This is a genomic window from Pseudomonas sp. FBCC-B545 (assembly GCF_059134095.1).
This window is the reverse complement of record NZ_CP101441.1, coordinates 1,770,887-1,826,732: the sequence shown is the minus strand read 5'-3', so window position 1 is coordinate 1,826,732 and position 55,846 is coordinate 1,770,887. Positions and strand designations below refer to the sequence as shown.

At 61.0% G+C, this 55,846-nt stretch carries 54 protein-coding genes and 1 riboswitch (1 of these 55 only partly in view); of the genes, 21 read left to right on the top strand and 33 right to left on the bottom strand.

Annotated elements, in window-relative coordinates:
* The first annotated feature begins 133 nt into the window (after positions 1 to 133).
* From phhA to NMB39_RS08510, 3 genes are all read left to right on the top strand, one after another.
* Positions 134 to 925 (top strand): phenylalanine 4-monooxygenase, encoded by a 792-nt coding sequence (gene phhA, locus NMB39_RS08520; RefSeq protein WP_043049667.1) that lies wholly within the window; start codon positions 134 to 136, stop codon positions 923 to 925.
* 98 nt (positions 926 to 1,023) lie between these two features.
* On the top strand, positions 1,024 to 1,380 hold the full coding sequence (locus tag NMB39_RS08515; protein WP_005790113.1) for a 4a-hydroxytetrahydrobiopterin dehydratase: 357 nt from the start codon (positions 1,024 to 1,026) through the stop codon (positions 1,378 to 1,380).
* Complete coding sequence (locus tag NMB39_RS08510) at positions 1,380 to 2,573, top strand: amino acid aminotransferase (protein ID WP_494339413.1); 1,194 nt, start codon at positions 1,380 to 1,382, stop codon at positions 2,571 to 2,573. The genes NMB39_RS08515 and NMB39_RS08510 overlap by 1 nt, the downstream gene beginning before the upstream one ends.
* A gap of 124 nt (positions 2,574 to 2,697) precedes the next feature.
* Here NMB39_RS08510 and NMB39_RS08505 read toward each other — a convergent pair whose 3' ends face one another.
* Positions 2,698 to 3,507, bottom strand: a complete 810-nt coding sequence (locus tag NMB39_RS08505) for a UDP-2,3-diacylglucosamine diphosphatase (protein WP_046071775.1) — start codon at positions 3,505 to 3,507, stop codon at positions 2,698 to 2,700.
* 135 nt (positions 3,508 to 3,642) lie between these two features.
* Between NMB39_RS08505 and NMB39_RS08500 the strand changes: the two genes are divergently transcribed.
* The 3 genes from NMB39_RS08500 (at position 3,643) to NMB39_RS08490 (ending at position 5,787) form a co-directional block, all read left to right on the top strand.
* Positions 3,643 to 4,392 carry an AraC family transcriptional regulator gene (locus NMB39_RS08500; protein WP_057023046.1) on the top strand — a complete coding sequence of 250 codons (750 nt, stop codon included), beginning with the start codon at positions 3,643 to 3,645 and terminating at the stop codon, positions 4,390 to 4,392.
* Between the two features lie 98 nt (positions 4,393 to 4,490).
* Positions 4,491 to 5,375, top strand: coding sequence for a DMT family transporter (locus NMB39_RS08495; protein WP_057023047.1), 885 nt, complete (start codon positions 4,491 to 4,493; stop codon positions 5,373 to 5,375).
* A 130-nt stretch (positions 5,376 to 5,505) separates the two neighbouring features.
* On the top strand, positions 5,506 to 5,787 hold the full coding sequence (locus NMB39_RS08490) for a hypothetical protein (RefSeq protein WP_056847910.1): 282 nt from the start codon (positions 5,506 to 5,508) through the stop codon (positions 5,785 to 5,787).
* A gap of 34 nt (positions 5,788 to 5,821) precedes the next feature.
* Here the strand turns inward: NMB39_RS08490 and NMB39_RS08485 are convergent, their stop codons facing one another.
* A complete protein-coding gene (locus NMB39_RS08485; protein ID WP_046071771.1) occupies positions 5,822 to 6,109 on the bottom strand; it encodes an Rdx family protein in 288 nt (95 codons plus the stop codon).
* 84 nt (positions 6,110 to 6,193) lie between these two features.
* Here NMB39_RS08485 and NMB39_RS08480 point away from each other — a divergent pair, with 84 nt between their 5' ends.
* On the top strand, positions 6,194 to 8,383 hold the full coding sequence (locus tag NMB39_RS08480; protein ID WP_494339414.1) for a patatin-like phospholipase family protein: 2,190 nt from the start codon (positions 6,194 to 6,196) through the stop codon (positions 8,381 to 8,383).
* A 129-nt stretch (positions 8,384 to 8,512) separates the two neighbouring features.
* Here NMB39_RS08480 and NMB39_RS08475 read toward each other — a convergent pair whose 3' ends face one another.
* The gene (locus NMB39_RS08475) at positions 8,513 to 8,947 is read right to left on the bottom strand and encodes a MarR family transcriptional regulator (protein WP_046071769.1); all 435 of its coding nucleotides are present in this window, start codon (positions 8,945 to 8,947) and stop codon (positions 8,513 to 8,515) included.
* Between the two features lie 121 nt (positions 8,948 to 9,068).
* Positions 9,069 to 11,198 (bottom strand): DNA helicase RecQ, encoded by a 2,130-nt coding sequence (recQ, locus tag NMB39_RS08470; protein ID WP_057023049.1) that lies wholly within the window; start codon positions 11,196 to 11,198, stop codon positions 9,069 to 9,071.
* Between the two features lie 275 nt (positions 11,199 to 11,473).
* On the opposite strand from recQ, the gene NMB39_RS08465 reads away from it, so the two are divergent.
* From NMB39_RS08465 to NMB39_RS08455, 3 genes are all read left to right on the top strand, one after another.
* Positions 11,474 to 12,061, top strand: coding sequence for a UPF0149 family protein (locus NMB39_RS08465; RefSeq protein ID WP_043049657.1), 588 nt, complete (start codon positions 11,474 to 11,476; stop codon positions 12,059 to 12,061).
* Positions 12,062 to 12,081: 20 nt separating this feature from the next.
* The gene (locus NMB39_RS08460; RefSeq protein ID WP_057023050.1) at positions 12,082 to 12,465 is read left to right on the top strand and encodes a YbaN family protein; all 384 of its coding nucleotides are present in this window, start codon (positions 12,082 to 12,084) and stop codon (positions 12,463 to 12,465) included.
* Positions 12,466 to 12,582: 117 nt separating this feature from the next.
* A complete protein-coding gene (locus tag NMB39_RS08455; RefSeq protein ID WP_198719593.1) occupies positions 12,583 to 16,053 on the top strand; it encodes a hybrid sensor histidine kinase/response regulator in 3,471 nt (1,156 codons plus the stop codon).
* Positions 16,054 to 16,695: 642 nt separating this feature from the next.
* Here NMB39_RS08455 and NMB39_RS08450 read toward each other — a convergent pair.
* A complete protein-coding gene (locus tag NMB39_RS08450; protein ID WP_172833439.1) occupies positions 16,696 to 18,060 on the bottom strand; it encodes a DNA recombination protein RmuC in 1,365 nt (454 codons plus the stop codon).
* A gap of 175 nt (positions 18,061 to 18,235) precedes the next feature.
* The gene (locus NMB39_RS08445) at positions 18,236 to 18,559 is read right to left on the bottom strand and encodes an SEL1-like repeat protein (protein WP_057023052.1); all 324 of its coding nucleotides are present in this window, start codon (positions 18,557 to 18,559) and stop codon (positions 18,236 to 18,238) included.
* 408 nt (positions 18,560 to 18,967) lie between these two features.
* Between NMB39_RS08445 and NMB39_RS08440 the strand changes: the two genes are divergently transcribed.
* The 4 genes from NMB39_RS08440 to NMB39_RS08425 all read left to right on the top strand — a co-directional run bounded on the left by NMB39_RS08440 (position 18,968) and on the right by NMB39_RS08425 (position 21,957).
* A complete protein-coding gene (locus NMB39_RS08440; protein ID WP_255320398.1) occupies positions 18,968 to 19,102 on the top strand; it encodes a hypothetical protein in 135 nt (44 codons plus the stop codon).
* 441 nt (positions 19,103 to 19,543) lie between these two features.
* Positions 19,544 to 19,768: a hypothetical protein gene (locus tag NMB39_RS08435; RefSeq protein ID WP_005790139.1), complete on the top strand. Its 225-nt coding sequence runs from the start codon at positions 19,544 to 19,546 to the stop codon at positions 19,766 to 19,768.
* A 279-nt stretch (positions 19,769 to 20,047) separates the two neighbouring features.
* Positions 20,048 to 20,530 (top strand): hypothetical protein, encoded by a 483-nt coding sequence (locus tag NMB39_RS08430; RefSeq protein ID WP_057023053.1) that lies wholly within the window; start codon positions 20,048 to 20,050, stop codon positions 20,528 to 20,530.
* Between the two features lie 146 nt (positions 20,531 to 20,676).
* Entirely contained in the window at positions 20,677 to 21,957 is a 1,281-nt protein-coding gene (locus NMB39_RS08425) for an OmpP1/FadL family transporter (RefSeq protein ID WP_057023054.1), read from the top strand.
* Positions 21,958 to 22,022: 65 nt separating this feature from the next.
* Here NMB39_RS08425 and NMB39_RS08420 read toward each other — a convergent pair whose 3' ends face one another.
* The 13 genes from NMB39_RS08420 to cobO all read right to left on the bottom strand — a co-directional run bounded on the left by NMB39_RS08420 (position 22,023) and on the right by cobO (position 34,283).
* Positions 22,023 to 22,571: a glutathione peroxidase gene (locus tag NMB39_RS08420; RefSeq protein ID WP_367236070.1), complete on the bottom strand. Its 549-nt coding sequence runs from the start codon at positions 22,569 to 22,571 to the stop codon at positions 22,023 to 22,025.
* 150 nt (positions 22,572 to 22,721) lie between these two features.
* Positions 22,722 to 23,921 carry an MFS transporter gene (locus tag NMB39_RS08415; RefSeq protein ID WP_306958651.1) on the bottom strand — a complete coding sequence of 400 codons (1,200 nt, stop codon included), beginning with the start codon at positions 23,919 to 23,921 and terminating at the stop codon, positions 22,722 to 22,724.
* A gap of 63 nt (positions 23,922 to 23,984) precedes the next feature.
* Positions 23,985 to 24,389 carry a MarR family winged helix-turn-helix transcriptional regulator gene (locus NMB39_RS08410; protein WP_046071758.1) on the bottom strand — a complete coding sequence of 135 codons (405 nt, stop codon included), beginning with the start codon at positions 24,387 to 24,389 and terminating at the stop codon, positions 23,985 to 23,987.
* A 42-nt stretch (positions 24,390 to 24,431) separates the two neighbouring features.
* A complete protein-coding gene (locus NMB39_RS08405; protein WP_057023162.1) occupies positions 24,432 to 25,160 on the bottom strand; it encodes an adenosylcobinamide-GDP ribazoletransferase in 729 nt (242 codons plus the stop codon).
* Positions 25,161 to 25,162: 2 nt separating this feature from the next.
* Complete coding sequence (cobC, locus tag NMB39_RS08400; RefSeq protein ID WP_494339415.1) at positions 25,163 to 25,738, bottom strand: alpha-ribazole phosphatase family protein; 576 nt, start codon at positions 25,736 to 25,738, stop codon at positions 25,163 to 25,165.
* Positions 25,735 to 26,790 (bottom strand): nicotinate-nucleotide--dimethylbenzimidazole phosphoribosyltransferase, encoded by a 1,056-nt coding sequence (gene cobT, locus NMB39_RS08395; protein ID WP_494339416.1) that lies wholly within the window; start codon positions 26,788 to 26,790, stop codon positions 25,735 to 25,737. The genes cobC and cobT overlap by 4 nt, the downstream gene beginning before the upstream one ends.
* Positions 26,787 to 27,308 (bottom strand): bifunctional adenosylcobinamide kinase/adenosylcobinamide-phosphate guanylyltransferase, encoded by a 522-nt coding sequence (gene cobU / locus NMB39_RS08390; protein ID WP_494339417.1) that lies wholly within the window; start codon positions 27,306 to 27,308, stop codon positions 26,787 to 26,789. Before cobU ends, cobT begins: the two co-directional genes overlap by 4 nt.
* 993 nt (positions 27,309 to 28,301) lie before the next feature.
* Positions 28,302 to 29,753, bottom strand: a complete 1,452-nt coding sequence (locus tag NMB39_RS08385) for a cobyric acid synthase (protein ID WP_057023060.1) — start codon at positions 29,751 to 29,753, stop codon at positions 28,302 to 28,304.
* The gene (cobD, locus tag NMB39_RS08380; RefSeq protein ID WP_057023061.1) at positions 29,750 to 30,739 is read right to left on the bottom strand and encodes a threonine-phosphate decarboxylase CobD; all 990 of its coding nucleotides are present in this window, start codon (positions 30,737 to 30,739) and stop codon (positions 29,750 to 29,752) included. Before cobD ends, NMB39_RS08385 begins: the two co-directional genes overlap by 4 nt.
* Positions 30,732 to 31,640: an adenosylcobinamide-phosphate synthase CbiB gene (gene cbiB / locus NMB39_RS08375; RefSeq protein ID WP_494339418.1), complete on the bottom strand. Its 909-nt coding sequence runs from the start codon at positions 31,638 to 31,640 to the stop codon at positions 30,732 to 30,734. The genes cobD and cbiB overlap by 8 nt, the downstream gene beginning before the upstream one ends.
* Positions 31,637 to 32,287, bottom strand: a complete 651-nt coding sequence (bluB, locus tag NMB39_RS08370; protein ID WP_198718895.1) for a 5,6-dimethylbenzimidazole synthase — start codon at positions 32,285 to 32,287, stop codon at positions 31,637 to 31,639. The genes cbiB and bluB overlap by 4 nt, the downstream gene beginning before the upstream one ends.
* Positions 32,284 to 33,675 (bottom strand): cobyrinic acid a,c-diamide synthase CobB, encoded by a 1,392-nt coding sequence (locus NMB39_RS08365; RefSeq protein ID WP_057023063.1) that lies wholly within the window; start codon positions 33,673 to 33,675, stop codon positions 32,284 to 32,286. The genes bluB and NMB39_RS08365 overlap by 4 nt, the downstream gene beginning before the upstream one ends.
* On the bottom strand, positions 33,672 to 34,283 hold the full coding sequence (gene cobO, locus NMB39_RS08360; RefSeq protein WP_057023064.1) for a cob(I)yrinic acid a,c-diamide adenosyltransferase: 612 nt from the start codon (positions 34,281 to 34,283) through the stop codon (positions 33,672 to 33,674). Before cobO ends, NMB39_RS08365 begins: the two co-directional genes overlap by 4 nt.
* 81 nt (positions 34,284 to 34,364) lie before the next feature.
* A riboswitch (cobalamin riboswitch) is annotated at positions 34,365 to 34,610 on the bottom strand.
* A gap of 99 nt (positions 34,611 to 34,709) precedes the next feature.
* Between cobO and NMB39_RS08355 the strand changes: the two genes are divergently transcribed.
* The gene (locus NMB39_RS08355) at positions 34,710 to 36,023 is read left to right on the top strand and encodes a PQQ-dependent sugar dehydrogenase (protein ID WP_367236062.1); all 1,314 of its coding nucleotides are present in this window, start codon (positions 34,710 to 34,712) and stop codon (positions 36,021 to 36,023) included.
* A 149-nt stretch (positions 36,024 to 36,172) separates the two neighbouring features.
* Here NMB39_RS08355 and NMB39_RS08350 read toward each other — a convergent pair whose 3' ends face one another.
* The 5 genes from NMB39_RS08350 to NMB39_RS08330 all read right to left on the bottom strand — a co-directional run bounded on the left by NMB39_RS08350 (position 36,173) and on the right by NMB39_RS08330 (position 40,778).
* Positions 36,173 to 36,712 (bottom strand): C40 family peptidase, encoded by a 540-nt coding sequence (locus tag NMB39_RS08350; RefSeq protein WP_494339419.1) that lies wholly within the window; start codon positions 36,710 to 36,712, stop codon positions 36,173 to 36,175.
* Positions 36,713 to 36,856: 144 nt separating this feature from the next.
* Positions 36,857 to 37,486, bottom strand: a complete 630-nt coding sequence (locus NMB39_RS08345) for a C40 family peptidase (protein WP_046071747.1) — start codon at positions 37,484 to 37,486, stop codon at positions 36,857 to 36,859.
* A 209-nt stretch (positions 37,487 to 37,695) separates the two neighbouring features.
* Positions 37,696 to 38,400 (bottom strand): DnaA regulatory inactivator Hda, encoded by a 705-nt coding sequence (hda, locus tag NMB39_RS08340; RefSeq protein WP_003193052.1) that lies wholly within the window; start codon positions 38,398 to 38,400, stop codon positions 37,696 to 37,698.
* A 204-nt stretch (positions 38,401 to 38,604) separates the two neighbouring features.
* On the bottom strand, positions 38,605 to 39,678 hold the full coding sequence (locus NMB39_RS08335; protein WP_043048930.1) for an AI-2E family transporter: 1,074 nt from the start codon (positions 39,676 to 39,678) through the stop codon (positions 38,605 to 38,607).
* A gap of 59 nt (positions 39,679 to 39,737) precedes the next feature.
* Positions 39,738 to 40,778, bottom strand: coding sequence for a DUF2066 domain-containing protein (locus tag NMB39_RS08330; protein WP_046071746.1), 1,041 nt, complete (start codon positions 40,776 to 40,778; stop codon positions 39,738 to 39,740).
* A gap of 353 nt (positions 40,779 to 41,131) precedes the next feature.
* On the opposite strand from NMB39_RS08330, the gene purM reads away from it, so the two are divergent.
* The 4 genes from purM (at position 41,132) to NMB39_RS08310 (ending at position 44,068) form a co-directional block, all read left to right on the top strand.
* Positions 41,132 to 42,190 (top strand): phosphoribosylformylglycinamidine cyclo-ligase, encoded by a 1,059-nt coding sequence (gene purM, locus NMB39_RS08325; RefSeq protein ID WP_005790182.1) that lies wholly within the window; start codon positions 41,132 to 41,134, stop codon positions 42,188 to 42,190.
* On the top strand, positions 42,190 to 42,840 hold the full coding sequence (gene purN / locus NMB39_RS08320; protein WP_059397784.1) for a phosphoribosylglycinamide formyltransferase: 651 nt from the start codon (positions 42,190 to 42,192) through the stop codon (positions 42,838 to 42,840). Before purM ends, purN begins: the two co-directional genes overlap by 1 nt.
* 8 nt (positions 42,841 to 42,848) lie before the next feature.
* Positions 42,849 to 43,562: a DUF3108 domain-containing protein gene (locus tag NMB39_RS08315; protein WP_046071744.1), complete on the top strand. Its 714-nt coding sequence runs from the start codon at positions 42,849 to 42,851 to the stop codon at positions 43,560 to 43,562.
* A gap of 317 nt (positions 43,563 to 43,879) precedes the next feature.
* The gene (locus NMB39_RS08310) at positions 43,880 to 44,068 is read left to right on the top strand and encodes a hypothetical protein (protein WP_043048934.1); all 189 of its coding nucleotides are present in this window, start codon (positions 43,880 to 43,882) and stop codon (positions 44,066 to 44,068) included.
* Positions 44,069 to 44,165: 97 nt separating this feature from the next.
* Here the strand turns inward: NMB39_RS08310 and NMB39_RS08305 are convergent, their stop codons facing one another.
* The 7 genes from NMB39_RS08305 to NMB39_RS08275 form a co-directional block, all read right to left on the bottom strand.
* A complete protein-coding gene (locus NMB39_RS08305) occupies positions 44,166 to 44,711 on the bottom strand; it encodes a DUF2058 domain-containing protein (RefSeq protein ID WP_014719402.1) in 546 nt (181 codons plus the stop codon).
* A gap of 25 nt (positions 44,712 to 44,736) precedes the next feature.
* Positions 44,737 to 45,570, bottom strand: a complete 834-nt coding sequence (gene mazG / locus NMB39_RS08300; RefSeq protein WP_046071742.1) for a nucleoside triphosphate pyrophosphohydrolase — start codon at positions 45,568 to 45,570, stop codon at positions 44,737 to 44,739.
* Between the two features lie 140 nt (positions 45,571 to 45,710).
* Entirely contained in the window at positions 45,711 to 47,954 is a 2,244-nt protein-coding gene (gene relA / locus NMB39_RS08295) for a GTP diphosphokinase (protein WP_046071741.1), read from the bottom strand.
* 123 nt (positions 47,955 to 48,077) lie between these two features.
* The gene (rlmD, locus tag NMB39_RS08290; protein ID WP_198718903.1) at positions 48,078 to 49,430 is read right to left on the bottom strand and encodes a 23S rRNA (uracil(1939)-C(5))-methyltransferase RlmD; all 1,353 of its coding nucleotides are present in this window, start codon (positions 49,428 to 49,430) and stop codon (positions 48,078 to 48,080) included.
* Complete coding sequence (gene cysM / locus NMB39_RS08285) at positions 49,430 to 50,332, bottom strand: cysteine synthase CysM (RefSeq protein ID WP_005790197.1); 903 nt, start codon at positions 50,330 to 50,332, stop codon at positions 49,430 to 49,432. The genes rlmD and cysM overlap by 1 nt, the downstream gene beginning before the upstream one ends.
* Positions 50,333 to 50,578: 246 nt before the next feature.
* On the bottom strand, positions 50,579 to 51,184 hold the full coding sequence (locus NMB39_RS08280) for a tRNA-uridine aminocarboxypropyltransferase (protein ID WP_198718905.1): 606 nt from the start codon (positions 51,182 to 51,184) through the stop codon (positions 50,579 to 50,581).
* A 6-nt stretch (positions 51,185 to 51,190) separates the two neighbouring features.
* Positions 51,191 to 52,084, bottom strand: coding sequence for a LysR family transcriptional regulator (locus NMB39_RS08275; RefSeq protein WP_494339420.1), 894 nt, complete (start codon positions 52,082 to 52,084; stop codon positions 51,191 to 51,193).
* 153 nt (positions 52,085 to 52,237) lie between these two features.
* Here NMB39_RS08275 and speB point away from each other — a divergent pair, with 153 nt between their 5' ends.
* Positions 52,238 to 53,188 carry an agmatinase gene (gene speB, locus NMB39_RS08270; RefSeq protein ID WP_021490873.1) on the top strand — a complete coding sequence of 317 codons (951 nt, stop codon included), beginning with the start codon at positions 52,238 to 52,240 and terminating at the stop codon, positions 53,186 to 53,188.
* A 163-nt stretch (positions 53,189 to 53,351) separates the two neighbouring features.
* Complete coding sequence (locus tag NMB39_RS08265; protein ID WP_494339421.1) at positions 53,352 to 54,734, top strand: sodium:solute symporter family protein; 1,383 nt, start codon at positions 53,352 to 53,354, stop codon at positions 54,732 to 54,734.
* 96 nt (positions 54,735 to 54,830) lie between these two features.
* On the opposite strand, the gene NMB39_RS08260 is transcribed toward NMB39_RS08265, so the two are convergent.
* Entirely contained in the window at positions 54,831 to 54,953 is a 123-nt protein-coding gene (locus tag NMB39_RS08260; RefSeq protein WP_003193089.1) for a PA1414 family protein, read from the bottom strand.
* Between the two features lie 142 nt (positions 54,954 to 55,095).
* On the bottom strand, positions 55,096 to 55,846 hold the 3' portion of the coding sequence (gene ptrR / locus NMB39_RS08255) for a putrescine utilization regulator PtrR (RefSeq protein WP_494339422.1). 143 nt of this gene lie beyond the right edge of the window; only the last 751 of its 894 coding nucleotides appear in the window; its start codon lies off the right edge, out of view — the gene reads right to left on this strand; its stop codon occupies positions 55,096 to 55,098.

The following is a 55,846-nucleotide window of genomic DNA, read 5'->3' as shown; positions in this document are numbered from 1 at the left end:
AACGAATACTTTACGAAAAACGGTAATTTTTCCTACATACCCAGGGGCAACTTAGATGGAATCCTGCGCCCACCGGGTTATCAATAGTGCATCGCAGGACATAACAAGAACGAATGCCTAGCAGGAGAGCCGTATGAAGCAGACGCACTACGTGGCCCGCGAGCCCGATGCGCAAGGTTTTATCCACTACCCGCCGGAAGAACACGCGGTGTGGAATACCCTGATCACTCGTCAACTCAAGGTGATCGAGGGTCGCGCCTGCCAGGAATACCTGGACGGCATCGACAAGCTGGGCCTGCCCCTGGATCGCATCCCCCAGTTGGGCGAAATCAACAAGGTGCTGGCCGAAACCACCGGCTGGCAAGTAGCCCGCGTGCCGGCGCTGATTCCCTTTCAGACCTTCTTCGAGCTCCTCGCCAGCAAGCAGTTTCCGGTGGCGACGTTCATTCGCACCCGCGAAGAATTGGACTACCTGCAAGAGCCGGATATTTTCCACGAGATCTTTGGCCACTGCCCTTTGCTGACCAACCCCTGGTTCGCCGAATTCACCCACACCTACGGCAAGCTCGGCCTGGCGGCGACCAAGGAGCAAAGGGTGTACCTGGCGCGCCTGTACTGGATGACCATCGAGTTTGGCCTGGTGGACACGCCCCAAGGGCGGCGCATCTACGGTGGCGGCATTCTGTCGTCGCCTAAAGAAAGCGTGTATTGCCTGTCGGACGAGCCCGAGCACCAAGCCTTCGACCCGCTGGAAGCGATGCGCACCCCATATCGCATCGACATCCTGCAACCGCTGTACTTCGTATTGCCCGAACTCAAGCGCCTGTTCGACGTGGCGCAGGAAGACATCATGGGCATGGTCGAGCGCGGTATGGAATTGGGGCTGCACGCACCGAAGTTCCCTCCCAAGCCCAAAGCGGCTTGAGCTGTGCCTTTTCAGGCCAGGTGAGTCTGTTCCCTGGCCCCGCGTTGCTTTAGGGTAACGCCACTGACCTTCAAACATTCGAATTCAGGACACCTCCCATGACCACCTTGAACCAAGCCCACTGCGAAGCCTGCCGCGCCGATGCCCCGCAAGTCAGCGATGAAGAACTGCCAGTGCTGCTCAAGCAGATCCCCGACTGGAACATCGAAGTGCGCGACGGCGTCATGCAGTTGGAAAAGGTTTTCCTGTTCAAGAACTTCAAGTTCGCCCTGGCCTTTACCAACGCCATGGGTGAAATCTCCGAAGCCGAAGGCCATCACCCTGGCCTGCTCACTGAATGGGGCAAAGTCACCGTGACCTGGTGGAGCCACTCCATCAAGGGCCTGCACCGCAACGACTTCATCATGGCCGCACGCACCGACGAAGTGGCCAAGACTGCCGAGGGCCGCAAGTAATGCACTTCGACGCCATTGGCCGCGTGCCCGGCGACCCGATCCTCGGGCTGATGGACCTGTATGCCCAGGACGCCAACCCGAACAAATTCGACCTGGGCGTGGGCGTCTATAAGGACGACCAGGGCCTGACGCCAATTCCCCACTCGGTGAAGCTTGCGGAGCAGCGCCTGGTCGATACCCAGGTGACCAAGACCTACATCGGCGGCCATGGCGACGCAGCTTTTGGCACCCTGATCAGCGAGCTGGTGCTCGGTGCCGATTCGGCCTTGCTTCGTGAGCGCCGTGCCGGCGCCACCCAAACCCCGGGCGGCACCGGTGCCCTGCGCTTGAGCGCCGATTTTATCGCCCAGAGCCTGCCTGGCCGTGGCGTGTGGCTGAGCAACCCGACCTGGCCGATCCACGAAACCATCTTCGCCAAGGCTGGCCTCAAGGTCAGTCATTACCCTTACGTGGGCAGTGACAACCGCCTGGATGTGGCGGCGATGCTGGCAACGCTGGCGGCGGTGCCCGAGGGCGATGTGGTGCTACTGCACGCCTGCTGCCACAACCCGACCGGCTTCGACCTGTCCCAGGATGACTGGCGCCAGGTGTTGCAGATTGTGCGTGAACGCCAGTTGCTGCCGCTGATCGACTTTGCCTACCAGGGCTTTGGCGATGGCCTGGAGCAGGACGCTTGGGCGGTGCGATTGTTCGCATCTGAACTGCCGGAAGTGCTGGTCACCAGTTCCTGCTCGAAGAATTTTGGTTTGTATCGCGATCGTGTGGGCGCGCTGATCGTATGTGCAGCGGATGCGGAAAAACTCACCGATGTGCGCAGCCAACTGGCGAATATCGCCCGCAACCTGTGGTCGACACCGCCGGATCACGGTGCTGCCGTGGTAGCGACCATTCTTGGTGATGCCGAGCTGAAAAAACTCTGGAGCGAGGAAGTCGAGGCCATGCGTTCGCGGATCGCGCACTTGCGTTCCGGGTTGGTGGAAGCCTTGGCGCCCCATGGCTTGGCCGAGAAGTTTGCCCATATCGGCGCACAACGCGGAATGTTTTCCTATACCGGTTTGAGTGCCGATCAGGTCAAGCAACTGCGCGAGAAGCACAGCGTGTATATGGTCAGTTCAGGCCGGGCCAACGTGGCCGGGGTGGATGCGACACGTTTGACACTGCTGGCCCAAGCCATCGCCGACGTTTCCAACTGAAAACCCCGGGACCCAATGTGGGAGGGGGCTTGCCCCCGATTGCGGTGTGTCAGCTGAATATTTGCTGGCTGATCCACTGCTATCGGGGGCAAGCCCCCTCCCACATTTTTAACCGAGTTGGTTTTTAGCCCGTGACCATTTCAGCCTTGAGCTGCGCCTCCCGGGCCTGCGCATCCGCCAACCGGTACAGCTCGATATGCCCATCCCAGTGCTCGATCAACGCCGTGCATGACTCCACCCAGTCCCCACAATTGAGGTAATCCACCTCTCCCACTTTGCGAATCTCGGCATGGTGGATATGCCCGCACACCACGCCATGCAGCTCGCGCTTGGTGACTTCGTGGGCAATCGCTTCTTCGAAATCGCTGATAAAGCTCACCGCGGTTTTCACCTTGTGCTTCAGGTACGCCGACAGTGACCAGTAGCCGTAGCCATAGCGTGCACGCCAATGATTGAGCCAGCGGTTCAGCGTGAGGGTGAATTCATACGCCGAATCACCAAGGAACGCCAGCCAGCGGTGATAACGGGTGATCACATCGAACTGGTCGCCATGGATCACCAACAGGTGCCGACCATCGGCGGTCACATGCACCGCCTCGTCCACCAGCTGGATATTGCCCAGGATCAGCTTGGAATAGCGCCTTAAAAACTCATCATGATTGCCGGTGACGTAGATCACCTCGGTGCCGCGCTTGGCCATGGTCAGCAGGCGGCGGATCACGTTGGTGTGCGCCTGGGGCCAATACATGCCGCCGCGCATTTTCCAACCGTCGATAATGTCGCCCACCAGGTAGACCTTGTCGGCGTGGTAGCCCTTGAGAAACTGTGACAGATGTTCGGCCTGGCAATCCCGGGTGCCCAGATGCACGTCGGAAATCCACAGGGTTCGCACCCGTTGCTTGCGGCTGGGCTTGGTGAACTCGGCATGGCTCATGGGCATCCCTCACGCTGTTTTCGCGAGCTTGCGCCTTGGCGATTAATAGCCCATGACAACTACGCGTCAGTCTGATGACAGCGCTCATGCCCCCAAAGCGTTGTAGACTGGCGCCTTGCCGCCCTGGAGACCGCGATGAGTCCGAGCCTCACGCTACGCCATTACCTCGAAGCGCCCATCGCACACAGCCATGATCATGCGCAGTTGGTGTTCGGTCTGTCCGGGCACCTGGACCTGGAAGTCGATGGCCGTGGCAGCCAGGTACGCGAAAGCAGTGTGATGGTGCTGCCCTTCTCCACCCACCACGCCTGTGGCAGCCGCGACGGTAGTCGCTGCCTGGTGCTGGATGTGCCAAACGAGCATTGGGTGGTGCAATCTTTGGGTGAGCATGCCGATGCCAGTCGTCGCTTGCTGGGGCAACCGTCGCGACTGACGCTGAATCCGCGGCAAAGCCAACTGGTGCAGTGGCTGGCGCACGGCCCGGTGCACGACCCGCTGATCGTCCAGCAAGGTGCGGTGCTGTTACTGGCCACTCTCAATCATCCCCAGGCCCAAGCGCTGCCAGGTCGACGCTTGCCTTATGCGGCGTTCAATGCCCATATCCAGCGCCACGCTGCGCACCCATTGCAGGTGGCTGACCTTGCGCGTATCGCCGGGCTCTCCGTGGCGCGCCTGCATGCACGCTTCATGGCCGAACGCGGGCAAACACCGATGGATTATCTACGCAGTCGTCGCCTGCATATGGCCCTGGAGCTTTTGCGCAGCACACCGGTGGCCATTGGTGAGATTGCCGAGCGCGTTGGCTATGCCTCGCAAAGCGCATTCAGTGCAGCCATGCTTCGCGAGTTTGGCGCCTCCCCTAGCGCCCTGCGCCGGGGCGACTGACGAGAGTCCCACGCTAAAAAACGCGAGGCCGGCGACAGACGCCCGCGAACCAACCCTCTAGACTGCGAGGCTGTTTCCCCGTTGGTTCAAGGATCGCAATGACTCCCCGCTCAGCACTTGGCGCCCTGCATATCGGCGCACTGATGTTTGGCCTCACTGGCGTATTCGGCAAGCTGGCAGCGGCGTCCCCTGCCATCATCGTATTTGGGCGTGCCGCGTTTGCCGTGCTTGCCCTGGCGGTGTTTGCCCGCTTTGCCAGCAACGCGCCCTGGAAGAAACTGGAGATGCGCGACTGGCGCCGCTTGCTGGTCAGCGGTGTGCTGCTGGCTGCCCATTGGGTGACGTTCTTCATTGCCGTCAAAGTCGCCGGTGTAGCCGTGGCGACCCTGGGATTCACGGCCTTCCCGGCCTTTACCGTGATCCTTGAAGGGTTGATCTTCCGCGAGCGCATTCGTGCCAATGAGGTGCTGCTGGTGACCCTGGTCACCGTTGGCCTGGTGCTGGTCACCCCGGATTTCAACCTTGCCAGCGAGGCCACGGGCGGGTTGCTGTGGGGGATCGCCTCGGGGTTGTTGTTCTCCTTGTTGTCGTTGAACAATCGCGCCAGTTCCGGACGCATTCCTGCGGTACAGGCAGCGCTGTGCCAGAACGTCGTGGTCGCAGCCTGTCTGCTGCCGGTGGCCGCCCCAGGGCTGGCGGACGTGCGCGCCATTGACTGGCTGTGGATCGGGCTGCTGGGCGTGTTTTGTACTGGCCTTGCCCATAGCCTGTTTGTCGCCAGCCTCGCGGTGATCAAGGCGCGCACCGCCTCGGTGGTGTTTGCCATGGAGCCTGTCTACGGCATCACCGTGGCCTGGCTGCTGTTCGCCGAAACGCCGACCTTGCGCATGCTGCTGGGCGGCGCCTTGATCATCGTCGCCATCGTGCTTTCCGGCCTGATGGGCAGCGCCAGCCAGGCTAAACAGCCGACGGCAACGGCCTGATCTATACTTCAAGCGTCCGCAACAGTCTGTAGTCGTTCAACGGATAAAGACTCCTCGACGACAGCCATGGTGTTTTCTGAAGTTGCTGCAAGCGAGTGGTCATCCCTCAATGCGATGCAGGAGCTTCATTATGGAAATGCTCATCAGCTTGCTGGTCCAGATCATCAGTGGTGCCGTCGGCGGCAACATCGCCGGCATGACCAGGCAGAGCCTGGGGACGGGGCTCAATACCTTTCTCGGCGGGGTCGGCGGCCTGGTGTTGGGCCAGATTGTCGCTGCACTCACAGGCACCACCCATGGCGAAGCGCTGGATGTGGCTGCGGTCGGCAGCAATATTGTCGGCGGTGGCGTCGGTGGCTTGGTGTTGACGTGGGTGGTTGGTTTTATCAAGCAAAAGCTTGCCGCCAAATAGCGATAGGGTCACCGCCCCTCTGTGGCGGTGACCTTCATTGAGTACGATCGTTATGGCCCAGGTCGCGCTGCGGGTCGATCTGATCGCGCACCCGCTGTTTAAGCACCTTGGCTTCGGGAAAGCCGCCGTCGGCCTTGCGTTCCCAAATCTGCACCCCATCACAGGTGATGCGAAAGGTGCCGCCGGTGGCCGGTTCCAACGCTACGCGCCCCAGGTCATCGGCAAATGTACTGAGCAGCTCCTGGGCCAGCCAGGCAGCGCGCAACAGCCACTGGCACTGGGTGCAATAAGTGATAACGATCTCGGGTTTGCTTGCAGACATAATTTAAGCGGCTCCTGACATGACGGGCCCGGCGAATCGGGTGGCTATAATAGCGGCCTTTATCGCCCAGCCTCGAGATTGATGATGCGCCGCCTGTTGTCCTGCCTGTTCCTGTGCCTTGTCCCCCTGCTTGCCGACGCCTTGGAAACATCACGCCCCAAAATCGGCCTGGTGCTGTCCGGCGGTGCCGCCCGCGGCCTGGCGCATATCGGCGTGCTCAAGGCCCTCGAGGAACAGGGTATCCATATCGACGCGATTGCCGGCACCAGCATGGGCGCGGTGATTGGTGGGCTGTACGCGTCGGGCTACAAGATCGATGAACTGGAGAAGCTCGCGCTGGGTATCGACTGGCAGCAGGCCCTGTCAGACGCCCCACCGCGGGAAGACGTACCGTTTCGACGCAAACAGGACGACCGGGATTTCCTGGTCAAGCAGAAACTCAGTTTCCGCGACGACGGCAGCCTCGGCCTGCCGCTGGGCGTGATCCAGGGCCAGAACCTGGCACTGCTGCTGGAAAGCATGTTTGCCCATAGCAGCAACACCCGTAACTTCGACAAGCTGCCGATCCCGTTCCGCGCCGTGGCCACCGACATCACCACCGGCGAAAAAGTCGTGTTCAGCAAGGGCCACCTGCCCCAGGTGATACGCGCCAGCATGTCGATCCCTGCCGTGTTCGCCCCGGTGGAGCTCGACGGGCGCCTGCTGGTGGACGGCGGCATGACCGACAATATTCCGTTGGATGTGGCGCGGGAGATGGGCGTCGACATCGCCATCGTGGTCGATATCGGCACCCCGCTGCGCTCGCGCAAGCAACTGGCGACCGTGGTGGACGTGCTCAACCAGTCCATCACCTTGATGACCCGGCGCAACTCTGAAGAACAACTCAAGGCCCTGAACCCCAAGGATGTGCTGATCCAGCCGCCCCTGGCCGCCTTTGGCGTGACGGATTTCGGCCGCGCCAAGGACATGATCGACGCCGGCTACCGCGCCACCCGCGCCCTTGATGTACGCCTGGCGCACCTGCGCCCCGCCGAGCCCATCGACCCTGAGCTGGTGGCTGCTCGCACGCCGGGCGAGCGAACCCCGGTGATCACCGCGATACAGGTGGAAAACGACTCCAAAGTCAGTGACGACGTCATCCGCTACTACATCCGCCAGGGGCTGGGCGAGCCACTGAACCTGGGCCGCCTGCAATCGGACATGGGCACCTTGTACGGCCTGGATTACTTCGAACAGGTGCAATACCGCGTGGTGAAAAAAGGCTCGGACAATACCCTGGTGATCAGCGCGCGCGGCAAACGCAGCGGCACCGATTACCTGCGCCTGGGCTTGAACCTGTCGGATGATATGCGCGGCGATAGCGCCTTCAATCTCGGCGCCAGCTATCGTGTCAACGGTATCAACCGCCTCGGCGCCGAATGGCTGACGCGGGTGCAGATCGGTGATCGGCAAGAGCTGTACAGCGAGTTCTACCAGCCGATGGACACCGGCTCACGTTACTTTGTCGCGCCGTATATCAGAGCCGAGGCGCAGAACGTAGAACTGGTCCTGGACAACGACCCCATTTCCGAATATCGCCTGGAACGCTACGGTTTCGGCTTGAACGTGGGCCGGCAGATCGGCAACAGCGGCGAGATCCGCTTCGGCGTTGGAGAAGCCTGGGGCAAGGCCGACGTACGTATTGGCGACCGCGACCTGCCGAGCGTGAGCTTCAGCGAAGGCTTCTATGAACTTAAATATTCATTCGACTCCTTTGACAACGTGTACTTCCCCCATAGCGGCGAGGACATCGGCCTGGCCTATCGTGAATTCGAACCGGGACTGGGCTCGGACCAGCGTTACCGCCAATGGGAGTTCAAGCTGGACAAGGCCATGAGCTATGGCCCGGACACATTGATACTGGGCGGTCGTTACGGGCGCACCCTGGATAATTCGGATGTGGTGATTTCCAGCTTCCAGCTGGGCGGAGCGCGGCAATTGTCGGGCTTTCGCCAAGATGCGATCTCGGGGCAGAACGTCAGCCTGATGCGCGCGGTGTACTTCCGCCGACTGACCCCGCGTTCGTACCTGCCGCTGGACTTCCCGTTGTACCTGGGCGCCTCACTGGAACGGGGCCGGGCGTGGAACAACGATAATGAATTCGACAGCGGCTATATCAACGCCGCGAGTATCTTCCTCGGGTTTGATACGCCTCTGGGGCCGCTGAATTTCAGCTATGGGTTCAATGATGATAACCAGAAGGCGGTGTACCTGAACCTCGGCCAGACCTTCTGACACAGCACCGAACTAATGTGGGAGGGGGCTTGCTCCCGATGGCGGGGTATCAGTCAACAATTCTGTAGCTGGCCCACCGCAATCGGGAGCAAGCCCCCTCCCACATTTTGATCCCCAGTGAATGGGCGATCAGGACTTTTCCAGGTTCGCCAGGATGTGCTCATGCACACGCATGCACACGCGCAAATCCTCTTCATTCACCCCTACGAACAATTCATGACGCAACGCCGTGGCAATGGTCTCGATCTGGTCGATCAGCGGTTGAGCGGTATCACACAGCAGGATGCGTTTGGCGCGGCGGTCTTCCACCACGGCCTGGCGTTGCACCAGGCCCTGACCTTCCAGGCTGTCGAGCAGACGCGCAAGGGTCGGCCCTTCCACGCCGACACTTTGTGCCAATTCACGCTGGGTAGGGGCTTGTGCAAAACGGGCTAAATGCAACAGCACCAGCCATCGCGCCTGGGACAAGCCCAGCCCCGCCAGGCGGCGGTCCAGCTCGGCGCGCCAACCTCGGGACATTTGCGCCAACTGCATGCCAAAACGGTGTTGATCGGTTAACGGCATAAAAAACTCATGTTTAAGACTGAAAATAAAGTGTGGCTAATTATTAGTCAGCTAAGCATGAGCCATGTCAGTAGGCAAGGCCCCGTATGTACTGATTCGTTACATTGTCGTAATTGGCACACTAAATTTCGAATTCCGACTGCAAAGCAGCGCGTACGCAGTACAAAACTCCCTCAGGAACACGCCCAGTGAACAATGGAGCGATCTCCACGACAGGTGGCAATTCGCCTTCTCCGTCGAGGAATGCATCCTGGATTTCACCGAGCAAATCCTCAGGCAAATCAAGGGCCTGCTCCAACGACAATTGCTGCTTGCCGATGGCTTCGGCGAGCAAGGTATACACATTTTTCTCCGAGCATTGCAGCTGACCGGCGATCTGGATCGGGGTCATTCCGGCGCGGGCCAGGCTGATCAGTTCGTGGCGAATATCGGCCACTTCCTTCGGTGCTTCGGCCTGGCCACCGAGCACTTCGAGGAACGCCTGGCCGTAACGCTCCAGCTTGCGCGCACCCACACCGCTGACCCGGGCCATTTCGGCCATGGTGGTGGGTTGTTCGCGAAGCATTTCCAGCAAGGTAGAGTCGGGGAAGATAACGTAGGGCGGCACGCTGTGTTCCTGTGCCAGTTTGCGCCGCAAGGTGCGCAGGGCTTCCCACTGCTCGCGCTCCTCGCCCCGTACAAGCTGGCTGGCCTGGCTGGTGCTGCTGCTCTTGGCAGTGGTCTGGGGCTTGAGGTCACGGCGCAGCTCCAGGCTCACTTCCCCCTTGAGCAACGGCCGGCAACTGTCATTCAGCCGCAGCCCGCCGTAGCCCTCGATATCGATGTCGACCAGGCCACGGGCAACCATCTGCCGGAACAGCGAGCGCCACTCGCCTTCGGCGCGGGCCTTGCCGACGCCGTAGACCGAGAGTTTCTCGTGACCGAAGCTGCGGATTTTCTCGTTGTCCTTGCCCAGCAACACATCCACCAGGTGCCCCACGCCATAGCGCTGGCCGGTGCGGTAGATCGTCGACAACGCCTGGCGCGCCGGCTCGGTGGCGTCCCAGGTCTGCACACCGTCGATGCAGTTATCACAGTGGCCGCAGGGCTGCGGCATGTCTTCGTCGAAATAGGCCAGCAGCGTCTGGCGCCGGCAGCGGGTCTCTTCACACAACGACAACATGGCATCGAGCTTGTGCTGCTCCAGGCGCTTATGACGTTCGTCGCCTTCTGAGTTCTGCAGCATCTGCTTGAGCATCACCACGTCTTGCAGGCCGTACACCATCCAGGCATCTGCCGGCAGGCCATCACGGCCGGCGCGCCCGGTTTCCTGGTAATAGGCCTCCAGGGACTTGGGCAGGTCCATGTGCGCGACGAAACGCACGTTGGATTTGTCGATACCCATGCCGAAGGCGATGGTCGCCACCATGATCAAGCCTTCCTCGTTGAGGAAGCGCTTCTGGTGATAGGCACGCAGATCGTTCGGCAGGCCGGCGTGGTAAGGCAACGCCGGATAGCCCTGTTCGCAAAGGAACGCGGCGACTTCGTCGACCTTCTTGCGCGACAGGCAATAGACAATACCCGCATCGCTGCGCCGCTCGGACAGGAACGCCAGCAACTGTTTGCGCGGCTGCTCCTTGGGTACGATGCGGTAGAAAATATTGGGCCGGTCAAAGCTCGACAGGAAACGCTCGGCGTTCTGCAGATGCAGGCGCTCGACGATCTCTTCGCGGGTACGTTTGTCGGCGGTGGCGGTCAGGGCGATGCGCGGCACGTCGGGGAACAGTTCCGCCAGCTGGCCAAGCTGCAGGTATTCGCGGCGGAAATCGTGCCCCCATTGCGATACACAGTGGGCTTCGTCAATCGCGAACAGGGCAATGTCCAGGCTCTGCAGGAAGGACAGCATGCGCGGCTGCACCAGGCGCTCGGGTGCCAGGTACAACATCTTCACCTCGCCACGCTTGATGCGGGCGGCCAGGTCGCGCTGCTGTTCGGCGCTGAGGGTGGAGTTCAAAGACGCAGCGGCGACACCAAGCTCTTCAAGGGTGGCGACCTGATCGTCCATCAACGCAATCAACGGTGATACCACCACGGCCAGGCCATTGCGCAACAGTGCCGGCACCTGGAAGCACAAGGATTTGCCGCCACCGGTAGGCATCAGCACCAGGGCATCGCCGCCATTGGCCACGCGCTCAATGATCGCACCCTGGCGGCCACGAAAACTGTCGTAGCCGAAGATGTCCTTGAGGACGCGTTGAGCCTGCTCGAGCATGTAAAACTCCAAAATGGTGCCGAAATCCCTCTGTACAGGCTGGCCGAAAAAATGCGCTGCCACGGTAAATAATCCGTAAGCGAAGTTTTCCCGGATTGGCGCTGGGCCTGCAGGGGCATCACAAAACGCGGCAGTATACCCGAGCATCATCCGCCAAAGGGCGCGCCTGACGAATAGACGGCCACGCTAAAACCGGGCAAATGTGCGGTGCGGCTGGCCTGGGCGCTCAAGAAAGCCTAGAATTCAGCATCGTTTATTCCCAAGGTAGCCCTTCAATGTCCTTCGCTGAGCAACTAACCCGCCTGCAAGCCTTCCTCGACGCCGATGAGCTGCATGACGAGGCGCTGGACTACGTGGCCGCCCACGGCTACCTGACCGCCCTGTCGATCTCTTCTGACGTCGTGCCGGACCGTGAGTGGATCGACGCCTTGTTCGCCGAAGAGCCTCACTACGCCGACGCCGCCCAGCGCGAAGAAATCGAAGCGACCCTGCTGGCCCTCAAGGCCCACATCGGCCGCCAGCTGGCCTCCGATGAGGAATTCGAGCTGCCATGCGACCTGGACCTGGGTGAAGAACCGGACGACTCCGACCTGCGCGGCTGGTGCATCGGTTTCATGGAAGGCGTGTTCCTGCGCGAAGCCGCCTGGTTCGAAACCGCCGAGGAAGAAGTCAGCGAAATGCTGCTGCCGATCATGGTCGGTTCCGGCCTGTTCGACGACCAGCCGGAGTTCGCCGACATCGCCGCCGACGCCAACCTGATGGACGACATGATCGTACAGATCCCGGAAGCCCTCACCGCGCTGTACCTGCTGTGCAACGCGCCTGACGAAAAACCGGCGATCCTCAAGCCACGTCACCACTGAGTCGCTTGCCCGTGGCACCCATGGGCAACCGCTCGCTGCTCCTGCGCTATACGCTGCTGGCCATTGGCTGGCTCAGCGTAGCGCTGGGAGTGATAGGCATTTTCCTACCGGTGTTGCCGACCACGCCCTTCCTCCTGCTCGCCGCCGCCTGCTTCGCTCGAAGCTCCCCGCGTTTCTACCGCTGGCTGGTGGAGCACCCGCGCCTGGGCCCCTGGATCCGTGACTACCTGGACGGCAATGGCATCCCGCTCAAAGGCAAGGCCTACGCCATCGGCTTGATGTGGTTGAGCATCGCGATCTCCTGCTACCTGGTACCCCTGCCCTGGGCACGCGGTTTCATGCTGACCAGTGCGGTCCTGGTGACGATCTATATCCTGCGCCAGAAAACCCTGCCACCGCGCTGACGCACCTGCGACATTAGATCCCACACGACCTTGGTCGACACTGACTAACCCCAGGCATCATGCGAGACTGTCCAACCGGGCCTGGAGTGCCTGGGTGTTCTTATGCTCGGAGTTACCATGACGCTGTCCAGCGGGCTGATTGCCGCCGTTGCCCTGGCCTATATGGCCATTATGTTTGCCATTGCCTTTTACGGTGACCGCCGCCATGCGCCGCTGCCACCGCGTGTGCGTGCATGGGTCTACAGTTTGTCGCTGGCCGTGTACTGCACCAGCTGGACTTTCTTTGGCGCTGTAGGCCAGGCCGCCGAACAGTTGTGGGCATTTTTACCGATCTACCTGGGACCGGTGCTGCTGCTGGTGTTGGCACCCTGGGTGCTACAGAAGATGATCCTGATCAGCAAGCAGGAAAACATCACGTCGATTGCCGACTTTATCGCCGCCCGCTACGGCAAATCCCAGTCCCTGGCGGTGGTGGTGGCGTTGATCTGCCTGGTCGGCGTGCTGCCCTATATCGCGTTGCAACTCAAAGGCATCGTACTGGGGGTGAACCTGTTGATCGGCGCCGGCCCTGACACCACCGGCACCCGGGCCCAGGACACGGCTTTGATCGTGTCCCTGGTGTTGGCGCTGTTTACCATTGTGTTTGGTACGCGCAACCTCGATGCCACCGAACACCATCGTGGCATGGTGCTGGCGATTGCGTTTGAGTCCCTGGTCAAGCTGTTTGCTTTTCTTGCCGTCGGTGCGTTTGTCACCTACGGCTTGTACGACGGTTTCGGCGACCTGTTCAGCCAGGCAATGCTCGCGCCACGCCTGGAGGAATACTGGAAAGAGACCATCAATTGGCCCTCGATGGTGGTACAGACCGGCGTCGCCATGATGGCGATTATCTGTCTGCCACGGCAATTCCATGTGACCGTGGTTGAAAACATCGACCCCCAGGATCTGCGCCTGGCCAAATGGGTGTTCCCGGCCTACTTGATCCTGGCTGCATTGTTCGTGGTGCCCATCGCCCTCGGTGGCAAGATGCTGCTGCCTGGCTCGGTGCTGCCAGACTCCTATGTGATCAGCCTGCCAATGGCCCAGGCCCATCCAGCTCTCGCTGTGCTGGCGTTCATTGGCGGTGCCTCGGCCGCCACCGGCATGGTGATCGTGGCCAGCATCGCCTTGTCGACCATGGTTTCCAACGACATGCTGCTGCCCTGGCTGTTACGGCGCTCCAGCGCCGAGCGGCCATTTGAAGTATTCCGCCACTGGATGCTCTCGGTACGCCGGGTGAGCATTGTGATTATCCTGTTGCTGGCGTATGTGAGCTACCGCCTGCTGGGTTCTACCGCCAGCCTGGCTACCATCGGCCAGATCGCCTTTGCCGCCGTGACCCAACTGGCCCCGGCAATGCTCGGCGCACTCTACTGGAAGCAGGCCAACCGCCGGGGCGTCTTTGCCGGCTTGGCCGCGGGTACATTCCTGTGGTTCTACACCTTGGTCCTGCCAGTTACCGCGAAAAGCCTGGGTTGGTCGCTCAGCCTTTTCCCCGGCCTGACCTGGATGCATTCCCACCCGTTCGGGCTGTCGGTGACGTCGCTGACCTTGGGCACCGTATTTTCCCTGGCGGGTAACTTCACCTTGTTCGTGTGGGTGTCAATGCTGTCACGCACCCGGGTATCCGAGCACTGGCAGGCCGGGCGTTTCATAGGCCAGGAAATCAGCCAGCGCGCCAATGCCCGGTCCATGTTGTCGGTGCAGATCAGCGACCTGCTCAGCCTGGCGGCACGCTTTGTCGGCGAAGAACGTGCCCAGCAGAGCTTTATTCGCTTTGCCTATCGCCAGGGCAAAGGCTTCAACCCCAACCAGAATGCCGACAACGATTGGATCGCCCATACCGAACGCTTGCTGGCGGGCGTACTGGGTGCCTCTTCGACGCGAGCCGTGGTGAAAGCGGCGATTGAAGGGCGGGAAATGCAGCTGGAGGACGTCGTACGGATCGCCGACGAAGCCTCCGAGGTGCTGCAGTTCAACCGTGCCCTGCTGCAAGGCGCCATCGAGAACATCACCCAGGGCATCAGCGTGGTGGACCAGTCCCTCAAACTGGTGGCCTGGAACCGGCGCTACCTGGAGCTGTTCAACTACCCGGACGGCCTGATCAGCGTCGGCCGGCCGATTGCCGACATCATTCGCTACAACGCCGAGCGCGGCTTGTGCGGGCCTGGCGAGGCAGAGGTGCACGTGGCGCGCCGCCTGCACTGGATGCGCCAGGGCCGTGCGCATACCTCCGAGCGCCTGTTTCCCAATGGTCGGGTGATCGAGCTGATCGGCAACCCGATGCCCGGCGGCGGCTTTGTCATGAGTTTCACCGACATCACCGCGTTCCGCGAAGCCGAACAAGCGCTGACCGAGGCCAACGAGGGCCTGGAGCAACGGGTGACCGAACGCACCCATGAACTGTCGCAGCTCAACGTGGCCCTCACCGACGCCAAGGGCGTGGCCGAGTCCGCCAGCCAATCGAAGACGCGATTCCTGGCGGCGGTGAGCCACGATCTGATGCAACCGCTGAACGCCGCACGGCTGTTCTCCGCCGCCCTCTCCCATCAGCACGACGGCCTGTCCAGCGAGGCACGGCAGCTGGTGCAGCACCTGGACAGCTCGTTGCGCTCGGCCGAAGACCTGATCAGCGACCTGTTGGATATCTCCCGCCTGGAAAACGGCAAGATCAATCCACAACGCCAGCCCTTTGTACTCAATGAGCTGTTCGACACCCTGGGCGCTGAGTTCAAGGCGCTGGCCCATGAGCAAGGCTTGCGCTTCCGTTGGCGCGGCAGCCGCTTGCGGGTAGACAGCGACATCAAGTTGCTACGGCGGATCCTGCAGAACTTCCTGACCAATGCCTTCCGTTATGCCGACGGCCCAGTGTTACTTGGCGTACGTCGACGCCAGGGCGAACTGTGCCTGGAAGTCTGGGATCGCGGCCCGGGTATTCCGTTGGATAAACAAAAGGTGATCTTTGAAGAGTTCAAGCGCCTGGACAGCCACCAGACCCGCGCCGAAAAGGGCCTTGGCCTGGGCCTGGCGATTGCCGACGGCTTGTGCCGCGTGCTGGGCCACCGCCTGAGCGTGCGCTCCTGGCCAGGCAAAGGCAGCGTCTTCAGCGTGTGCGTGCCGCTGGCGCGCAACCAGGCCAGCCCGCAACCCAAGGCGCCGGCGGAAAACGGGCTGCCTTTGAGCGGCGCCCGGGTGCTGTGTGTGGATAACGAGGAGAGCATCCTGATCGGCATGCGCAGCCTGCTCACGCGCTGGGGCTGCGAAGTCTGGACCGCAGCCAATCAGGCCCAATGTGCGGCACTGCTGGCCGACGGCATGCGCCCGCAACTGGCACTGGTGGATTACCACCTGGACCATGGCGAAACCGGCACCGAGCTGATGGGCTGGCTACGGGCGCAATTGGCCGAGCCGATTCCCGGTGTGGTGATCAGCGCCGACGGGCGCCCGGAGATGGTCGCCGAGGTGCATGGTGCGGGGTTGGATTACCTGGCCAAGCCGGTGAAGCCGGCGGCGTTGCGGGCTCTGTTGAGCAGGCATCTGCCTCTGTAAATGGCTTGTACTCGGTCAAAATGTGGGAGGGGGCTTGCCCCCGATAGCCATGGGTATCAACACATCTTTGATGTAGCGACCGCCGGTAACCACGATGCGCAGCGAGCCGCTCTTGATCTTGCTTTTGATCTTAGGCGCCCCGTTAAACCACGCTGGCCGTAATTCGACAGGGATTTGGGGGGTAAACCGGCAGGGATGCCGGTTTAGCCGCCCCGCACCAGGGAGGGCGCGTGGCGGCGGCCCCCCAAATCCATGGCGGATTACGGGCACACCGAGCCTGGGCGAGGTGCCGAGTGGTGGGGCAAGAGCGTTTGGGTTACTTTTGCGCTTTTCAAAAGTGACCCGCTGTAAAAGCGGAACCAATAGTGGTCGTTACCGCGGCAATGGATATGTACTCGGTCTGATCCAACATTCTGGTCGGCTGTCAGGCCGCCATCGGGGGCAAGCCCCTCCCACATTTGGATCGCGGTGCATCAGTTAGATAGCTATAAGTTGCCAGGCAGCAAGCTCCCTTGCAGAGGAGCAGCGGCGTACCAAAGTTGTGTAGATACCCATGCCCCGATAGCGGTGTATCAGCCAACACATTGGGTGACTGATACTCTGCTATCGGGGGCTTGCCCCCTCCCACATTTGGCCCTGTGTTTATTCGGGGAGATGCGCTACGCCATCCGAATCTGTCATCGCCCGTTCCAGCAGATCCGCCGGCAGGCTCTTACTGGCACGGGCACCGAGCAGCCTTAGTTGCTCGGTACGACTGACCAGATTCCCGCGTCCATCTGTCAGTTTGTTTCGCGCCGCGCTGTAAGCCTTGTCCAACTGTTGCAACCGATTGCCCACCTCGTCCAGATCCTGGATAAACAGCACGAACTTGTCGTACAGCCACCCGGCACGCTCGGCAATTTCACGGGCATTCTGGCTCTGGCGCTCCTGTTTCCACAGGCTGTCGATCACCCGCAGGGTGGCGAGCAAGGTGGTCGGGCTGACAATCACGATATGGCGGTCAAAGGCCTCCTGGAACAGGTTGGGCTCGGCCTGCAATGCCGCGGAAAAAGCCGCTTCGATCGGCACGAACAGCAGGACAAAGTCCAGGCTGTGCAAACCTTCGAGGCGCTTGTAATCCTTGCCGGCCAAACCTTTGACGTGATTGCGTAGGGACAGTACATGTTGCTTCAAGGCCGCCTGGCCGATTACATCGTCATCCGCCGCGACGTATTGTTGATAGGCGGTCAAGCTGACCTTGGAGTCGACCACCACCTGCTTGTCGCCCGGCAACATGATCAGTACGTCCGGCTGGAAACGCTCGCCATCCGGGCCTTTGAGGCTGACCTGGGTCTGGTATTCACGGCCTTTCTCCAGGCCCGCGTGCTCCAGCACCCGCTCAAGGATCAGCTCACCCCAGTTGCCCTGGGTTTTCTGGCCCTTGAGGGCCCGGGTCAGGTTGGTGGCTTCATCCGACAGGCGCAGGTTCAGTTGCTGCAAGCGCTCCAGCTCCTTGGCCAGGGAAAAACGCTCGCGGGCTTCGTTCTGGTAGCTTTCTTCGACTCGCTTCTCGAACGACTGGATGCGCTCCTTGAGCGGATCGAGCAGTTGGCCCAGGCGTTCCTGGCTGGTTTCGGCAAAGCGCTGCTCACGCTCATCGAAGATTTTGCCGGCCAGCTCGGCGAACTGCGCACGCAGCTCATCCCGTGAGCCTTGCAGGTCAGTGAGGCGTTGTTGATGGCTGTCTTGTTGCTCGCGCAGTTCCGCGCTCAGGGCCGCGGCCAGCGCGTCGAGACGCCGCAGCTCGGTTTCCTTGGCACTGCGGTCGAGGTTCCAGGCGTGGGCGGCATCGCGGGCGTTATCACGGTCGATCTGCAACAGCTCGACTTCGCGGCGCAAGGCAGCCAGGTCGGCCTGCTTGGCGGCATTGGCATGGCTCAGGTCACTGATCTCATCGCGACTGGCGTCCAACTGGGCAGCGAGCCCCTCCTGGGCCAGTTGCGCGGTCGCCAGGCGCTCTTCCAGCAGTTCCCAGCCGGTGGCCCGTGCGCTCAGACGTCGCTGGAGTTGCCAGCACAGCGCCAACAAAGGTACTGCTGCGCCAACAAGTCCCAAGGCGATACTGGTCCAGTCAACAACCATAGCCATTTCTGCCATCACCGAAAAAAAACAAGGGTAACCAAGCGCAGGGCTGGAGGACAGCTCAGTCTTCGACCTGCCCCAGTTCGCGCTGGGCGCGCCGGTCGCCGGCGCGGGCGGCCGAGCGCAGCAGGTCGTAGCCTATACGGCGGTCGCGGGCGTTCCCGCATTCCCGACACATCAGTTGGCCCAGCCGGCTCTGCGCGGCCACTACCCCTTCCCGGGCGGGCTGTTTGAGCAAGCGTCCAGCGAAGTGTTTGATGTTGGTACTTTGCCCCAGGCGAGGGCTATCGAGCAGCCACAAAGCAACCTTCAAGGAGAAACGCTTGGGAGCGGTAACAGTTTGAGGAGTGTCGGTAACAGAAGGTGATACTGAGCGAAACTTCATAAAGCACTGTGGGACAGAACGGAAGGCGCGCCACTCTACTCTTTTTTTCGTACAGGTAAAGCTGAAAAAACCCGGCACGCCCGTTCTAGAGCAAGCGCTCGGGACAATCCACAGAAGCTGTGGATAACTCAGTGGACAACCCCCCTTGAACGGGCGCAAAGGCCCACGGAACGGGGGCCGCAGTCAAACTGACGATTTTTTCACCAATAAAAAAAAGCGAGATTTTTCATTGACTTAAATTTTGAATGCAGGCAAATGGGCGCGTTTCCGGGCAAGTGACAGCAGGGTTACACATCCGGCAACCCATGTGCACAAGTAGCTGCTTGCTGGTTATATCGTCGGCATTTTTTGATTCAACACGCCTTAAACATGTTACTGGCGTGACGCAACCAGGACTTTTCAAATCTCTTGCGGCTCGCCACACTGCCTCAGGTGTTCGAGGCTGGCCGATCCTTGCGCTTGACCCTCGCCGCCTATGGACTCGGTTGCGCCCTCGCCGCATCGGCGACGGTATTGATCTATCGCTGGCTGCTTGGCGGCTGATTGAAGTTTTTTGCTGACGCGCTTGCCTTCCCTGGTTCAACCCGTTACTATCCGCGGCGTTAGTACCAAGCTGAAAGTCAATTCTGGTCGACCAGTCCCTTGCAAAACACGGGATCGACCACCTCGATGGTTTCCAGGTATTCCTTGCGACGACACAGCCTTTGAACAAGCAAAGGGTGTCGCGAAGTCTCAATACTCTGACCGAACCAACCTGCAAATTGATCAGGATCTTCACCCTGGGCCCAGAACCTTTGCCCCTGTTGTGTTGCCTGCCCTCCTAAGTACCTACCTGCCAGCCCAAGCGCGCCTAATTTATCAGCGCTTCAAACTGGCTGCTTTGTTCCAGTCAGGTTCTTCGCTCGATCAATGGTGATCAGCGTTACTGGAACGTTTTAACGTTGCACGGTTCTTATCCGTGTCATTTGTAGGAACACCAATAATATGAACGCTCAAATCCACACTCAGGATGCCATTCGCACCCTCACTAACGCTTTTGCCCCAATGAACTGCCTGATCATGGCCGCTCGCAAAGGCTGCTTCAGCTTCACCCTGGTCAACGAGCACGGCATCGCACGTCACAGCGAACGCCTGTACCCCGATCAATACTCCAGCGCAGAACCGCTGCAGGCCGTGATCGAGCGTACCCGTCAGGCACTGACTGCCTGATCGACCCGAGTCGCTGAAACACAAAAAACCCTGTTTGAAACACAGGGTTTTTTATTGCCCGAAATTCGACTTGGCAGCCTTCGTATTAAGTCCGAACAGATATAAACCTTATAACTAAATGAAGAAGATGTTTTAAAAACAGTCTTTTACATCATGAATATGACACTACACTTCAACTCGAGCGGCATGATCCGCTTGCGACGGGCCTGAGATCCGATTCACCGCTGCCAAGCCCTCCCTTCTCAGGCTCGTCCACCCTTTTATTGGACTGAGGCTTGTATGGGTATTGCCGCCAGCGAATTGTGTCGTTATGTGATCAGGCCGACGTTGATGTACCTCGGCCGCCATGACCCTGCAGCCGAATCCCTGCTACTGGGCATTGCTGCCAGTCAATCGGAACTGGGCTCGGCCTTGCATGATCGACGCGGCCATGGCCTCTACAGCATCACCGAACCGCGCCACCGCGCCCTCTGGGATGATTATCTTGCACTGGACCCCGAGCGGGCGAGCCTGGTACGCGGACTAGCCAGCCAACATGCCTTCCTCAGTGCACCTCAGTTGGAACTGACGGTAAACCTGCGCTACGCCACGGCCATCGCTTGGCTGTTGGTGGAACAGCGTCGCTACACACTGCCTGCGCCCGGCGATGTGCTGGCCATGGCGCGTATCTGGAAAGAAATTTTTCATCCGCAAGGTCGACTGCGGGATTTCACTCAAGCGTGGCAAACCTGCGCCTGCCCCATAAAACAGGTGGCGTGCTGACCGGGCAAAATGCAAGATTCGCCAAAAACCCTGAATTCTGGTCGGATTGTCCTACAAAACCGCTCTATCTCCCGCATTACAGCCTATAGCGCGATGCGAAATTTATTGATACTTTCCGCAGCGGTGATCACCACGGAGTTCTAATAATGAAAAAAGTAATGCTCAAGACCACACTTAGCCTCGCCGTTGCCATGGCATCCTCCCAACTGTTCGCCAGCGGCTTTGCCCTGAACGAACAGAGCGTCAGCGGGATGGGTACCGGTTTCGCAGGTCGCTCGTCCTCTGCCGATGATGCAAGCACTGTGTTCGGTAACCCTGCCGGTATGGCACGCCTGGAAGGTCAACAGATCACCGGCGGTGTTGCAGCCATCGATGCCTCCACTGATATCAGCGACGTCAGCGGCCGCTCCCGCGGCAGCAACAAAGGCGACATGGTGCCTTTCACAGCCGTCCCTTTCGGTTTCTACACCAATAAACTCAATGATCAATGGTCCGTCGGTTTCGGCGTCTATGCACCGTTCGGGTTGGTGACTGATTACGAAAGCGGTTTCCAAGGCCGCGGCTTTGGCAGCAAAAGCGAAGTAAAAGTCATCACCTTCCAGCCGACGGTCAGCTACGCCTTCAACGACCGCGTTTCCGTCGGTTTTGGCCCGACCATCAACCGCATCGCCGGCACCCTGGAATCGGACCTGACGCTGAACGCTCGTGCGCCAGACACCAACATCAAGATCAAGGGCGACGACACAGCGTTGGGCTTCAATATCGGCGTGCTGGTACAAGCCACTGATACCACCCGCGTCGGCCTGACCTATCACTCCAAGGTCAGCTACAAGCTGGACGGCCACACCGAAGTCAGTGGCCCGGCTGCGACCGCTGGCGCCCTGCGCAGCAACCGCTACGATGCCTCGCTGAAGATCGATACGCCTGAGTCCTACGACCTGTCGGTCACTCAAGACCTGACCGACGCCTGGAAACTCTATGCGGGTGCAACCTGGACACGCTGGAGCCGCTTGAAAGACATCACCGTCAAGAACGAGGGGGTCGTCGGCGGTGCTTCCGGCGGCATACTCGCCCCTACCCTGGTCGGCACCATCAAGGAAGACCAGAACTGGCACGATACCTGGGCTTATGCCGTGGGTACGTCGTACCAGCTCACCAAACAAGTGGTGCTGCGTACCGGCCTGACCTTCGACCAATCGCCGACCAACAATACGGATCGTTCGCCACGTATCCCGACCGGCGACCGTACGATCTTCAGCCTGGGCCTGGGCTACGAGGTCATGCCGAACATGACCGTCGACCTGGCCTACTCCTACCTGAAGGAAGAAGACGTCAAGGTTTCGCGTTCCAACGCATTGGCCAGCTACAACGCCAAGTATGAAAACAGTGCCAACGGTTTCGGCCTGGGCATGACCTACCGCTTCTGATTCTCGGCGGTATAAAAAAGCCCCGCTCTCCTGCACAGGAGGCGGGGCTTTTCATTGGTCGCGGTTCAGGGTTTGGACGCCAATGCCTCTTCCACCGCCTTGATCAGGTCCGGGCTGTCCGGCTTGGTCACACTGGAAAAGTTGGCAATCACCTTGCCCTGGCGGTCCACCACGTATTTATAGAAATTCCACTTCGGCGCACTGCTCTGCTGCGCCAGCAGCTTGAACAGGTGCACTGCATCCGGCCCCCTGACTTTCTGCGACTCGGTCATGGTGAAGGTCACGCCGTAGTTCACGTAGCAGACCTTGGCAGTCTCCTCCCCGGTCTTGGCTTCCTGCTTGAAGTCATCGGACGGCACGCCTATCACTTCCAGGCCTTGGTCCTTGTAGCGCTGGTATAACGCTTCAAGGCCTTTGAATTGCGGTGCGAACCCGCAAAAACTCGCCGTATTTACGATAACGAGGGGCTTGCCGGCAAAGCGCTGGCACAGGTCAATGGACTCCTTGGCCCGCAGCTTGGGCAGTTGGCCCTCCAAGAGCGGCGGGCAGTCGGCAGCCATGGCCAAGCTGCCAACAGCCATGAGGACGGGTACAGCGAGCCAGCGCATCAGCATGTCGACATTCCTTGAGTCAGTTCAGGCATTGAAGTTAACAGATCGCCATGCCCAGTTGCATCAACGCCAGGCCGCCTTGCTGCCAGCCCCACCAGGCCAGTAGCAACAGGAGCAACCCTGCCGCCATCACCATCAAGCGCACCGCTACCCTCATGCCGCCTCCATCTGCGCCTGCACACGCGCCACCGGTCGCTCACGCACCGGCCAGTTCAGGGCCGCAGCGAGCAGGCTGAGCAGAATCGCCACCTGCCAGATCAAATCGTAGCTTCCGGTACGATCATAGACCACCCCGCCCAGCCAACCACCGAGGAATGAGCCGAGTTGGTGGAACAGGAACACGATCCCACCGAGCATTGAGAGGTTGCGTACACCAAACAAGGTCGCGACGGTGCCGTTGGTCAGGGGGACGGTGGACAACCACAGGAACCCCATCGCCATGCCAAACAGATACGCAGTGGCTTCGGTGACCGGCGCCCACAGGAACAATACGATCACCACGGCCCGCAACAGGTACAGGCCGGTGAGCAAGCGCGGCTTGGACATGCGCCCGCCCAGCCACCCGGCCGTGTAAGTGCCGAACACGTTGAACAGGCCGATCAAGGCCAGCACCGTGGTGCCCACCGTGGCCGGCAGGTGCTGGTCAACCAGGTACGCCGGCAAATGCACACCGATAAATACCACTTGGAAACCACAGACAAAAAAACCGAAGGACAACAGCCAGAACCCTGAGTGAGAGCAGGCTTCCTTGAGAGCTTCGCCCAGGGTTTGCTGGCCGACCGTGACCGGCAGCGGGCGATCCTTGAGCATCGCTACCAGCGGCAGGATCAACGCCACCATCAAGCCCAACGCCAGCAGTGCCGCAGACCAGCCCAACCAACCAATCAAGCCGAGGGTGCCGGGGACCATGGCGAATTGGCCGAAGGAACCGGCGGCGCTGGCGATGCCCATGGCCATGCTGCGTTTTTCCGGGGCTACGGCGCGGCCGACCACACCAAGAATCACCGAGAACGAAGTACCGGACAGGCCGATACCAATCAGCAAGCCTGCGCTCAGGGACAGCGACCACGCAGAGTCGGACATGCCCATCAGCACCAGGCCCGCGGCATACAACACGCCGCCGACAAACACTGCCTTGGTCGCGCCGAATCGGTCGGCCAAGGCCCCGGTAAATGGTTGGGCCAGGCCCCAGATCAGGTTCTGCAAGGCAATGGCGAAGGCAAAGGTTTCACGCCCCCAGCCAAATTCGCTGCTCATGGGCGACAGGAACAGGCCGAAGCCATGCCGTACGCCCAGGGACAACGCCAGGATCAGCGCACTCCCCACAAGGATCCAACCACTGGTGCGCCACATCGAGGTCATTTCTTATTCTCCGCTCGCGGGTATATACCCGCTTATAGTCGAACAAACCGCGCTTCAGGCGAGTTCGTCCAGCAAGGCCAACAACGTTTCGCGCTTTTCGGCGCCCAACTTATCAATCAGTTTCTGTTGCGCCGCTTCCCAGGCCGGCAAGGCCGCGGCCAGTCGCTCCTGCCCCGTTTCGGTCAAGACCACCAGGCGGTTGCGCAGATCGTCACCCTCGACCAACTGCACCAGCCCTTCGCCTTCCAACACGCGCAGATTACGCCCCAAGGTGCTACGGTCCAGGCCCATGGCCTCGGCCAGGCTGGAAATGCTCGGTTGGTCAAGGCGCTGCAAGTTACACAGCAGAGAATACTGGGCAACGTTGATCCCGAAGCCGTCGAGAGCGCCGTCGTAATGCCTGCTGACGCCACGGGCGGCGCGTCGCAGGTTGGTGCATAAACATTGGGAGGCAAGCATAGAGCGTGTATATACCCGGAGTTAAGGAAATGCAAGAAAGGGTTACAGGGCCAGCCCGACCAGTACAGCGACTTCGAGCAACTCCAAGAGCGCGCCAGCCGTATCGCCCGTGGTACCGCCCAGACGCTTGACCATCAAGTGACGCAGCCACACGAAGCACAGCGCCGCCAGCAACACCGCGATGCCGCCGTTGAAACCGCCAATCAGGATGCACGCCAGGCCGCTGAGGATCAGCACCTGTTGGCCGACAATCCGCGGTAAATGATCGGACAATGCCTGGCCCAATCCTCCTGCACGTACGTAGCGCGTGGTGAGAAACAGCGCCAACATCGAAGCCCGCCCGATCAGCGGCGCCAGGATCAAGGCAGCGCCATTGTGCTGTTCGATCAGGGCCACCAACGCGCTGAACTTGAGCAGCAACACCAGGCCCAGGGTGACCACCGCAATCGGCCCGCTGCGCGGGTCTTTCATGATGCTGAGGGTGCGCTCGCGGTCACCAAAGCCACCCAGCCATGCATCGGCACTGTCCGCCAGGCCATCCAGGTGCAGGCCACCACTGAGCAGCACCCAGGCCACCAATAGCAGTGCGGCATGCAGCAACAAGGGCGCGCCCATCAACATCAGGTTCAGGCCCCACAGCAACACGCCGAACAGCAGCCCCACCAGCGGATAAAACAGCAACGAGCGGCCCAACTCCTGGGGCTGTGGCATGCCCGGCAAGCGGATCGGCAGGCTACTGAGAAATTGCAGGGCGATCCAGAACGCCAGCATCATCAGGTTCCTTCCTTCAAGACACTATCGGCGCCAACCCGCAGGCTGAACAACGCGCCGTGGCCGACTTCGACATTCAGCAATTGCTCACGGGGCAAACCGCGTGCGCGGGCCAATAGCAGGCGCATCACGCCGCCGTGGCTGATCAATAGCACGCGCTGGCCAGCATAAGCCCGATGCAGTCGTGAGACAGCGCCGAGCACCCGCTCGGAAAACTCAATGACCGGCTCGCCTTGCGGCGGCGTGAACGCGTAGGGATCAGCCCAGAACAACCCCAGCCCTTCGGCGTCGGTTTCCATCAGTGCGGCTGCGCTTTGGCCTTCCCAGGCGCCGAAGTGAAGCTCCTGCACATCAGGCTCAAGACTTACCGGCACATTAAGCTGCGCCCCCAACTCCTGGGCAAACAAGGCACAGCGTTGCAGCGGTGAACTGATCAGACGATCCCACGGCCCCTGCCCCACCACGGCGGCACGCATCTGCGCCCAGCCCTTGGCAGTCAATGCATCGTCCAGGCTGCCACGCAGGCCGCCGCCCAGCTCGGTTTCGCCGTGGCGCAGCAGGTCCAGGTGCAAGGTCATGCGGGGCGATCCGCCACGGCCGCTTCGGCAAACGTCGCCATCTGCCCATGCAGTGCACACGCCAGGCGCAACAACGGCACCGCCAGCGCCGCGCCACTGCCCTCGCCCAGGCGCAGGCCCAGCTCCAGCAAAGGTCGGGCATCCAGGCTGTGCAGCACATGGCGATGGCCCGGCTCGGCGCCCCGATGGCCGAACACCAGCCATTGGCGGCACGCCGGGTTCAAGCGCACCGCCACCAGGGCGGCAACGCTGCAGATAAAGCCATCCACCAGCACCGCAATACCTTCTTGGGCACAGGCCAGATAAGCGCCGACCAGCGCCGCCATTTCAAAGCCGCCGAGGTTGAACAGCGTTTGCAACGCATCACCACGCTGAGCGGCATGCAGCGCCAATGCCCGCTCGATGACCGCGATCTTGTGGCTGACACCCGCGGCATTCAAACCCGTGCCCGGGCCTGTCAGGTCACTCACCGGGCAATCCAGCAAGGCACAGGCCAAGGCGCTGGCCGCAGTGGTATTACCGATGCCCATCTCGCCGCCGATAAACAACTGCGCGCCGCTGTCCAGGGCGCGGCTCACGCTGTCTCGTCCGGCTTGCAGGGCCAGTTGCCCCTGGGCCTGAGTCATCGCCGGGCCATCGACGAAATTGGCCGTGCCCGCGCCGATATTCAGGTGACGCACACCGGGCAAATCCAGCGACGGCGTGACGGTACCGAGGTCGACCACTTCCAACTGCGCATCCAGCTGCCGCGCCAATACACTGATCGCCGCACCACCGGTGACAAAGTTATGCAGCATCTGCCCAGTCACCTCCTGGGGAAATGCCGACACGCCTTCGGTCACCACGCCATGATCGCCCGCAAAAATCGCGATCCACAGTCGATCTACCGACGGTTTGACCTGGCCCTGCAAGCCAGCCAACTGCACCGCCAGCGCCTCCAACTGGCCGAGGGAACCAGCAGGCTTGGTCAACTGCTGCTGGCGCGCCAGCGCCTGTTCGTAAGCAGAGGCATCGATGGCCTTGCAGGGCTTGAGCCACCAGGAATCCGTCATAACGCAGTACCTTTCAAAGTCAGGGGCAGACCGGCGACCGTCAACACAACACGCTGACACCGCTCGGCCAAGGCTTGATGCAGCCAACCGGCTTCATCCACATAACGGCGAGTCAATTCGCCCAGCGGCACGACACCCAGACCGGTCTCGTTGCTGACAAAAATAATTTCACCCGGCAGCGACGCCAGGGTTTGCAGCAGTTGATCACGCTCGAACGCCATGCGATCGGCGTCTTCGAGCATCAGAAGATTGGTGAGCCATAACGTCAGGCAGTCCACCAACAGGCAATGGTCGGCAGCGGCGTTTTCACCCAGTACCCGCGCCAGCTCAAGGGGTTCTTCAATCAACCCCCAATGGCCCGGACGACGCCCACGATGCAAGGCAATCCGCTGATTCATTTCACCGTCCAGCGGCTGGCTGGTGGCGATATACGTGACGGATAAACCGCTGTCGCTGGCGAGCTTTTCAGCAAGGCGACTCTTGCCAGAGCGTGCGCCGCCCAAGATCAGTTGGAGCATGGAATAAGCCCTGTAAAAGTCATGGATGGAGCGGGAAGCCAGAATGAACGCGGCGCTCTCAGTTCTTTCGCCGGCAAGCCCGCTCCCACAGAAAAGCAAAAGCCCGCCGCCAACCGTAACCACGATGCGTAGCGAGCCGCTCTTGATCTTGCTTTTGATCTTAGGCGCCCCGTTAAACCACGCTGGCCGAACGCAGGCTTGGATCCGTGAGTAACCCGGCAGGACGCCGGGTTAGCCGTCCTGGGCCAGGGATGGCCCAGGACGGCGGCCCACGGATTCAAGCCGGAGTGAGGGCACACCGAGCCTGGGCGAGGTGCCGAGTGGTGGGGCAAGAGCGTTTTAGTTACTTTTGCGCTTTTCAAAAGTGACCCGCTGTAAGAGCGGAACCATAAGTGGCCGTTACCGCAGCAATGGATATGTACACCGACAGGCCGCCATCGGGGGCAAGCCCCCTCCCACATTCGGATCGCGTACACACTGTCAAATCCCACATAGGTTGCGCAACAAATCGGTGCCCAAATGGCGCTCAACCAAGCCCGCCATCCGCTCAATATCACGCTCACGAATGAACGCGGCGCTCTCAGTTCTTTCGCCGGCAAGCCCCCTCCCACAGAAAAGCAAAAGCCCGCCGCCAACCGTAACCACGATGCGTAGCGAGCCGCTCTTGATCTTGCTTTTGATCTTAGGCGCCCCGTTAAACCACGCTGGCCGAACGCAGGCTTGAATCCGTGGGCAACCCGGCAGGACGCCGGGTTAGCCGTCCTGGGCCAGGGATGGCCCATGACGGCGGCCCACGGATTCAAGCCGGAGTGAGGGCACACCGAGCCTGGGCGAGGTGCCGAGTGGTGGGGCAAGAGCGTTTTGGTTACTTTTGCGCTTTTCAAAAGTGACCCGCTGTAAGAGCGGAACCATAAGTGGCCGTTACCGCAGCAATGGATATGTACACCGACAGGCCGCCATCGGGAGCAAGCCTCCTCCCACATTCGAACACCGTCAGATCCCACATAGATTGCGCAACAAATCGGTGTCCAAATGGTGCTCAACCAAGTCCGCCAGCCGCTCGATATCACGCTCACGCAACCCGTGATAATCCACCTCCTGCACATCCTGCAACCCAGCCCAACGCAACAACGCACTGCACGCCGCCGGCGCCTCAAACAGCCCATGCAGATAGGTACCAAGAATCTGCCCATCAGCGCTCAGCGCCCCATCGCTGCGCCCATCGTCCAGCACCACGGCCGCGCTCAATAGGGCCTCACCCGACGTCACCCCTGCATGAATCTCATACCCACTGACCTCCGCCTCCTCGAGCACCAAGCGCCCGCGTACATTACGCAGTTGCTTCTCCTCCTCCAGCGTCGTAGCAAACGCTAGCAGCCCAAGACCAGCACTCGACCCGGCCACACCCTCCAGCCCAAGCGGGTCATGCACCTGCTCACCCAGCATCTGCAACCCACCGCAGATCCCCAGCACCTTGCCGCCATAACGCAAATGCCGCGCCACGGCCGTATCCCAACCATTGGCACGCAAGAACGCCAAATCGCTGCGCACGCTCTTCGACCCCGGCAGGATGATCAAGTCAGCCGCAGGAATCGCCTGGCCCGGCCCGACAAACTGCAAATCCACCTGGGGGTGCAGGCGCAACGGGTCGAAATCCGTATGGTTGCTGATACGCGGCAACACCGGCACCACCACCTTGAGCACCTGGGCGGCCTTGTTGACCTGGCGCTGATCGATACCGTCTTCGGCCTCCAGATGCAGGTCCATCACATAGGGCAACACCCCCACCACCGGCTTGCCGGTGCGCGCCTCCAGCCAATCCAGCCCAGGCTGCAGCAGCGCGATATCACCGCGAAAACGGTTGATGATGAAACCCTTGACCCGCGCCTGCTCACTGGGCGACAGCAGTTCCAACGTGCCGACCAGATGGGCGAACACACCGCCACGGTTGATATCGGCGATCAACAGCACCGGGCAATCCACTGCTTCGGCGAAGCCCATGTTGGCAATGTCGTTGGCACGCAGGTTGATCTCGGCCGGGGAACCCGCGCCCTCGACCATCACCACCGGGTAGGCTTGGCTCAAACGCGCGTGGGAAGCCAGTACCGCTTGCATCGCGATAGCCTTGTAGGCGTGATAGGCCACGGCGTTCATGCTGGTCACGGCGCGGCCATGGATGATCACTTGGGAGCCGGTATCGCTGTTGGGCTTGAGCAACACCGGGTTCATATCGGTGTGGGGCGCCAGGTTGGCGGCCTGGGCCTGGACCGCCTGGGCACGGCCGATTTCGCCGCCTTCGGCAGTGACGGCGCTGTTGAGCGCCATGTTCTGCGGTTTGAACGGCACCACCGCCACGCCCTGGCGCACCAGCCAGCGACACAGCGCAGTCACCAGGGTGCTCTTGCCGGCATCGGAGGTGGTGCCCTGCACCATCAAGGTGCTCATGTGGCGTCCTTGTAGGCGGCCAGGGCCTGGTCGAGTCGCAGCCAATCGGCGTCGGTATCGGGCAGGCCGAAACGCACGCTGCTGTCATGCACAAACAGGCGCAGCAGAATGCCGCGCTGGGCCATGAACTCGTGCAGGCGTTCGGCGTGCGGCGTAATCAACCACTGGAACAACGCGCAACCGCCGTGGGGCTCAAAGCCCCGGCTTTCAAGCAGTTCGAACAAGCGCTGGCCGGCTTCGATGCAGCGCTTGCGCTGGCGGGTGTGCCCGGCGGTATCGCGCAGGCACACTTGGCCCAGCACCCGTGTCGGCCCGCTGACGGCCCAGGGCCCGACCTGTTCGGCGAGCAACTTGAGCAACTTGCGTTCGGCCAGCACAAAACCCAGGCGCACACCCGCAAGGCCGAAGAACTTGCCGAATGAACGCAGCACGATCAAACCGACCTCATGGGTATGGCTGGCCAGGCTCAACTCTGGGGTAACGTCCATGAAGGCCTCGTCCACTATCAGCCAGCCACCGCGCTGGGCCAACCGTGCATGCCAGTCCAGCAGGCGCTGCGGTGGCAGGCTCAGGCCCGTGGGATTGTTGGGGTTGACCACCACCAGCACGTCGAGGCCGTCAAGATAGAAATCGACCTCCTGCTCCTGCACTTCGCGCACCACGTAGCCAGCGCGACGCCAGGCTTCGGCGTGCTCGGCATAACAGGGCGAGAGCACGCCGACCTTGCCGGAACGACGCAGGCGCGGCAGCAGTTGGATCGCGGCCTGGGAGCCCGGCACCGGCAACAACTGGGCGGTACCGTAATAGTCGCTGGCGGCCTGCTCCAGGCCGTCGTCGCTTTCCGGCAGGCGCGCCCAGGCACGCAACGGGATCTCGGGAATCGGCCACGGCCAGGGCGCCAGGCCACTGGACAGGTCGAGCCAATCCGCTTCGGCAATCCCATACTCAATCGCGGCCTTTCGCAGCCGACCACCGTGTTCAAGCATAGATTTGTGCCCCTACGCACAGGACCAACAACCACAACCATACGCCGCGTTGCACCAGTTGCCAGCCGCGATCAATGGAATCGGCATCGGCGGGTGGGCCTTCACCCAACGGCGGGCGCTGATGTATCTCGCCGTGATAAATCGCCGCACCGCCCAGCTCTACCCCCAGTGCACCGGCACCGGCGGCCATCACCGGCCCGGCGTTGGGGCTGTCCCAGGTCGGGCCCTGGACGCGCCAGCATTTGAGGGCCAAGCGGGTTTTGCCCAACAACGCGTAGGTCAAAGCCACCAGGCGCGCAGGAATATAGTTGAGCACATCGTCTATCTTGGCGGCCGCCCAGCCAAAGCGTTCGAAGCGTTCGTTGCGATAGCCCCACATGGCATCCAGAGTGTTGCTCAGGCGATAGAGCACCACCCCTGGCACACCGGCCACCACGAACCAGAACAGCGCGGCGAATATCGCGTCGCTGCCATTTTCCAGCACCGACTCAGTGGCGGCGCGGGCGACTCCAGTGCGGTCCAGTTCGCTGGTCTGGCGGCTGACCAGGTAGCTCACGCGTTTGCGCGCCTCGTCCAGGTCATCCCTGCGCAGAGCCTGGGCTACCGGGGTCACATGCTCGCCCAGGCTGCGCATGCCAAGGGCGCAATACAACGCCAGGATTTCCACGAGCCAGCCAATAAACGGCGCCCATGACAAAGCCGTGGCCAGCAGGGTCAGCGGCACCACCGCGATAAACCACGCGGTCACGCCATGGCTGCGCCAGCCGCGCCCACCGGTATTGAAACGCTGCTCGATACGCCCGGCGAAATTGCCGAACGCTACCAGCGGATGCCAGCGCCTGGGCTCACCCAGCAGCGCATCCAGCGCCACCGCAGCGACACACAGCAAGGCCACACTCATTGACTCACTCCCCACTTGTTTTCATACAGCATGTCACTCAGCGGTCGCGGCTCGGTCCAGCCTTCAAGCTGCAACATCGGTGCCGGATAGAACTCAGCCACCGGCCCCAAGCACAGTACGGCCAGGGGTTTCGCGCCGGGTGGCAGACCCAGCAGTTCGGCCAACGCCTGGGGTTCGAACAGCGACACCCAGCCCATGCCCAGGCCCTCCACTCGCGCCGCCAGCCACAGGTTCTGGATGGCACAGGATAGAGACGCCATGTCCATTTCCGGCAGGGTGCGGCGCCCGAAGATATGGCGCTCGCGATCATCCATCAGTGCGGCCACCAATACCTCGGCGCAGTCGTTGATGCCTTCGACTTTGAGCTTCATGAACTCATCGGAGCGCTCGCCCAGGGCCTGCGCGGTGCGCACGCGCTCTTCTTCCACCAACTGCTGGATCTGGCTGCGCAACGGGCGGTCGCTGATGCGGATAAAACGCCATGGCTGCATCAGACCTACACTGGGTGCCTGGTGCGCGGCCTGGAGCAGGCGGTGCAACAGTTCCGGGGCGACGCTGCCGCCGGTGAAGTGGCGCATGTCGCGGCGTTCGGCGATGGCGCGGTAGACGGCCTGGCGGTCGGCTTCGGGGAAGGCGTTGTCAGTCATGGCCTCATCGGGGGCAAGCCCCCTCCCACATTGGATTGGGTTTCAACTCGGTCAACTGTGGGAGCTGGCTTGCCTGCGATAACGGTCTCAAGGTCTGGCGCGAACAACGCGGCCACCGCGCCAGGATTGGACGGGAAATAAAAGTGCACGTAGGACGCGGTCATCCGCCCTTGGCGGTACACCGCTTCGGCACCGCGCCCACCGTTGGGGCTCAGGCCGCGGGCAATCGGCGCCCATTCGGTGTTGGTCAGGGAATGGTGGTAGGTGTGGCCACGCAGGACACCTTCCGGCAGTTCGACGCTTTGCAGAGCCAGGGCTGCAAGTTTCTTTTGCATCACCGCATCGCCCTGTAGCAGGCCCACCAGTTCAGCACGAGAACCGTGCACATCGGTGAGCGAATCGAGCAGGTAGAGCATGCCGCCACATTCAGCAAGCAGCGGTTTACCGGCGGCGTGATGCGCACGGATGGCCTCCAGCATCGGGACATTGGCCGACAGGGCCTGGTGGTGCAATTCCGGATACCCGCCGGGCAGATACAGACTGTCAGCTTCCGGCAATTGGCGATCATGGATCGGTGAGAAAAAGCTCAGCTCAGCGCCCATCACCCGTAACAGGTCAAGGCTGGCGCCGTAGGTAAAGGCAAAGGCTTCGTCACGGGCCACGGCGATGCGCACGCCGGCGAGCAACGGCTCGGCCTCGATCACTGCGGGCGCGGCAAAGGTCACGGGCGGCGGCAGGGCCACTTCACAACTGCTGCCCAAGGCCTGGGCGGCGGCGTCCAGGCGCACATCGAGGTCATTCAATTCACTGGCTTGCACCAGGCCCAGGTGGCGGCTGGGCAATTCGATGCCGGTCTCTCGGGACAACGCGCCGTACCAGCGCAAGCCCTCGGTGAGGCTGCCTTCGAGCAACTGGGCATGACGCAAAGTACCGACGCGGTTGGCCAGCACGCCAGCAAACGGCAGGTCGGGTTGATAACGTGCCAGGCCCAGGGCCAGGGCGCCAAAGGTCTGGGCCATGGCGGTGCCATCGATCACGCCCAGTACCGGCACGCCGAAGTGCCGCGCCAGGTCGGCGCTGGAGGGCGTGCCGTCGAACAAGCCCATCACGCCTTCAATCAGGATCAGGTCGGCCTCCCCTGCCGCTTCCCAGAGCAGACGGCGACTTTCCTGCTCACCGACCATCCACATGTCCAGTTGATACACCGGCGCACCGCTGGCGCGCTCGTGGATCATCGGGTCGAGAAAGTCCGGCCCGCATTTGAACACGCGTACCTTGCGTCCCAGGTTGCGATGCAAACGCGCCAGCGCGGCGGTGACGGTGGTTTTGCCCTGGCCGGACGCCGGAGCGGCGATCAATACGGCCGGGCAATGACGAGGCTGATTCAAAGTTCGACGCCTTTCTGGGCCTTGATACCGGCCTGGAACGCGTGCTTGAGCATGCCCATTTCGGTGACGGTGTCGGCCATTTCAATCAGTTCGGGCTTGGCGCCGCGGCCCGTGACCACCACATGCTGCATCGGCGGGCGCGATTGCAGGTCGCTGAGTACCTGGTCCAGGTCCAGATAGCCGTGCTTGAGGGCAATGTTCAGCTCGTCCAGCACCACCAGGCCGATAGAGGCGTCTTGCAACATCGCACGGGACACGGCCCAGGCCGCCTCGGCGGCGGCAATGTCGCGCTGGCGGTCCTGGGTTTCCCAAGTGAAGCCTTCGCCCATCACATGGAAGCGCACCTGCTCGGGAAAGCGTCGGAAGAACAGCTCTTCGCCAGTGCTGTTGCGGCCTTTGATGAACTGCACCACACCGCACTGCATGCCATGGCCCATGGCGCGGGCCAGCATGCCGAAGGCCGAGCTGCTCTTGCCTTTGCCATTGCCGGTCAATACCAGCAACAGGCCGCACTCATTCGGTGAATTGGCGATGCGCTCGTCGATCACGGCTTTTTTGCGCAGCATGCGCGCCAAGTGGCGTTCGTCGCGGTCGGGGGAATCGGTCATGGCAGCTCTCCGTTGGGGCTGGACAAAAAACGGCGGGCAGGAAAAAAGAAAAAACAGACAGCCAAGCATCGCCCACCGTGATGCTGTTGAATGTTCAAGGCCGGTCTCCGGACTCATGAGTGGCGCGTCTTATCGAAGCAGCCGAGGGCGCGCCTTCCCATATCGCGGGCGATACAGTGGCAAACAGCACCGTCTTGACTCATTTACCGTTGCGGGGGCAGCGCCGGAATCGCGGCAACACTGTGTACAAGTGCGCTCACTCACCGGCTTCCCTGTTTCACTCTGCCGACGCGCACGCCACAGAGCACCTGGAACAAGCCGCGAAGGTTAGTGGGTTGGGGGTGGAGCGTCAATTAAAGCTGGCCTGGTACTTGAACCATCCGTACACCCTGCTTCTCTACCCTTACAGGTATCAAGGAGAAAACCATGCATAAAACCCGACTCGCCTTACTGATCATGCTCGCCGGTGGCCTCACCGCCTGCGGTGAAAGCTCTACCTTGCAGGTCTCCGACGGCACCGGGCCTGCGCCCAAGCTGCCGGAGCCGAACAAGACCCTGGTCCCCACCGTCAATATCGCCCCGGCCATTGGCTGGCCGGAGGGCGCCAAACCCACCGCCGCTGCCGGCACTCAGGTTGCCGCGTTCGCCGAGGGCCTGGATCACCCGCGCTGGCTCTACGTGCTGCCCAACGGCGACGTGCTGGTGGCCGAGACCAATGCACCACCCAAGCCGGACGATTCCAAAGGGGTGCGTGGCTGGGTAATGGAAAAAGTCATGGGCCGTGCCGGTGCCGGCGTGCCGAGCCCGAACCGCATTACGTTGCTGCGCGATGCCGATCACGATGGTGTGGCCGAAACCCGCACGGTGTTCCTGGAGAATCTCAATTCGCCCTTTGGCATGACACTGGTCGGCAACGACCTGTATGTGGCGGACTCGGATAAGTTGCTGCGCTTCCCCTATCAGCCGGGCGAAACCGCGATCAAAGCCCAGGGCACTAGGGTCGTGGACTTACCGGGCGGGCCTTTGAACCACCACTGGACGAAAAACGTGGTGGCCAGCAAGGATGGCAGCAAGCTGTATGTGAGCGTCGGCTCCAACAGCAACGTCGCCGAAAACGGCCTGGAGGCAGAGCAGGGACGCGCCGCGATCTGGGAAGTCGACCGCGCCACCGGCAAGCACCGCATTTTCGCCTCCGGGCTGCGCAACCCTAACGGCATGGCCTGGGAACCGCAGAGTGGCAAGCTGTGGACGGCAGTCAATGAACGCGATGAAATCGGCAGTGACCTGGTGCCCGACTACATCACCTCAGTCAAGGATGGCGGGTTTTATGGCTGGCCCTTCAGCTATTACGGCCAGCATGTGGATGTGCGTGTCACGCCGCAAAACCCTGATCAGGTCGCCAAGGCCATCGCACCGGACTACGCGGTAGGCCCTCATACCGCCTCACTGGGGCTGACATTCGCCGAGGGCAATAAACTGCCCGCGCAGTTCAGCAACGGCGCGTTTATCGGTCAGCATGGCTCATGGAATCGCAAGCCGCACAGTGGCTACAAGGTGATTTTCGTGCCGTTTGAAGGGGGCCAGCCAAAAGGACAGCCGGTGGATGTGCTGACGGGGTTTCTCAACAGCGATGAGAAAGCCATGGGTCGGCCGGTCGGCGTGGTGATTGATCAGCAGGGGGATTTGTTGGTGGCCGATGATGTGGGGAATAAGGTTTGGCGGGTTTCGGCAGCCAAGTAACCCATCTCAAAAACACCACAAAAACAATGTGGGAGGGGCGGTGCGACGATTCGACTTGCTCCCGATAGCGGCCTGTCAGCTGAGTATGTGCTGACGGTTACACCGCTATCGGGAGCAAGCCCCCTCCCACATTTGGATCTATGTACGACTTAAGGGTTGCGTGCCAGATTCCCGGGCAGCACTCGCTTTGCGCTCAGATAGGCATTCTGCCAATACGCTTTGGATAGCGTATCGAGCTTCACCGTACCGCCGGTTTGCGGCGCATGCACAAAGCGCCCTTCCCCGACATAAATCCCTGCATGGCTGACCCGCGAACCACCACCTGTGGCGAAGAACAGCAGATCACCGGTTTGCAGGTTCTGCTCGCTGACGTCCTGGGCACGCATCACGATCAATTCGCGGGTAGTGCGCGGCAGGGAGATACCGGCGGCGTCGCGGAATACAAAGCCAATCAGGCCGCTGCAATCAAAGCCCGAGTCCGGCGTGTTGCCGCCCCAGCGGTAGGGCGTGCCAACCAGGCCCAAGGCGCGGAAGAGCACATCTTCGGCAGCAGGCGAGAAATTTTGGGTGGCGTAGTTGAACACCGGCTTGGGCTTGACCGCTACAGGCGCGGGCGGCGGTGGGCGGCTCGCGCAGGCGCTGAGCAGCGCGACGCAAACAATAAGAATCAGGCGGGCCGAGGTCGACATGTGCAGAACAATCCTGGTCTGGATGCGGCTTTCGCTGCCGAACGTTGAAAACCAGAACGCGCAAGCAAAGCTCGCGCGAACGGATGACAACAATGTCCAGGGATTCTAGCGCTTACACGTCAAACTTCAAGTATCACTTTAACTTTACTTACTAGCGGTAACCGTAGTCGGGGCCATTGCTAGTGCGCGCTTGGCTTCGATGAAGGTTTTGCTCCAGTAGCTGTCACCCAGGTTATCGACCCGGACACCACCACTGCGGCGGCTGCTGGAGTGAATAAACTGGTTATCGCCCAAGTAGATACCGGCGTGGCTGACACGCCCACGACCACTGGTACTAAAGAAAAGCAGATCGCCCGGCTTGAGGTTGTTGCGTGCGACCAACGGTGCATCCACGTTGATCATTTCGCGCGTCGAGCGAGGCAGATTCATGCCGGCTTCTTCACGAAACAGGTAGCCGATGAAGCCGCTGCAGTCGAAACCAGCTTCAGAGGTACCGCCAAAACGGTAACGTGTACCGATCAGGGACTTGCCGCGCTCAAGGATACTGTCGGCCAGCAAAGGCAGCTGGTAAGGCTTGCTGCCGGAGAAATCGGCCAGTTCCTTTTCAGTGGCCAACTCTTCCTCATAAACAGTGGAAGACTGTGCGGCGACGAATTTTTGTTGAGTCTGTGGTTGTGGCTTCTGCTGCTCTACCACCTGCTGAGGGTGGGAGGCGCAACCAAACAACAGGGTAACGAGTGCGAGAGGCACGAGGGGTGCGAAGCGATTTAGCATGGGCACGACCGTGGCTGATGTGTAAAGAAGCCGAGACTATGCCCTCTATCACATCGATTTGCAAATTCAATCGTGATCTATGTGACTTCTGATTTCGACCATGACATCTAAGCCGTAATTCCATTTATCGCTGCTACTGCGTGGCCTGCTGGGCTCAAGCGCAGGTTTTCTGGCGCCTGAAAAGTGCCGAACCATGGCAAATCAACCACTTACCAACCCAAGGTTTCTTTCAGGAAAGGGATCGTCAATTTCCTTTGCGCCTGCAACGACGCCTGGTCGAGCTGTTCGAGCAAATCGAACAACGCGCTCATGCTGCGGGTGCCACGGGTAAGGATGAAGTGCCCGACTTCGTCGGTCAGGTGCAGGCCGCGACGGGACGCACGCAGTTGCAGGGCACGTAACTTGTCCTCATCGGACAACGGGCGCATTTGGAAGATCAGCGCCAGGGTCAGGCGAGACTTGAGGTCAGCCAGCTTCACCGGCAGCTCGCGCGGTGAAGTCGATGCGGCGATCAGCAGGCGCCGGCCGCTGTCGCGCAGGCGGTTGAACAGATGAAACAGCGCTTCTTCCCATTCCGCTTTGCCAGCCACTGCCTGCAAGTCGTCGAGACACACCAGCTCGTACTGCTCAAGGTTGTCGAAGATGCCGATGCCGCGATCCATCAACTCAGCCAGGGGCAAGTACACCGCCGGCTCCCCCATCTGCTCGAAACGCAGGCATGCGGCCTGCAGCAGGTGGGTACGCCCCACGCCATGCTTGCCCCACAGGTAGATCAGGCTTTCAGTCCACCCGGCGTCGGCTTCGCAGAGCCGCTCGACATAGCCGAGTGCAGCGGCATTGGCGCCTGGGTAGTAGTTGATAAAGGTAGCGTCATCACGCAGACGCACACCTAGGGGCAGCTGAATCGGTTTCATGCTGACTGAACGGCTCCCATCGAACCGTTAGTGGCCTCTATGTAAAGTTTGCAAAGTTTATACCCGTGACGCCGGGCGCACAATGCAGCAGACCACAAGCAAAATCAAAGGTTTGCGTTAACCTGGTGAATTCACGCGGATTGTTTGACGCACCCGCCGTCATAAACGACAAACCCGGCCTGAGCCGGGTTTGTGACATCACGATTACAAATCAGGCTCATCAATGCCCGTGTACACGTCCGAATCCTTATACAAGTCGTGTACATGCCGTACCAGCACCATGATCACCGCCGCCACCGGCAGCGCGAGCAGGATGCCGGTAAAGCCGAACAACTCGCCACCGGCCAGGATCGCAAAGATCACCGCTACCGGGTGCAGGCCAATCCGATCACCCACCAGCAGCGGCGTCAGCACCATGCCTTCCAAGGCCTGGCCGACCATGAATACCGCGACAATCCCCAGCATCGGGTAAAGGTCGCCGCCAAACTGGAACAAGCCCGCCACCAGCGCCGCACCGATGCCAATCACAAAGCCCATGTACGGCACGATAGCCGCCAGGCCCGCGATCAGTCCGATCAACAGCCCCAGCTCCAGGCCGATCGCCATCAGACCGGCAGCGTAGATAACCCCCAAGGCCAACATCACCAGCAATTGGCCGCGGACAAATGCACCGAGCACCTCATGGCATTCGCCCGCCAGCGAGACGATGCGTTCTTCACGGTCACGGGGCAGCAGGCTGCGGATCTTGGCCATCATGATGTCCCAGTCCCGCAGCAGGTAGAAAGCCACCACCGGGATCAACACCAGGTTGGTCAACCAGCCGATCAACGCCAGGCTTGAAGCGGTCGCCTGGCTGAGCACCACGCTGACGATGTCGGTGGTCTTGTCCATATGTTCGCTGATGGCCGCCTTGACCTTGTCGAACTTCCAGAAACCATCCGCCAGCCCAAACTTGGACTGCGCCCACGGCATTGCCGTGTGCTGCAACCAGTCGAGCATCTGCGGCGCCAGTTCATAGAGGCGAAACAGCTGCTTGGCCAACATCGGCACCAGTATCAGCACCAGCGCCGTGATAATCAGCGTGAACAGCGCAAACACCGTGACCACACCCCAGGTGCGCGACATACCGGCTTTTTCCAGGCGATCCACCACGGGATCGAACAGATACGCGAGCAGCAGCGCCACCAGAAACGGCGTCAGGATCGAATGCAGCAAGAACACAAAACCGCACAGCAGGACAATCCCGCCAAGCCACACCCAACGACGCGTATCCGCCATAAACCACTCCATCTGTTATCTATCTACGCCCTCCTTCTATATAGAAGGAGGAACATCATTTACCAACGAAAACGCAGTTGCGCCTGGGGCTCAGGTGCAGCCGCCGGTTGCGTGCCATCCACCAGCGGTTGTTGAACCGGGACTTCACCTGCGGGAATTTCCTGCAACTTGGCAAGGCTCAATTGAGTACGCAGCTGCTCGGCGCTGCCATTGACGCGATACACGATGCGATTGCCGTCCACTAATTGCGGTTGACCACCAAAGGGCTCCAGCAAGCGGCCCAGTGCGGCGTAGCGCTCCAGGTTCATGCCTTGCACCTCAAGCAGTTGCTCGCTGCTCACCCCCGGCTTGACCGCAAAGCGCGGCGCCAGCGTTTGGCTGACCGCCAGCAATACAGCATCGGCCAGTGCGGCAGTGTCAGCGCCCTGGGCAGTGCCCTGCTCGGCCTTGTCGCCCAGCCACAGGCGCCATTTGGCTTGCCACTGATTGCCTTCCTGGCGCGCGTGCACAGCGAGCAAAGCATCGGCACCGTAGCGCTCGGAGGCTGCGCGCAAGGGTGTGGCGTCGGCACTTTCGAGGTTTGGCGCAGTGGCAACCACCTGCTCATCCAGATCGCCCAGTGGCAGACGCAGCGGCAAGCCACGGTGTTGCGCGGCCCGGCGCAGCGCCTGGGCAACCGCCTGGCCATCGCCGACCAGGCTGCTGCCTTCGGTGGAATCGTTCAGCCACCAACCGAGGATCGACGGCCGATTGCTGCCCCAGATCGACAGGCCCGCGTCACGCAAGGCGCGATCAGTGCTGACCGGGTCGAAGTCCACTTGCAGGCTTTCCGGTGGGCCTGCGTCGTAGCCGTACTGACTGATGATTTGTTGCGGGTCCTTGCGGATCGCCGCCAGCCCAGGGCCGTCAGCGGCCTTGGCGTCGCCGGTCAGGCGGATCACCAGGGTCTGCACGGCACGCTGGGTGGCCTGGTCGCGCTCTTGGGGCGACTGGCTGCTGACGGGCTCGAGTACTTGATAGAGGCCATTGAGGGTTTCGGCATGGCTCGCCAGGCTGACCAACGACAAGCAGCCTACAAAGAAGAATTTACACAGACGCATGGAAGATTCCCGAACGACAAATTAGCGGCTGGAACAGACCGTGTGAAACCGGTTTAGCCAGGCTGTGACCACGCCAGCCAGCAAAACATTCACAGGGGCCTCGATAAGTTTTGGTGCTGTCATAACGATTGCGGATCCAAGGCTATACCTTAACAGCCACCCAGGCAGAGCCGATCAGGATTTTTTCAGCGGTTTTCTACCTATATGGCCCTGCCCGTCGGCCCGAGGATGGCCGCTGCCCCTCAAGCCTGATAAAATCGCGCGCCTTCGCAGACCGTCAACGGCTGGGCCTTTTACCAAAAGCGCCTGCCCGCTCGGTCGTTACCCAGAAATCCCCCCTAAAGGCCTGGATCATGAGCAAGCAACCCTCCCTGAGCTACAAGGACGCCGGTGTAGACATCGACGCCGGTGAAGCATTGGTCGAACGCATCAAGAGCGTCGCCAAGCGCACTGCGCGCCCCGAAGTCATGGGCGGCCTGGGCGGTTTTGGCGCCCTCTGCGAAATCCCGGCCGGCTACAAGCAGCCTGTACTGGTGTCCGGCACCGACGGCGTGGGCACCAAGTTGCGCCTGGCGCTGAACCTGAACAAGCACGACAGCATCGGCATCGACCTGGTTGCCATGTGCGTCAACGACCTGGTGGTGTGCGGCGCCGAGCCGTTGTTCTTCCTCGACTACTACGCCACAGGCAAGCTCAATGTCGAGACCGCGACCCAGGTCGTGACCGGCATCGGCGCCGGCTGCGAACTGTCGGGTTGCTCCCTGGTCGGCGGCGAAACCGCTGAAATGCCAGGCATGTACGAAGGCGAAGACTACGACCTGGCCGGCTTCTGCGTCGGCGTCGTGGAAAAGGCCGAGATCATCGACGGCTCCAAGGTGGCGGCCGGCGACGCCCTGCTCGCCCTGCCATCGTCCGGCCCGCACTCCAACGGCTACTCGCTGATCCGCAAGATCATCGAAGTGTCTGGCGCCGACATCGAGAACATCCAGCTCGACGGCAAGCCACTGACCGACCTGCTGATGGCCCCGACCCGCATCTACGTCAAGCCGCTGCTCAAGCTGATCAAGGACACTGGCGCAGTCAAGGCCATGGCCCACATCACCGGCGGCGGCCTGCTGGACAACATCCCGCGCGTATTGCCAAAAGGCGCCCAGGCGATTGTCGACGTGGCCAGCTGGCAGCGCCCGGCGGTCTTCGATTGGCTGCAGGAAAAAGGCAACGTCAACGAAACCGAGATGCACCGCGTGCTGAACTGCGGCGTGGGCATGGTCATCTGCGTGGCGCAAGAGCACGTTGAAACCGCGCTGAACGTGTTGCGTGAAGCCGGCGAGCAACCTTGGGTCATCGGCCAGATCGCCACTGCTCCAGAAGGCGCAGCCCAGGTTGAACTGAAGAACCTCAAGGCTCACTGATGCCTTCGACCTGTGATGTCGTGGTGCTGCTGTCCGGCACCGGCAGTAACTTGCAGGCCCTGATCGACAGCACGCGTACCGGCGACAGCCCGGTGCGCATCGCTGCGGTGATTTCCAACCGCAGCGACGCCTACGGCCTGCAACGCGCCAGGGACGCGGGTATCGATACCCGCTCCCTGGATCACAAGGCGTTCGATGGTCGCGAAGCCTTCGACCGCGCCTTGATCGAACTGATTGACGCCTTTGAGCCAAAACTGGTGGTGCTGGCCGGCTTCATGCGCATCCTCAGCGCTGATTTCGTGCGGCATTACGAAGGACGCCTGCTCAATATCCACCCTTCCCTGCTGCCCAAGTACAAAGGCATGCACACCCATCAGCGCGCCCTTGAGGCTGGCGACAGCGAGCATGGCTGCAGCGTGCACTTTGTCACCGAGGAACTCGATGGCGGGCCTCTGGTCGTACAGGCAGTGGTTCCGGTAGAGTCAGGCGACTCAGCGCAGACCCTTGCGCAACGGGTTCATACCCAGGAACACAGGATTTACCCGCTGGCTGTTCGCTGGTTTGCCGAGGGGCGGTTGATTCTCGGTGACCAAGGTGCATTATTGGACGGTCAGTTACTCGCGGCCAGCGGCCACTTGATTCGAACCTAGGAGATTTTATGCGTCGCGCCCTGCTCTTCGCTTTTGCGCTGTTCGCTTTGCCTGCCGTACAAGCGGCAGACCTTCACCCGTTCTCCGTCAGCTACACCGCCGACTGGAAACAGCTGCCCATGAGTGGTTCGGCTGAACGCAGTCTGGTCAAGAATGGCGACGGCACCTGGACCTTGAACTTCAAGGCCTCGATGATGATTGCCAGCCTGACCGAAACCAGCGTGATCCTGTTCGACAAGGACACTCTGCAGCCCAAGAGCTACAGCTTCGAGCGTGGCGGGCTTGGTAAGGCGAAGAAGGTCAACCTGGATTTCGACCAGAGCGCCAAGAAAGTCACCGGTTTTGAAAACAAAGACCCGGTCAATGTCACCCTCGAAAGTGGCATGCTCGACAAGTCCACCTACCAGCTCGCCCTGCAGCGCGACGTGGCCGCCGGCAAGAAAAGCATGAGCTACCGTGTGGTTGAAGGCACTGATACCGACACCTACGACTTCCGCGTGATTGGCCCGGAAAAAGTCCAGACCAAGGTAGGCTCGATCGATGCGATCAAGGTCGAGCGCGTGCGTGACCCGTCGCAGAGCAAGCGCATTACCCAGATGTGGTTTGCCAAAGACCAGGGCGGCATCCTGGTAGCCCTGCGTCAGGTTGAGACCGATGGCAAGGAATACAACATCATGCTGCAGGATGGCACTGTTGATGGCCAGGCCGTCAAGGGCAGCTGATTGCTGATGTGCTGGAAAAGAGCCTCGCTGAATGCGGGGCTTTTTTTGCCTGGAAATTTTGCTGTGAAGCTTCTGACGCTATCGGGGGCAAGCCCCCTCCCACATTTGAGGCTCACTGGCAGGCTCGAACATGAAACTTTTGTCATAAAACTCATGAGCCTGCGACCGAATGTCACGGTTTACGCGGCCTGCAGGATTGTTGCGTTTCCTGCAAAGAATTGTTGCGCGCAAAAGTCGTTTACTTAGCAAGCTAACAAAACATATAACAAAGGCCTGCGACGACTTGCCGCAGATCAACCAGAGATTGGAGCACGCAGATGACTGTAAAAGTAACTGAACGCGACGATGCACATATGTCCCACGAAGCACTGGGCCATGGGATTCACATCTGGGATGTACACCAACAAGATTTGCTGGTCGGCATGTTTCACAACGAGAGCGACGCTCATAATTATAAAAACGAGCTTGAAACTCTTGAACTGCAACGCCAGGCACAAAGCTCCTGAAACCCTGACATCCGACAGCCACCCCAGCCCCACGCAGCTGGAGTGCCTGCAAACAAAAACCCCGCCTTTTCGAGCGGGGTTTTTCATATCTAAAGGTTTACCACATCAGATCATCCGGGATCTGGTAGGCGGCGTACGGATCATCCTCATCCGGCACCTGGCTTTCAGTCAGGATATTGAGCTGCACGATACGCTCAGGCGCGCGCTCCTGGATCTTCAACGCCGCCTCCCGTGGGATCACCTCGTAGCCGCCACCGTGGTGCACGATAGCCAGGGAGCCGTTGCTCAGCTTGTTGCGCATCAGCGTGTTGACCGACAGGCGCTTGACCTTCTTGTCATCCACGAAGTTGTAGTAGTCCTCGGTGGTCAGCTTGGGCAGGCGCGAGGTCTCGATCAGTTGCTTGACCTGCGCAGTACGGGCCTTGGCCTCGGCTTTTTCCTGTTGCTGACGGTTCAGCTCCTGGTCACGCTTGACCTTCTCGGCGTGGGCCTCGGCGGCCAGGCGTGCCTGGGTGTCGTCGACTTCGGCCTGGCCCTTGTGGACCAGGCGCTGCTGCTTCTGTTTCTCTTTGCCGACCTGCTTGGCCTGCTTTTGATTGACCAGACCTGCTTTGAGCAACTGGTCGCGAAGGGAAAGGCTCATGGTGCTTACTCACTTAGGCAACTGCTCAACCGCAGCTGGACACATTCTTTTCCTGGCGTTTTGCTTCGCCCCACAGGGCGTCCAACGCTTCGAGGGTGCAATCTTCTATGGGTTGGTGCGTATCGCGCAATGCCTGTTCGATAAAACGGAAACGTCGCTCGAACTTGGCATTGGCGCCGCGCAACGCAGTTTCCGGGTCGACCTTGAGGTGACGAGCCAGGTTGACCGCGGCAAACAGCAGATCACCGACTTCATCGGCAATGGCCTGCGGATCATTATCGGCCATGGCTTGCAGCACTTCGGCCAGCTCTTCGCGCACGTTATCCACCACCGGCAAGGCGTCCGGCCAGTCGAAACCGACCTGGCTGGCGCGTTTTTGCAACTTGGCGGCCCGGGACAACGACGGCAAGGCGGTTGGCACATCATCGAGCAGGGAAAGCTGCTCCGGAGCGTCGGATTTTTCCGCGCGTTCCTCGGCCTTGATCTGCTCCCAGCGTTCCTTGACCTGCTCTTCGCTCAATTGCGGGATATCCAGCGGCGCATACAGGTCGCCGGTTGGGAACACGTGAGGATGGCGCCGGATCAGCTTGCGCGTGATGCTGTCGATCACCCCGGCAAATTCGAAGCGCCCTTCTTCACGCGCCAACTGGCTGTAATACACCACCTGGAACAGCAGGTCGCCCAGCTCACCTTGCAGATGGTCGAAGTCGCCGCGTTCAATGGCGTCAGCCACCTCGTAGGCCTCTTCCAGGGTGTGCGGCACGATGGTGGCGTAGGTTTGCTTGATGTCCCACGGGCAGCCGTATTGCGGGTCCCGCAGGCGGTTCATCAGGTGCAGCAGGTCATCTAGTGAATACATCAATCTCTTTCCACTGAAGATCCAATGTGGGAGGGGGCTTGCTCCCGATAGCGGTGTTTCAGTCACCAGATGTATCAACTGATAGGCAGCTATCGGGAGCAAGCCCCCTCCCACACTTCAAACGGCGTTCACCCAGTTACTCATGGGGTGCGGTTGCGCCGCGTCTCGATGATGTTCGGCAACTGGGAAATCCTCCCCAGCAACCGTCCCAGCGCATCCAACCCAGGAATCTCGATGGTCAGGGACATCAACGCCGTGTTGTCCTCTTTGTTCGAACGGGTATTGACCGCCAGCACGTTGATCCGCTCGTTAAGCAACACTTGCGAGACGTCCCGCAGCAAACCGGAACGGTCGTAGGCACGAATGATGATGTCCACCGGGTAGGTGAGCACCGGCACCGGGCCCCAACTGACCTGGATGATCCGCTCCGGCTCGCGCCCGCCCAGTTGCAGCACCGAGGCGCAATCCTGGCGGTGAATGCTCACGCCACGGCCCTGGGTGATGTAGCCGACGATGGCGTCGCCCGGCAGCGGCTGGCAGCAACCGGCCATTTGCGTCATCAGGTTGCCCACGCCCTGGATCTGGATATCGCCACGCTTGCCCGGCTTGTAGCCGGTGGCCTTGCGTGGGATGAGTTCCAGCTGTTCGTTGCCGCGCTCCGGCTCGACCAGTTGCTGGGCCAGGTTGACCAGTTGCGCCAGGCGCAGGTCGCCGGCACCGAGGGCGGCGAACATGTCTTCGGCGATCTTCATGTTGGCTTTTTCGGCCAGCTTGTCGAAGTCCACCTGGGGCAGGCCCAGGCGCGCCAGCTCGCGTTCGAGCAGGGTCTTGCCGGCAGCGACGTTCTGGTCGCGTGCCTGCAGCTTGAACCAGTGGACGATTTTCGCCCGCGCCCGCGAGGTGGTGATGTAGCCCAGGTTCGGGTTCAGCCAGTCGCGGCTCGGCGTGCCGTGCTTGCTGGTGATGATCTCGACCTGTTCACCGGTTTGCAGGCTGTAGTTGAGCGGTACGATGCGCCCGTTGATCTTGGCGCCGCGGCAGTTATGGCCGATTTCGGTGTGCACGCGGTAGGCGAAGTCCAGCGGCGTGGCGCCCTTGGGCAAGTCGATGGCATGGCCGTCAGGGGTAAAGATATAGACCCGGTCCGGCTCGATATCCACGCGCAGTTGATCGGCCAGGCCGCCGATGTCGCCAAGTTCTTCGTGCCATTCCAGCACCTGGCGCAGCCAGGAGATTTTCTCTTCGTATTGGTTGGACCCGGCCTTGACGTCGGTGCCCTTGTAGCGCCAGTGCGCGCACACGCCCAGCTCGGCCTCTTCGTGCATGGCGTGGGTACGGATCTGCACTTCCAGCACCTTGCCCTCGGGGCCGATCACCGCGGTGTGCAGCGAGCGATAGCCGTTTTCCTTGGGGTTGGCGATGTAGTCGTCGAATTCCTTGGGGATATGCCGCCACAGGGTGTGGACGATACCCAGCGCGGTGTAGCAATCGCGCATCTCTGGCACCAGCACGCGCACGGCACGCACGTCGTAGATCTGGCTGAAAGCCAGGCCCTTGCGCTGCATTTTGCGCCAGATTGAATAAATGTGCTTGGCGCGGCCGCTGATGTCGGCATCCACGCCGGTGGCCTGCAACTCGGAACGCAGCTGGCCCATCACGTCGCTGATAAAGCGTTCGCGGTCCAGACGCCGCTCGTGCAGCAGCGTGGCAATCTGTTTGTATTGGTCGGGTTCCAGGTAGCGGAAGGACAGGTCCTCCAGCTCCCACTTGATATGGCCGATACCCAGGCGGTGGGCCAGCGGTGCATAGATATCGAAGACTTCACGGGCAACGCGGTTGCGCTTCTCGTCGTCAGCAGTCTTTACCGCACGGATCGCGCAGGTACGCTCGGCCAGCTTGATCAGGGCGACGCGCACGTCGTCGACCATCGCCACCAGCATCTTGCGCAGGTTTTCCACCTGGCCCTGGGTGCCCAGCACCATCGATTGGCGCGGGCTGAGGCTGGCACTGATGGCCGCCATGCGCAACACGCCGTCAATCAGCTTGGCCACCACCGCGCCGAAACGCTGGCCAACGGTTGCCAACGGAATATGCCCTTCACGCACGCCGCGATAGAGCACGGCGGCAATCAGCGAATCCTGGTCCAGCTTGAGATCGGCCAGGATCTCGGCGATTTCCAACCCGGTGCGAAAGCTTGAAGTGCCTTCGGCCCACAGGTTCTTGGCCGCATTGTCTTGCTGCTCAGACTCACGAGCGAACTCGCAGGCTGCCTTCAAGGCTTCACGGTCCAGTGCCGGGTCGACACTGACGGCATGATCCAGCCATGCCTCGAGATTGATACTGCCGTCGGTGTTGATCGGCTGGTGTGCTCTCACCTGTACCATCTTGCTTACCTTCCCTACGACGCACCTTCAGTGCGCCAATGAATCATCGCTGACCTTTTGCAGCAAACTCCCTGGCGGATCAGGGCCTTGGAGAATGCAGGCCAGTCGGATTAAACGGGCATCCTAGCCCGCTTCAAATAACGCCATGGCCTCGACATGCGCGGTCTGCGGAAACATGTCGAGGATCCCGGCACGCTTTAGCCGGTAGCCTTGCTTGACTAACTCAACCGTGTCCCGCGCCAGCGTGGCCGGGTTGCAGGACACATACACCAGGCGCTTGGCCCCCAGGGTGGCGAGCTTGCGCACAACCTCCAGGGCTCCATCGCGGGGTGGGTCCAAGAGTACCGCAGAAAAGCCCTGTTTGGCCCATTCCGCGTCCGTCAAAGGCTGGGACAAATCCGCCTGATAAAACTGTGCGTTATGCACATTGTTGCTTGCAGCGTTGAGTGCGGCGCGGTCCACCATGGCCTGCACGCCCTCCACCGCCACCACCTCGCGTGCTTGGCGAGCCAATGGCAAGGCAAAGTTGCCCAGGCCGCAAAACAGATCGAGCACCCGTTCGTCGGACTGTGGCGCCAGCCATTCCAGGGCCTGGGCAACCATCGCCTGGTTGACCCCGGCGTTGACTTGCACGAAGTCTCCAGGCCGGTAAGCCAGCTCCAGATCCCAGGCGTCCAGTCGGAAACCCAGGGCCCGGTCGGGTTCGACGGGTTCCGGTTGCCCTTCACCCTGCAGCCACAATTGGGCGTCATGAAAGCTGCAGAATTCTTTCAGCACCAGCATGTCAGCCTCGGACAGCGGCGCCATATGCCGCAGCAGCACGGCGATCGACGAACCACTGAACAATTCCACATGCCCCAGCGCCTGCGGCTTGCTCAAACGACGCAGCATGTTCGGCAGACGCTGCATGATCGGTTGCAAGGCCTGTACCAGCACCGGGCACTCATCGATGGCGACGATGTCTTGGCTGGCCACGGCGCGAAAACCCACTTCGAGTTGCTTTGCCTTGGCGTCCCAACGCACCGCCACACGGGCGCGACGCCGATAACCGAACTCCGGCCCGCTCAATGGCGGCGCCCATTCTTGCGGTTCGACACCGGCCACCCGCGACAATTGCTCTGCGAGCATGCGCTGTTTCAGGGCAAGTTGTTGATCATGGGACAGGTGCTGCACGCTGCAGCCACCACAACGACCCACGTGGGCGCAGGGTGCCGGGCGACGCAATTCGCTGGGCTTGAATACCCGTTCGGTACGCGCCTCGACCACTTTGCCGTGGGCACCCAACACCCGCGCCTCCACCTCTTCGCCGGCCAGCGCACCATTGACAAACCAGGTGCGGCCTTCGAAAAACACAATGCCACGGCCATCATTAGCGAGGCGCTCGATGGTCAGGCGCTGCTTCTTGCCTACGGGAATCTGTGGGGCCCGGCTGCCGCCCGTCGGCTGGAAGCGCAGGCCTCTCTCGTGCTTGGCCATCAGTTGGGTTCGTCGAAAATGCCGGTCGACAGGTAGCGGTCGCCTCGGTCACAGATGATCGCGACGATCACCGCGTTTTCCACCTCTTTGGACAAGCGCAACATACCGGCCACGGCGCCACCGGAGGACACGCCACAGAAGATGCCCTCTTCACGGGCCAGCCTGCGTGTGGTGTCTTCGGCTTCACGCTGGGCCATGTCGATAATGCGGTCCACCCGCGTGGCGTTGTAGATCTTCGGCAAATATTCTTCGGGCCAGCGGCGGATGCCCGGGATGGCCGCGCCTTCCATCGGTTGCAGGCCAACGATCTGGATCGCCGGGTTCTGCTCCTTGAGGTAGCGCGAGTTGCCCATGATGGTACCGGTGGTGCCCATGGAGCTGACGAAGTGAGTGATGGTGCCCTGGGTCTGGCGCCAGATTTCCGGACCGGTGCTGGTGTAGTGCGCCTCGGGGTTGTCACCGTTGGCGAACTGATCCAGCACCACGCCACGGCCTTCGGCGGCCATGCGCTCAGCGAGGTCACGGGCGCCTTCCATGCCTTCTTCCTGGCTCACCAGAATAAGCTGGGCGCCATAGGCGGTCATCGCTGCCTTGCGCTCGGCACTGCCGTTGTCGGGCATGATCAGCACCATCTTGTAGCCTTTGATCGCGGCGGCCATGGCCAGGGCGATCCCGGTGTTACCGGAGGTGGCTTCAATCAGGGTGTCGCCGGGCTTGATCTGCCCACGCAACTCGGCGCGGGCGATCATCGACAACGCCGGGCGGTCCTTGACCGAGCCGGCCGGGTTGTTCCCTTCAAGCTTGAGCAACAGGGTATTGCTGGTTTCACCCGCCATGCGTTGCAAGCGGACCAGGGGCGTATTGCCGACGCAATCGGCGATTGTTGGGTACTGCAAGGTCATGGCGTATTCGCAATCCAGACTGCGGGGGCGAACATCATACCGGGAAAGGCCGGCGGGCCATATCACGCAAAGTGTGGTGCTTATGGCTTATAGGAATAAGCGAATAAAGTGGCGACTGTTCGGACGCCATCGGGAGCAAGCCCCCTCCCACAGTTGATCGCATTCCATCATGAGAATGCGGTCGAATGTGGGAGGGGCGGTGCGACGATTCGACTTGCTCCCGATGGCCGCACCTCGATGAACCTGCTACTCCTGCCGTCCGCCGCAATGATTTCTCCAGAAAACCTCTTCCCCCATCGCCGCAATCTGCCCTTCGATCAGCGCTTCAAAGGGTTTGAGCAGCGGCTCGAACGATACCGGCGCCTCCAGTACCTGCAGCGCTTGCACGATGGCTTCGAGCGTCGACAAGGCCCCAGGCCCCGGCGCCTTGCGCAAGCGATACCGGGAGACGCCGCCGTTGGCCAATGTCACCCGCGGCAACGCCGCCAGCAACGGGTTGAGATGCAGCAGTTTGCGCGCCTTGCGCCAGGTGCCATCGGGCACCACCAGCAACAGCGGCTGGTCATCGGGCGCATAGGCTTGCAACGGCTGGGCATCATCGGCAGGAAACAACAGCCGCGCCTGATACCCAGGCGCACTCAATAACGTCGCCAGGTCATCAAACACCTCGCCCACCAGCAACTGCGCATTATTCAAGCCCAACGCCGCCAACCGTGCGGTATTGAGCGCATGGTTGACCTCGCTCGGATGCTGCAGCAGCAACACGCGGGTACGGCTGTCGAGGTGGGGGATCAGCGCACAGAGGCAGTGAGTGGTCGGCCGCAGGCAGCGCGGGCATTGGGGTCTGGACATGTGTTTTCAGGCCTGGTTGAGCTGGGTCTTGAGCAAGTCGCGGAAAGTCTGGATCAGCGGTTCACGGCTGCGACCACGGCGCATGATCATCGAAAACGGTGCCTGGTAGCCAAACGTGGCGGGCAGCAATACACGCAGGTCGCCCTTGTCGGCCCACGCCTGGGCATAGTGCTCGGGCAGGTAGCCGATGTACGCGCCGGACAGCACCAGGATCAGTTGAGCCTCCATACTTTCCACCGTCGCGGCACTGTGCTTGAAGCCGTGACGCGCCAGCTCGGCCTGGCTCCAATAGCCACGGCCGACCATGCGCTGCTGGGTGATCACTTGTTCAGGGATACGCCGCTCATTGAACAGCGGATGCCGGGTGCTGCAATACAGCCAGTGCTGTTCGCGGTACAGCGGCATGTAGATCAGCCCGCTCATGCGATTGGAAAACGCGCCGATGGCCAGGTCCAGGCGGTTGTCCTGTACACCCAGTTGCAGTTCATAGGGGCTCATCACCGACAGGTGCAGGTGCACTGCCGGGTGCTCCAGGCTGTAGGCGCCGATCACCTCGGCGAAGGGCAAGGCCTTGTCGCTGACGGTGGAGTCGAGCACGCCGAGCTTGAGGGTACCGCGCAGCTCGCCTTTCAACGCCGCGGCGTATTGTTCGAAGCCTTCCAGTTCGCCCAGCAGGCGCAGGGTTTCCTGATGAAACAGCTCGCCCTTGCTGGTCAGGCTGAAACCACCACGACCACGATGGCACAGCACCAGGCCCAAGGCTGATTCCAGCTGGCTCATATAGGTGCTGATGGCCGATGTAGACAGGTTGAGTTCGTGCTGTGCATTGGCGAAACCCTGATAGCGCACGACGCTGACGAAGATGCGCAGCAGTTTCAGGTCGGGCAAGGCGTTGGCCATGGTCGGCTCCAGGCGTGGAGGGAAAATGGAAGTCTACCTGTGCGCATTAGTTTAGAAAAATCTGAACTAAGTATTTGCCCCAGCCGATTCTTCCTACGCCAGGCTTTTCGCAGAATCGGCCACTAATAAACAAAACAACGATGAGGCAATCCCGTGGACAAGATTTTCCACCAACCACTGGGCGGCAACGAAATGCCGCGCTTCGCCGGCATCGCCACCATGATGCGTCTTCCTCACCTGCAAACGGCCAAGGGCCTGGACGCCGCCTTTATTGGCGTGCCCCTGGATATCGGCACCTCATTGCGCGCCGGTACGCGTTTCGGCCCACGGGAGATCCGTGCCGAGTCGGTGATGATCCGTCCGTACAACATGGCCACCGGCGCTGCACCGTTCGACTCGCTGTCGGTGGCCGATATCGGCGACGTGGCGATCAACACCTTCAACCTGCTCGACGCCGTGCGCATCATCGAAGAGGCCTACGATGAAATCCTTGAGCACGATGTGATCCCCCTGACCCTGGGCGGCGACCACACCATCACCCTGCCGATCCTGCGGGCGATCCACAAGAAACACGGCAAGGTCGGGCTGGTGCACATCGACGCCCATGCCGACGTCAACGACCATATGTTCGGCGAGAAAATCGCCCACGGCACCACCTTCCGCCGTGCCGTGGAAGAAGGCTTGCTCGATTGCGACCGCGTGGTGCAGATCGGCCTGCGTGCCCAGGGCTACACCGCCGAAGACTTCAACTGGAGCCGCAAACAGGGCTTTCGAGTGGTGCAGGCCGAAGAATGCTGGCACCACTCCCTCGCGCCGTTGATGGCCGAAGTACGCGAGAAAGTCGGCGGCGGCCCGGTGTACCTGAGCTTCGACATCGACGGCATCGACCCCGCCTGGGCGCCCGGCACCGGCACCCCGGAAATCGGTGGGCTAACCACCATCCAGGCCATCGAGATCATCCGCGGTTGCCAGGGCCTCGACCTGATTGGTTGCGACCTGGTAGAAGTTTCGCCGCCCTACGACACCACCGGCAACACCTCGCTGCTCGGCGCCAACCTGCTGTACGAGATGCTTTGCGTACTGCCTGGCGTGGCGCATCGCTGATGAGCGCACGCGAGGTATGAAAATAACAAGAACCGTCTTTACACACTGACAACCAAGGGGGTCGTAGAGCCCCCTCCTCGATATACCTGACTTTTGCTCGCGTGTTTACGGAGCCGGCTGCCGCCTGATCGACCATAAAAAATATAATCGGAGAATCACCGCCATGGCTTTGGATTTATTCGTCGTACTCCTCTACGCCGCCGGCATGCTCGTGCTCGGCTACTACGGCATGCGCCGCGCCAAGACCCACGAAGACTACCTGGTGGCCGGCCGTAACCTCGGCCCGTTGCTGTACATGGGTACCATGGCCGCCACAGTTCTCGGTGGTGCATCCACCGTCGGCACCGTGCGCCTGGGCTATGTGCACGGCATCTCCGGTTTCTGGCTGTGCGCCGCGCTGGGTGCGGGGATCATTGCGCTGAACCTGTTCCTGGCCAAGCCGCTGTTGAAGTTGAAGATATTCACCGTCACCCAGGTCCTGGAAAAACGCTACAACCCCATGGCGCGCCAGGCCAGTGCGGTGATCATGCTGGCCTACGCGCTGATGATCGGGGTGACTTCGATCCTGGCCATCGGCACTGTGCTGCAAGTGCTGTTCGACCTGCCGTTCTGGGTGTCGGTACTGGTAGGCGGCGGTGTGGTGGTGGTGTATTCGACCATCGGCGGCATGTGGTCGCTGACCCTCACCGATATCGTGCAATTCGTGATCAAGACCGTCGGCCTGATGTTCATCCTGCTGCCGATCTGCCTGTACCGCGTCGGCGGCTGGGACGAACTGGTGGCCAAGCTGCCAGCGTCGAACTTCAGCTTCACCGCCATTGGCTGGGACACGATCATCACCTACTTCATGATCTACTTCTTCGGCATCCTGATCGGCCAGGATATCTGGCAGCGGGTGTTCACTGCCCGTGATGAAAAGGTCGCCCAGTACGCCGGCACGTTCGCAGGTTTCTACTGCATCCTCTACGGCCTGGCCTGCGCGCTGATCGGCATGGCCGCCCATGTGCTGATACCAGACCTGGACAACGTCAACAATGCCTTCGCCGCCATCGTCAAAGCTTCGTTGCCGGATGGCATCCGTGGCCTGGTTATCGCCGCCGCACTGGCCGCGATGATGTCCACCGCCAGCGCCGGCTTGCTCGCCGCCTCCACCGTACTGACCGAAGACCTGCTGCCACGGCTGCGCGGTGGCAAGCAATCGAGCTTGCGCATCAACCGCTTGTTCACCCTGCTGACCGGAGTTGCCGTATTGGGTATCGCCCTGGTGGTGAACGATGTGATCAGCGCCCTGACCCTGGCCTATAACCTGCTGGTAGGCGGAATGTTGGTGCCATTGATTGGCGCGATCTTCTGGAGACGTGCGACGACCTCCGGGGCGATCACGTCCATGACCCTGGGCTTTGTGACCGCGTTGGTGTTTATGTTCAAGGATGGGCTGGACGCAAACACGCCGATTTACTACAGCCTGGCGGTCGCGCTGGTGAGTTTTGTGCTGGTGAGCTTAGTGTCGCGCCGACCGGATACAGTGGCGGCTCGGACGGTTTGAGCTATAAAAGGATTTAGCGTGTTTCTTCAGCGGGCGCGACGTCGGAGGTCGCGCCCGTTTTTTTCGCCTTGAACAAACAAGTGCGAGAGCGAGTAATTAGCGGCGACGTGGCCGACGCTGCTCATCATCCGTACGGATCGGCACCGGTTGCAGCGGTGGCTCGATCAAGCCCAGCGCAACGCCAAGGTCATGGAGCCAGTTCTGGATTTTCTCTTTCATGGTTGCCCCCTTTGAGGGTAGTGCTGGTCGGCGTGAGTTCTGTCGCCGTTTCCTACAGTGATAGTAGCCCTAAGTCCTAGGTATTGCTTGAACGAAACCACAACGAACTATTACTGGATTGATCCGAATCCTGACGGATCGTTCAAGCAATCGCACGGGTATCTGGCAAAAACTCGGCCCTACCCTCTTGCTGCAGGTCGATCCATGCATTGAGGTTAGATCCGAGCATACCCTTTCGCCACATCAGCCAGGTGGTTGCAGTGGCAAAAGGCCCACTCAGCGGATGAACGGACACGCTGTCCTTGCCTGGCAGGCTGTCGAGCATGGATTCGGACATCAACGCCACGCCGGAACCGGCGATCACGCAAGCGAGCATGCCTTGGTAGGACTCGATCTCGATCGCCCGCCCCATGGCGACGCGATCGTGGGAAAACCAGGTTTCCAGGCGGTTACGGTAGGCGCAGCTGCGTCGGAAAGTGAACACCGAACGGCCAGCCACATCCTGTGGGCCGCGCACCGGCGGGTGATCAGCCTCGCAAATCAGCACCAGGCGCTCTTCGCACAGCGGCACACCATCCAAGCTGGCGATCGTCAGCGGACCGTCTACAAAGGCAGCGTCCAGACGACCAGTGATCAAACCTTCCAGCAATTCCCCGCTGGGCGCCGACTGCACTTGCAGGTTCACCATGGGATAAGTCTTGTGGTAACGCGCCAACAGTTTCGGCAAGTGGACTGCCGCGGTGCTGTACATGCTGCCCAACACAAAGTCACCGGCCGGTTGCCCGCCTTGTACGGCGCCGTGGGCTTCGTCATGCAGCGCCAGCAGCCGAGTGCTGTAGTCCAACAGCACCTTGCCCGCAGGAGAAAGCTGCAAACGCTGGCGTTCGCGAACG

What these genes read in the sequence shown, in the direction of transcription:
- phhA (WP_043049667.1), top strand. Translation starts at nt 134, where the DNA reads ATGAAGCAGACGCACTACGTGGCCCGCGAGCCCGATGCGCAAGGTTTT.
- NMB39_RS08515 (WP_005790113.1), top strand. Translation starts at nt 1,024, where the DNA reads ATGACCACCTTGAACCAAGCCCACTGCGAAGCCTGCCGCGCCGATGCC.
- NMB39_RS08510 (WP_494339413.1), top strand. Translation starts at nt 1,380, where the DNA reads ATGCACTTCGACGCCATTGGCCGCGTGCCCGGCGACCCGATCCTCGGG.
- NMB39_RS08505 (WP_046071775.1), bottom strand. Translation starts at nt 3,507, where the DNA reads ATGAGCCATGCCGAGTTCACCAAGCCCAGCCGCAAGCAACGGGTGCGA.
- NMB39_RS08500 (WP_057023046.1), top strand. Translation starts at nt 3,643, where the DNA reads ATGAGTCCGAGCCTCACGCTACGCCATTACCTCGAAGCGCCCATCGCA.
- NMB39_RS08495 (WP_057023047.1), top strand. Translation starts at nt 4,491, where the DNA reads ATGACTCCCCGCTCAGCACTTGGCGCCCTGCATATCGGCGCACTGATG.
- NMB39_RS08490 (WP_056847910.1), top strand. Translation starts at nt 5,506, where the DNA reads ATGGAAATGCTCATCAGCTTGCTGGTCCAGATCATCAGTGGTGCCGTC.
- NMB39_RS08485 (WP_046071771.1), bottom strand. Translation starts at nt 6,109, where the DNA reads ATGTCTGCAAGCAAACCCGAGATCGTTATCACTTATTGCACCCAGTGC.
- NMB39_RS08480 (WP_494339414.1), top strand. Translation starts at nt 6,194, where the DNA reads ATGCGCCGCCTGTTGTCCTGCCTGTTCCTGTGCCTTGTCCCCCTGCTT.
- NMB39_RS08475 (WP_046071769.1), bottom strand. Translation starts at nt 8,947, where the DNA reads ATGCCGTTAACCGATCAACACCGTTTTGGCATGCAGTTGGCGCAAATG.
- recQ (WP_057023049.1), bottom strand. Translation starts at nt 11,198, where the DNA reads ATGCTCGAGCAGGCTCAACGCGTCCTCAAGGACATCTTCGGCTACGAC.
- NMB39_RS08465 (WP_043049657.1), top strand. Translation starts at nt 11,474, where the DNA reads ATGTCCTTCGCTGAGCAACTAACCCGCCTGCAAGCCTTCCTCGACGCC.
- NMB39_RS08460 (WP_057023050.1), top strand. Translation starts at nt 12,082, where the DNA reads ATGGGCAACCGCTCGCTGCTCCTGCGCTATACGCTGCTGGCCATTGGC.
- NMB39_RS08455 (WP_198719593.1), top strand. Translation starts at nt 12,583, where the DNA reads ATGACGCTGTCCAGCGGGCTGATTGCCGCCGTTGCCCTGGCCTATATG.
- NMB39_RS08445 (WP_057023052.1), bottom strand. Translation starts at nt 18,559, where the DNA reads ATGAAGTTTCGCTCAGTATCACCTTCTGTTACCGACACTCCTCAAACT.
- NMB39_RS08435 (WP_005790139.1), top strand. Translation starts at nt 19,544, where the DNA reads ATGAACGCTCAAATCCACACTCAGGATGCCATTCGCACCCTCACTAAC.
- NMB39_RS08430 (WP_057023053.1), top strand. Translation starts at nt 20,048, where the DNA reads ATGGGTATTGCCGCCAGCGAATTGTGTCGTTATGTGATCAGGCCGACG.
- NMB39_RS08425 (WP_057023054.1), top strand. Translation starts at nt 20,677, where the DNA reads ATGAAAAAAGTAATGCTCAAGACCACACTTAGCCTCGCCGTTGCCATG.
- NMB39_RS08420 (WP_367236070.1), bottom strand. Translation starts at nt 22,571, where the DNA reads ATGCTGATGCGCTGGCTCGCTGTACCCGTCCTCATGGCTGTTGGCAGC.
- NMB39_RS08415 (WP_306958651.1), bottom strand. Translation starts at nt 23,921, where the DNA reads ATGTGGCGCACCAGTGGTTGGATCCTTGTGGGGAGTGCGCTGATCCTG.
- NMB39_RS08410 (WP_046071758.1), bottom strand. Translation starts at nt 24,389, where the DNA reads ATGCTTGCCTCCCAATGTTTATGCACCAACCTGCGACGCGCCGCCCGT.
- NMB39_RS08405 (WP_057023162.1), bottom strand. Translation starts at nt 25,160, where the DNA reads ATGCTGGCGTTCTGGATCGCCCTGCAATTTCTCAGTAGCCTGCCGATC.
- cobC (WP_494339415.1), bottom strand. Translation starts at nt 25,738, where the DNA reads ATGACCTTGCACCTGGACCTGCTGCGCCACGGCGAAACCGAGCTGGGC.
- cobT (WP_494339416.1), bottom strand. Translation starts at nt 26,790, where the DNA reads ATGACGGATTCCTGGTGGCTCAAGCCCTGCAAGGCCATCGATGCCTCT.
- cobU (WP_494339417.1), bottom strand. Translation starts at nt 27,308, where the DNA reads ATGCTCCAACTGATCTTGGGCGGCGCACGCTCTGGCAAGAGTCGCCTT.
- NMB39_RS08385 (WP_057023060.1), bottom strand. Translation starts at nt 29,753, where the DNA reads ATGAGCACCTTGATGGTGCAGGGCACCACCTCCGATGCCGGCAAGAGC.
- cobD (WP_057023061.1), bottom strand. Translation starts at nt 30,739, where the DNA reads ATGCTTGAACACGGTGGTCGGCTGCGAAAGGCCGCGATTGAGTATGGG.
- cbiB (WP_494339418.1), bottom strand. Translation starts at nt 31,640, where the DNA reads ATGAGTGTGGCCTTGCTGTGTGTCGCTGCGGTGGCGCTGGATGCGCTG.
- bluB (WP_198718895.1), bottom strand. Translation starts at nt 32,287, where the DNA reads ATGACTGACAACGCCTTCCCCGAAGCCGACCGCCAGGCCGTCTACCGC.
- cobO (WP_057023064.1), bottom strand. Translation starts at nt 34,283, where the DNA reads ATGACCGATTCCCCCGACCGCGACGAACGCCACTTGGCGCGCATGCTG.
- NMB39_RS08355 (WP_367236062.1), top strand. Translation starts at nt 34,710, where the DNA reads ATGCATAAAACCCGACTCGCCTTACTGATCATGCTCGCCGGTGGCCTC.
- NMB39_RS08350 (WP_494339419.1), bottom strand. Translation starts at nt 36,712, where the DNA reads ATGTCGACCTCGGCCCGCCTGATTCTTATTGTTTGCGTCGCGCTGCTC.
- NMB39_RS08345 (WP_046071747.1), bottom strand. Translation starts at nt 37,486, where the DNA reads ATGCTAAATCGCTTCGCACCCCTCGTGCCTCTCGCACTCGTTACCCTG.
- hda (WP_003193052.1), bottom strand. Translation starts at nt 38,400, where the DNA reads ATGAAACCGATTCAGCTGCCCCTAGGTGTGCGTCTGCGTGATGACGCT.
- NMB39_RS08335 (WP_043048930.1), bottom strand. Translation starts at nt 39,678, where the DNA reads ATGGCGGATACGCGTCGTTGGGTGTGGCTTGGCGGGATTGTCCTGCTG.
- NMB39_RS08330 (WP_046071746.1), bottom strand. Translation starts at nt 40,778, where the DNA reads ATGCGTCTGTGTAAATTCTTCTTTGTAGGCTGCTTGTCGTTGGTCAGC.
- purM (WP_005790182.1), top strand. Translation starts at nt 41,132, where the DNA reads ATGAGCAAGCAACCCTCCCTGAGCTACAAGGACGCCGGTGTAGACATC.
- purN (WP_059397784.1), top strand. Translation starts at nt 42,190, where the DNA reads ATGCCTTCGACCTGTGATGTCGTGGTGCTGCTGTCCGGCACCGGCAGT.
- NMB39_RS08315 (WP_046071744.1), top strand. Translation starts at nt 42,849, where the DNA reads ATGCGTCGCGCCCTGCTCTTCGCTTTTGCGCTGTTCGCTTTGCCTGCC.
- NMB39_RS08310 (WP_043048934.1), top strand. Translation starts at nt 43,880, where the DNA reads ATGACTGTAAAAGTAACTGAACGCGACGATGCACATATGTCCCACGAA.
- NMB39_RS08305 (WP_014719402.1), bottom strand. Translation starts at nt 44,711, where the DNA reads ATGAGCCTTTCCCTTCGCGACCAGTTGCTCAAAGCAGGTCTGGTCAAT.
- mazG (WP_046071742.1), bottom strand. Translation starts at nt 45,570, where the DNA reads ATGTATTCACTAGATGACCTGCTGCACCTGATGAACCGCCTGCGGGAC.
- relA (WP_046071741.1), bottom strand. Translation starts at nt 47,954, where the DNA reads ATGGTACAGGTGAGAGCACACCAGCCGATCAACACCGACGGCAGTATC.
- rlmD (WP_198718903.1), bottom strand. Translation starts at nt 49,430, where the DNA reads ATGGCCAAGCACGAGAGAGGCCTGCGCTTCCAGCCGACGGGCGGCAGC.
- cysM (WP_005790197.1), bottom strand. Translation starts at nt 50,332, where the DNA reads ATGACCTTGCAGTACCCAACAATCGCCGATTGCGTCGGCAATACGCCC.
- NMB39_RS08280 (WP_198718905.1), bottom strand. Translation starts at nt 51,184, where the DNA reads ATGTCCAGACCCCAATGCCCGCGCTGCCTGCGGCCGACCACTCACTGC.
- NMB39_RS08275 (WP_494339420.1), bottom strand. Translation starts at nt 52,084, where the DNA reads ATGGCCAACGCCTTGCCCGACCTGAAACTGCTGCGCATCTTCGTCAGC.
- NMB39_RS08265 (WP_494339421.1), top strand. Translation starts at nt 53,352, where the DNA reads ATGGCTTTGGATTTATTCGTCGTACTCCTCTACGCCGCCGGCATGCTC.
- NMB39_RS08260 (WP_003193089.1), bottom strand. Translation starts at nt 54,953, where the DNA reads ATGAAAGAGAAAATCCAGAACTGGCTCCATGACCTTGGCGTTGCGCTG.